Below are 57,671 nucleotides of genomic sequence, written 5' to 3'. Positions count from 1 at the left end.
GAGGCCTGCCGGGAGATCACCAACGCGTGCAGGTGGAGGAGTGACAGTTGGGTTGGTGCCAGCTTGTGCGCTCACCTTGCGTGACCAGTACTGGTACGCCTTCAGCGGGGTGTTGCCCATGTGATACTTGGCGTCGTTGAGTGCTACCCAGGCGAAGTATTCGTTGAGGGCTTTCTCGTATCCTGCCTGCTGATCTGCAGCAATGCCGTTCCAGGAGCGGGTGGGGTCCATGGCGGAGTCAAGCACCACCTTGTCGGTGTGCTGTGGGAACAGTGTTGCGTATACGGAGCCAAGGTAGGTGCCATAGGAGACACCGAGAATAGAAACCTGCTGGTAGCCCAGGGCACGGCGAACCTCGTCCCAGTCGCGTGCGGTGTTTTCCGTAGTGATGGTTTCGGGGTAGCCAGGCTTGTCGCCCTGGCACACTGAGCGGTTGAAACCACCCGCGTTGAAAAGGCTATCGGTGGTGAGTTTGGCTATCTGACGAGGATCGTTGACGTCGGGAATTACGCACTCGAGCGCAGTCGAGCCAGGCAGACCGCGGGGTTGCACACCGATGATGTCCCACTCGTTATTGAGCTCCTTCGGGAAATCAAGAATGTTGCCGGCAGCGTAGGCATAGGCGTCACCACCTGGGCCACCGGGGTTGGTAAGCAGTGCACCACGACGAGCTTGAGTTTTGGCAGGCACTCGTACAAACCCGACCTGAATCTTCGAGCCGTTCGGCTGGTTGTAGCGCATTGGGACGTCGACTTGCCCACACTGCGCTGTCGGATCTTTCACTTCTTTCGGGCACTTGGTCCACTGCACAGCCGGAGCGGGCTGCGCGGCGGCAGGCGTTGCGACGGCCATGCCAAGCAAACTGAGCGCTGCAATTACTGAAGCTGAGGTGCGCACTGCATTCCTTCCGTTGCGGGGCAAAAATGACGAAACCCTACCGATGCGCTGACCGGTAGGGCAAAGTCGACGGTGTGCTGTTACTGCACGACCATCACGATCAGGTCGCGGGGTCCGTGGACGCCTTCGACACGAACAAGCTCGATATCGGAGGTCGCTGAACCACCAGAAATCATGGTAGCGGGTTTCTCCGGATCGATGCGAGCGATCATCTCTGGCACGCCGTAGACCACTGACTCTGGGCGGACGATCACCACGTGGCGGTCGGGGACGAGCGACAGCGCCCGGCGTCCGCACAGCTCGCCAGCTTCGAGCACGATCGAGCCGGTCTGAGCTGACGTGACGTGCGAATCAGTCACCGCGGCACCGATGGGGCCGAGTTCCCGCGGGTCACTTGACGGATCGTCAGGACGGGCACTCCCGTCGAACTTCTCGAACAGCGCGGCGTCAAGACCTGGGGCGTAGACAATCTCGGTTGCCTCGCGTTTCGCCAGGATGTCAGCGATGTCTTCAGCGAGAGTCTCCTCGGTTGTCTCTACAACCGTTGCCTTGTAATCCAGGAGGCGGTCGATAAGGAGCTCGCGCAACTGCTCGGGAGTGTGATCGCTGGTTGTGCGGTACTCGCGCACCGGCTCGACGTGCTTTGGGGTATGCGAAAGCTTTTGGGCAGTGCGGATACGGTCAAGGATCTCGCGCTTCGCGCTTTCATTTCGAGTGCTTGACATGATTAGCCGTCCTTCCTGACGTTCGCTGGAATCCCTTCGCGGCGGGCCTCAGCAAGGAGGTCCTGTGCTTCGTCCGTGTTCCACCACTGGCGGAACGACTTCTTCGGCGGAACTGCCACGTCGCGGTAGTCGGTCCAGCCGGCAACGAAGCCTGGCATCGAGGAAATCTCACCTTTGAAACCGCCAAGTACGCGGCCGAGAGAAACAACATGCATCGCAGCGTTCCACAGTGCAGGTTTGCCCCACAGCAGGGAAATAGCGCCGAAGGCCGTGGATTCCAGGAACGGCTTGTGCTCTTTCACCTTCTGGTGACGCAGCTCAAGCAAGATGTCCGTGATTGGGATCTTTACTGGGCAGACTTCGTCACAACGGCCGCATAGTGAGGAGGCGAATGGAAGCGACGCGTTCGGGTCCTCGGCGGATTCCATGCCGGTCAACTGTGGCGTGATGATCGCGCCGATTGGGCCAGGATAGGTCGAGCCGTAGGAGTGGCCACCAGCGCGCTCGTAGACCGGGCACACGTTCAAGCACGCAGAGCAGCGGATGCACTTCAGCGCTTCGCGGCCGATCTCGTTCGACATCGCGTGGGTACGACCGTTGTCCAGCAGCACGATGTGGAAGTTCTGCGGACCGTCGCCCTCCGTCACACCCGACCACAGGGAGGTGTACGGGTTCATGCGCTCACCGGTGGAGGAGCGTGGAAGCAGCTGCAAGAACGCACCCAAGTCCTCAAACTTAGGCAGCAGCTTCTCGATGCCCATTACGGAGATCAGTGTCTCCGGCATCGTTAAGCACATACGGCCGTTGCCCTCAGACTCGACGATGGACACCGTGCCGGTCTCAGCGATACCGAAGTTGACACCGGAGATAGCCACCTTGGCCTTCATGAACTGCTCGCGGAGGAAGATACGGGAAGCCTCGGCAAGCTCTGCTGGGTTGTTTGTCAGCGAGTCGTCGGTGTTGGGCATCTTGTCCACGAAAATGTTTCGGATTTCTTCGCGGTTACGGTGAATTGCTGGCACCAGGATGTGTGACGGGAAGTCTTCGCCGAGCTGCACGATGAGTTCCGCAAGGTCGGTTTCCTGTGCGTGGATGCCGCGCTTCGCCAGTTCCTCGTTGAGTGCGATTTCCTGCGTCGCCATCGACTTAATCTTGACGACTTCGGTCTCGCCGGTTTCCTCGATGAGCGAAGCAATGATTTCGTTGGCTTCCTTGGCGTCGCGTGCCCAGTGGACGTGTCCGCCACGTGCGGTGACGTTGCGTTCGAATTCCTCGAGCAACTCAGGCATGCGAGCCGCCACGTCTTGCTTGATGGTGGAACCTGCTGTACGAAGCTCTTGCCAGTCATCGAGCTCATCGACGACATTTTGGCGCTTCACACGAATCGTGGTGGTGGCGTAGTTCAGATTTCGACGCTTCGTTACGTTATCGAGCTCGTGGTGCGCAGCCTGCGGGAAGCGTTCCGAACCGCGCAGGTGGTTCGGACCTTGCGCCACCGGAGGCATCGTTGGTTTGCCGAGTGCAACTTTCACAGCATTTTCTCCTTCGAGTACGCGGCGGTCGTTGGCGTCCACGTGTGTTCCTTCGTGGATGCGAGGATCTCTGCAATGTGCAGGGCACGGATGCCGTTGTGCTGGCGGCTCATGGCGCCAGCGATGTTCATCAAGCAGGACGAGTCGCCGGCGGTGACAAACTCTGCCTTCGACTCCTTAATGTGGCGGACCTTGTCAGAGACCATCGCAGCGGATACCTCCGGCATCTTTACCGAGAACGTGCCGCCAAAGCCGCAGCATTCTTCGACGTTTGGAAGGTCCACCAGCTCGATGCCTTCGACTGCCTGAAGAAGCTTGTAGGGACGGTCGCCGACCTTCAGGAAGCGGCGGGAGTGGCAAGACTCGTGGTAGGTCACCCTGTGTGGGAAGAACGCGCCAAGGTTGGTTACACCAGCGACGTCGACGATGAATTCGGTGAGCTCGTAGGTTTTATTCGCTGCTTGCGTAGCGCCGTCGACAAGTGCTTTGTTGCCGTAGCGCTCGGCGAGGCGCACGTGCTGTTCGCGAACTGCGCCCGCACACGAGCCGGAAGGAGCCACCACATAGTCGATGGAAGGATCGGCAAATGCATCGGCGTATGTCTGAATGATCGGTACAGCTTGTTCCTGGTAGCCCGTGTTGACGTGCATCTGGCCACAGCAGGTTTGGCCCTCAGGGAAGACTACTTCGTAGCCCAGACGAGAGAGGACGAGTGCTGAAGCCTTGTGGGCGTCAGGGAACAGGGCGTCACCGATACAAGTAGAAAACAGTGCTACTCGCAATGTGGACTCCTTTGATGGTCGTGAACGATACAGATAATGGTAATACGTCTACGGTACAACAATTGGGGCTAGAAAACTCAGTATGTTGGTTTGCAGGAACACAATCAAGCACACTGCGACCAAGAATGCTACAGAGAAGCCAGCGACCTTCTTAAAGAGTTCAGACTCTTTGCCCTCCATATTCACAGCGGTTGCAGCAATAGCGAGCGACTGCGGCGAAATCATCTTGCCGACGACACCACCGGTCGTATTCGCCGCCAGCATCAGGTCTGGGTTCAGGCCCAACTTATTCGCCGCGGTAACTTGCAGATTGGCGAAAAGCGCGTTGGCGGAAGTATCGGAACCGGTAACAGCGACGCCGATCCAGCCGAGGACTGGCGCCGCGAAAGCAAACACTCCACCCATGTTCGCGAAGAACTCGCCGATGGAGACGGTTTGCCCCGAGTAGTTCATCACGTACGCCAATGCGAGCACCAGCATGATCGTGGTTGCGGACCAGCGCATGCGCCAGCAAGTATCGACGAACTCTCGCCCCACCTGGGCCCAGTTGAGCTGGTAGAGGCCGTTGCCATCAAAGATCATGTAGGTGACAGCGACGATGAGACCGGAAATGACAAGGAGCGTGCCCGGGTTATTGATGTAGGCGAAGGTGTAGTCGGTGTTGATTGGCTCGCCAAGCTGGTTGAGGAGCAGGCCTCGCTCGATGATCAGCCATGTCAAACTGATTTTGAAGGAGCTGAGCCACTGCGGGACGGTTGTGCCTAGGTTTGCAATACCGAAGACGATCACGACGACTGCGTACGGCATCAGTGCCATCCACACGCGGGTGCCAGGTAGTTCGGTAGTGTCTTCGTACTCCGGCAGGCCGAGTCGCTCGCGCAGCGCAGCTGTGGTCTTTGGTTTCCAGAAGTGAAGTGCTACGAATGCCGCCCCGAGCGCGACGATACAAGCCACCACGTCCGTGAGTTGGTAAGCGAAGTGGTTCGACGTCCACCACTGGGCAATACCAAAGCTCAGCCCGATCGTCACCGCAATGGGTGCGGTTTCTTTGACGCCTCGCCAGCCGTCGATAATTGCTGCGATGATGAATGGGACGAAGAATGCGAGCAGCGGAGTCTGGTGCCCAACGATCGCTGCAATGTTCTGAGTCTGCTCAAGGGTGCGGCCACCTACTTCACCTGCTGTGGTGATTGGGATAGCGACGGCGCCAAACGCCACCGGAGCGGTATTCGCGATCAGCACGACCGTCGCGGCTTTGAGCGGCGGGATGCCTAGCGCCAGGATCATCGTTGCGGTAATCGCGACAGGGGCGCCGAACCCTGCGAGCGCCTCGAGCAGACCACCGAAACAGAAAGCGATGAGCATTGCCTGGATGCGGACGTCGCCACTGCCCATCTTGTCGAACACTAGGCGGAGATCCTCAAAACGCCGGGATGCGACCGTAATTTGGTAGAACCAAATTGCAGTCAAGATGACCCACACGATCGGGAAAAGCCCGAACAATCCGCCGCGCAGTGCAGTAGCGAGCGCCATCTCCGTTGGCATGTTGAAGCCGAAGATCGCGACTGCAATAGCCGCGACCAAGGCCACCGCACCGGAAGTATGCGCGCGGGCCTTGACCACGAGCAGCATGAAGAAAAACGTCAGCAAAGGGAGCGTGGAGACCAACGCCGAAAACCCGAGGCTTCCCCCGACTGCGTCGGTAACGATTTGAAATTTGTCCACTGAGACACTCCTTGGAGTCAGAGGGCTACACAAAATACCTCCCCAAAAGTACTGGAGTGACTTCCGCAATTTGAAAAATGAAAAGTACGATAGGTCACACAATCGGTTGATATTGGTAAAACGCCGAGCTTGTAGCGTTCTCAACGCCTACGGCGGGGGTAGCAGAGTGAAGTTGGTAGGGCAATCGCGGGGGAATGGAGAGAATGTCCGGTCAGTGAATTAGACTGTTTGCCCATGACTCCAGCAGATCTCGCTACAACAATTCATGAAGCGGCCATCAAGGTGCTTTCCGACCACGATCTTGATGTCTCCGTCGTGCCCGACACAGTCACCGTCGAGCGCCCACGCAACCCTGAGCACGGCGATTACGCAACAAATATTGCACTACAGGTTGCAAAGAAGGCTGGCACCAACCCGCGCGAACTCGCGCAATGGCTTGCCGACGCCCTGCTGGAAAACCCCGCGATCGCGGATGCGGACGTCGCGGGCCCCGGCTTCTTGAACTTGCGCCTCGCCACGGACGCACAGGGGCAGCTGGTAGCAGACATCCTCGCCGCCGGCGATACCTTCGGTAGCTCCGCGCTTCTTGACGGTCAGCGCATCAACCTCGAGTTTGTCTCCGCAAACCCGACTGGCCCGATTCACCTTGGCGGCACTCGGTGGGCCGCCGTGGGCGACTCGCTTGGTCGTGTGCTCGAAGCAAGCGGCGCCGAAGTCACGCGGGAGTACTACTTCAACGACCACGGCGGCCAGATCGACCGCTTTGCGCGCTCACTGGTCGCAGCTGCCAAAGGGGAGCCCACCCCGGAGGATGGCTACGGCGGCTCGTACATCAACGACATCGCCAACGACATCCTGGAGAAGCAGCCCAACGTGCTCGACGGTAGCCCAGAACAAGTGCAGGAGGCTTTCCGGGCAGCAGGCGTAGAAATGATGTTTGCCCAGATCAAGAAGTCCCTGCACGAATTCGGTGTTGACTTCGACGTGTTCTTCCACGAAAACTCGCTGTTTGAGAGCGGGGCCGTCGATAAGGCGATTGCGACGCTGAAAGACAACGGGAACCTGTACGAAAACGAGGGTGCCTGGTGGCTGCGTTCCTCGCAGTTCGGCGACGACAAAGACCGCGTCGTGCTCAAATCCGATGGCGACGCTGCCTACATCGCAGGAGACATCGCGTACGTAGCCGACAAGTTCGACCGCGGCCACACACTAGCGATTTACATGCTCGGTGCGGACCACCACGGCTACATTGCGCGGCTTCGCGCAGCGGCGCAAGCCCTTGGCTACGACCCGGAGGCCGTAGAGGTACTCATTGGGCAGATGGTGAACCTCGTACGCGACGGCCAGCCAGTCAAGATGTCGAAGCGCGCCGGGACGATCATTACGCTTAACGACCTCGTGGACGCTATTGGCGTTGACGGTGCTCGCTACTCGCTCGTGCGCTCCTCTGTGGACTCCACGCTAGACATTGACCTTGACCTGTGGACCAAGCAGTCGTCCGACAACCCCGTGTACTACGTGCAGTACGGCCACGCACGGCTGTGCTCCATCGCGCGTAAGGCGCAGGAGGCTGGCGTGAGCGTTGACGGTGCAGACGTTGCGCTTCTTGAGCACGAAAAGGAAGGCGATCTCATCCGTACCCTGGGCGAGTTCCCAGAGGTTGTGGGCACCGCTGCACAGCTGCGTGAGCCACACCGCATCGCGCGCTATGCAGAGGAGCTTGCGAGCTCGTTCCACAAGTTCTATGACGCCTGCCAGATCCTCCCGAAGCCTGGTGAAGCGGTAGAGCCGCTGCACACTGCACGCTTCGCACTGGCGATGGCAGCCCGCCAGGTGCTAGTGAATGCGCTGGGCATGATTGGCGTGAGCGCGCCGGAGCGGATGTAGGAGGAAACATATGACCGAAGCGTTCGACGCACTTCCCGCACACGTATGGCCACGCAACGCGAAACGTGAGGAAGATGGTGCGGTGACCATCGCGGGAGTACCGCTTCCGGAGATCGCGGAAGCGTACGGCACGCCTGTGATGGTGGTGGACGAGGACGACTTCCGCTCGAGGTGCCGCGATATGGCGAGAGCCTTCGGTGCCCCGGCGCACGTCCACTACGCTTCCAAAGCGTTTTTGACCACGCACATCGCCCGGTGGGTTGATGAAGAAGGCCTAGCGCTTGACGTCGCGAGTGAAAACGAGCTGCGCATCGCGCTTGCTGCTGACTTCCCCCCAGAGCGGATCACGGTACACGGCAACAACAAATCTCGTAGTTTTCTACAACTCTGTATTGGATCTGGGGTTGCGCACGTTGTCCTGGACTCGCACCAGGAACTGCGAGAGCTTAATGAAATTGCGGGCGAGATGGGCACGACCCAAGAGGTTTTCATTCGTGTGAAACCCGGCGTGGATGCTCATACGCACGAGTTCATCGCGACGAGCCACGAGGACCAAAAATTTGGCATTTCGCTGGCGTCCGGTTCCGCTTACCAGGCGGCGTGCGCCGCGATTGATGCCGAGCATCTTCACCTGACTGGTCTGCACTGCCACGTGGGCTCCCAAGTCTTTGACGCGGAGGGATTCAAGCTCGCCGCGGAGCGCGTGTTGGCGCTGTACGCACAAATCTGGACTGAGCGAGGTGTTGCGCTTGAGTTTCTGGACCTTGGGGGAGGCTACGGTATCGCACAATTGGAGGAAGAGGCGCCGCTCGACGTTGCCGCTGTGGCACAAGATCTGCTGGCAGCAGTCGATGACGTTGCTAATGAGCTCGGGATTTCGTCTCCGACGGTTGTGGTTGAGCCGGGGCGTGCGATTGCCGGGCCGTCTGCAATTACGCTGTATCGCGCAGGTGTGGTGAAAGACGTAGAGATTTCTTACACCAAAACGCGTCGCTATATTTCCGTCGACGGTGGCATGAGCGACAACATCCGTCCCGCACTTTACGACGCCGTCTACGAGGGGCGAATGGTCAACAGGTTTGCGCAGGGGCAGCCAGTGGCAACGCGCCTTGTGGGGTCGCACTGCGAGTCCGGCGACATCCTCATCGAGGATGTGCAGTGGCCGAACGACATTGTCAGTGGGGACCTTATTGCGTTGCCGGCCACAGGGGCGTACTGCTACCCGATGAGTTCGAATTACAACTCGTTTGGGCGTCCGGCAGTGATCGCTGTCCGTGCTGGAACGATTAAGCCGATGGTGCGTCGAGAAACTGTGGAGGACATTCTCTCGCGTGAATATTAATGAGACTGTATTCTGTGCAAAATAGACAAAGCGGTACACTGCGCCGTAGGTGAACGTACCAGTATCGAGGTAGGAGAGAATCTAAAGATGTCGGTCGAAACCGCAGAGAGTCGTAACGGAAACTACCCAGGCAAGGGAATCGGTCAGCCAGTCGGCGTGGCCATTTTGGGCAAGGGCACCGTGGGTAGCGAAGTGCTGCGCCTCATCCAGGAGTTTTCTGACAATCTTGAGCAGCGCATCGGTGGCCCTCTCGAAGTGCGTGGCGTTGCGGTCTCCAACGTGGAGAAGCACAAGAATGCACCTGAGGTGCAGGGCATCGAGCTGACTGATGATGCACGCTCCCTGATTACGCGCGATGATGTCGATGTTGTCGTGGAGGTCATCGGTGGTATCGATTACCCGCGCGAACTGGTCTTGACTGCGCTGAAGGCTGGCAAGTCGGTTGTCACGGCGAACAAGGCATTGGTTGCCGCCCACGGCTCTGAGCTTGCTGACGCCGCGAACGAAGTAGGCGTTGACCTCTACTATGAGGCCGCGGTCGCGGCCGCGATCCCCGTGGTTGGAATGCTGCGCCGTTCGCTTGCGGGTGACCAGGTCCAGCGCATCTCCGGCATCGTCAATGGTACGACGAACTTCATTCTCGACGCGATGGCGACAACTGGCGACACGTACGAGGAGGCGCTGGCGGAGGCAACCCGCTTGGGGTACGCCGAGGCTGACCCGACCGCCGACGTTGAGGGGCACGACGCTGCGTCGAAGGCTGCAATCCTTGCATCGATGGGCTTCCACACTCGTGTGACCTTCGATGATGTGTCCTGTGAGGGCATCACGAAGATTACCGCCGAGGACATCGACGCAGCGAAGCAGTCGAACCAGACGATCAAGCTGCTGGCTATCTGCGAGCGTCTCTACGACGAGGAAGGCAAGACCAAGGCTGTCAACGCTCGTGTGCACCCGACGCTGATCCCGAACGATCACCCGCTGGCCAGCGTCGATAAGTCGTACAACGCTATTTTCGTTGAGGCTGAGGCCGCTGGACGTTTGATGTTCTACGGCAACGGTGCTGGTGGCGCACCGACTGCTTCCGCCGTGCTGGGCGACCTGGTCGGTGCGGCCCGCAACAAGGTGCACGGTGGTCGTGCGCCAGCGGAGAACCCGTACGCGAATTACCCGGTGGTAGCTTTCGACGAAGTAACGACCCGCTACCACGTGAACATGACAGTCAACGATCGCGTCGGCGTGCTCGCAGAGCTCACCCGTAAATTCGCAGAAGCCAACGTGTCACTGTCTGCTGTGCGCCAGGAAGAATCCGGTGACGAGGCGCACCTGATCGTGGTGACGCACAAGGCACTGGAGAAGGATCTACGGGACATTGTTGCCCGTCTGTCTCAGCACCCAGACGTGCAGCAGGTGAACTCCGTGATCCGCCTCGACGCCTAACCGAAACACCCGCAAACAAGGAGTAGATCATGGCGACAGACATTGAGGTAGGCCTGAAGGCGACAGTGACCGTGCCGGGTTCCTCGGCGAATTTGGGCCCAGGTTTCGACACACTCGGGCTTGCGCTGAGCATCTACGACACCGTCGAAGTCGAAGTCATCGAATCCGGGCTTGAGGTAGAGATCTTCGGTGAAGGAGCGGATGACCTGCCACGCGACGGGTCCCACCTGGTGGTCAAGGCGATTCGTTCAGGCCTGAAGGCTGCTGATGTTTCAGTGCCAGGTCTTCGCGTGGTGTCTACGAACAACATTCCGCAGTCTCGTGGGCTTGGTTCGTCCGCGTCGGCCGCAGTTGCGGGAGTCGTCGCAGCGAACACGCTTGCTGGCAACCCGTTGTCCACCGATGAAGTCGTTCAGCTTTCCTCGGCGTTCGAGGGGCACCCAGATAACGCTGCCGCTTCGGTGCTTGGAGGGGCCGTCGTATCCTGGACCGAGATCCCAGTGGATGGGGTATCGCACCCGGTGTACCGTGCTGTCGCGGTCCCAGCCGACCCGTCGATTCGTGCGGTGGCGCTTGTGCCGAATTTCCACGCTTCGACGAATGCGGTCCGCCAGGTGCTGCCGAGTCACGTCACGCACACGGACGCGCGCTTCAACGTGTCGCGTACTGCGGTGATGACTGTGGCAATCCAGTCCCACCCCGGATTGCTGTGGGAAGGCACGCGCGATCGCCTTCACCAGCCGTATCGTGCTGACGTGCTGCCGGTGACTGCTGAGTGGGTGAACCGCCTGCGCAACCGCGGTTATGCCGCTTTCGTGTCTGGTGCGGGCCCGACAGCGTTGGTCTTGACCACGACCGATGTCGATGAAGCTTTGCTTGACGACGCCCGCGAGGCCGGACTTCGCGTTATCGAACTCGAGGTTGCAGGGCCGGTGCGCGGCGAGCTCACCCGCGCTTAACCGAGGGGGCGGAACTGTTCGACGCCCCCTCGAAAGCTTGCGGTGCCAGTGACGCCACGCGCTTCGAGTGCCGCTACAGCTTGCTCCGAACGCGCACCACGGGCGCAGACCACGATGGTCCCTGGCTTGGCCTCGGGTGGGGTGTAGCCTTCGATAATGGCGCCGAGGGGTACGTTGATGGCGCCGTCGAGGTGGAAGTCTGCGAATTCTTCGGGTTCGCGTACGTCGAGAATCGTGGCGCCTTCAGGGATGACCGCGACCTCCGCGGGCCCTTGTGGAGGCACGCTGGTGCGTACTCGTTCGGTGACCTCAGGGTCGGCGACAAGCGGCACGTACTCCCACATACCAGACAGTGAGTCGTAGTAGCCGAGCTGGCCGACTAGCGGTGAGCCGAGCCCAGTGATGAGCTTGATCGTTTCCATCGCCATCGCTGACCCCACAACGCCTACGAGTGGGCCAACCACTCCGGCCTGGGAGCACGACGGCACGCTACCGGGCGCTGGTGGGGCGGGGAAGAGGTCCTCGTAGACCGGCCCGTGGTCTGCCCAAAACACTGTGAGCTGTGCTTCGAACCCCAGGATGGAAGCCCACACGTGCGGCACCCCCAGGCGGGCGGCCGCATGTGAGGCGATGTGGCGCGTCTGGAAGTTGTCGGTTCCATCGACGATCACATCGGCGCCGCTGAGGAGCTGGAGTGCGTTGTCCCACGTAAGGCGTTCCGTTGCGGTGCGCACGGTGACCGTTGGGTTGAGCGCTTGCATTTGCGCTTTCGCCGAATCCGTTTTTGCGGTGCCGATGGCGTCGGTGGTGTGGATGACCTGGCGGTGCAGGTTGGACAGGTCCACTCGGTCATCGTCGATGATGGTGATCGTGCCAACGCCTGCCCCAGCTAGGTACAACAAGGTGGGCGAGCCCAGGCCACCTGCGCCGAGGACGACGACGTGGGCGTCGAAAAGCTTCTGCTGCTTCTTGTAACCAATGAGTGTTGTTTGACGCAGGTAGCGCTCATCGAGCGTCATCGATACCCACCCACTGTGTCGCACCATCCGACATCGACTGTTCTTTCCAGATTGGGACCTGAGACTTCACCCTGTCGGTGACCTCCTCACAGGCAGCGAAAGCCTCGGAGCGGTGCGCCCCGGCGACGAGGACCAGAAACGCCATTTCGCCGATTGGCACGGGGCCTACCCGGTGCGCAGCCCAGATCCTCACCGGATGATGCTTCGCGATGTCCTCAACGATGGCGCGGAGCTCATCTTGGGCGCTGGGGTGAGACTCGTACGTCAGTGAGCGCACAGCCTGACCGCCGTCGTGGTCGCGGACAACGCCCTCGAAGCGGACGAGTGCGCCCATCGAGCGCGTCATCGTGGCAGTGGAAGCGTCCGTCGCGAAGCGCTCGAGGGGAGTCTCAGTGATGAGGGCGTCGATAACTGTATTGACCTGCTCCGCCACGAACTGAGGGTCCGGAGTCGGTGTTGGTTGCGAATTAGTGCTCATGTGATCCTTCTATGAGTGCGGTGATGTGGCCCAGCAGGGGAGCGAGTACGGCGCACCCGTCTTTCACCCCGCCGCGTGAACCCGGAAGCGTCATGACGAACGTGCGTCCCGCCACACCAGCCACGGCGCGCGATAACACTGCTGTTGCGACCTGTTGCTGACCGTATGACCAAAACGCGTGCACGATGCCCGGCAGCTGCCGATCTAACAGAGGCTCCACAATATCAACCGTTTGGTCATCCGGCGTAATACCGGTGCCTCCCGAGGTCAGCAATACCGACGGGGACGCAGCAAGTGCTTCGTGGACGGCGTCGGCAAGGTTCGCATCGGCCACGACGGTAGCGTCGGGGGTATCAAAGCCTGCCTCTCGTAGGAACGAAACGGCGATCGGCCCGGACTTGTCCTCGTAGACACCAGCGGCTGCACGCGTAGAAGCAACAATGACTCGCGCGCTGCGATGATTCGTATCCATATCCACTCAACCTACATCGGATACACAGTGACCGGCGTTCCCGCAGGTACCGTTGCTGCATCAGGGACACGGATCAGGCATGTTGCCGTAGCCCCTTGCGTCAGTAGGTGCGAGCTCGTTCCTGGAAACGGATGAGCACGGCCATTGCGTATCTCTCCGCGCAGGTACTGATCCTTGCCCGCGATACCAGTAACCTCCGTGTCGACGGCTACTTGTATCGGCGGCTCCGAGCGGCCCAACACCGGTGCGACATACAGGACGAAAGAAACGATGGTGGAAATCGGGTTGCCTGGCAGGCTCACAACCGGCACACCTCGGAACGTGGAAATCCCTTGAGGCCCGCCGGGTTGCTGCGCCACGTGGCCGTACCAGCCATCGGTAAACATCTGCCGGATGACCTCAAACTTGCCGTGGCTGATCCCACCCGAAGTCACAATCGCATCGGGGTGGTGCTCCTCGATTGCAGCTGCAACTTCCTGTTGGAGCAGTTTCGGATCATCATTGGTTAAAAGACGTGCTGCCACGTCGATGCCGTGGCGAGCCGCGAGCACCTCAAGCATCGGCCCGTTTGAATCCGGGATCGTTGCGGGGCCTGCCCCCTGGGCATGTGGAGTCACCTCTGCACCACCAGTTATGACCAGGATGCGGGCAGTGCGCTCCACCTCAACGGTATCGATTCTCTGGCCGATCGCAGCGCCGACAAGTGCGGGCGTCACTACGTCGCCTCTGCGCGCAATGCAAGCACCAGGCTGCACATCGCTGCCTGCCAGGCGCATGAACTGACCGAGCTCTGCTGCGGGTACTTGCACTTTCTCATCTGTAGCACCAAACGTCGGTGGGGTGCAACGCTCCACTGGAACAACCGCTACGGTGCCGCGCGGCAGCTTGGCGCCGGTCATGATCGGAGCCACGACATCTTGGAGGCCCTCCGGATACAGCTCGTCGGGATCTGCGCCGGCTGCGATCGTGGGCCCGATCAGCGCCGTGTGCGCCTCCACCTGGGGTAGGGCGTAGCCGTCCATCTGCGAATTATCAAAGGACGGCTGCGCGCGGACGGCAACAACATCCGCGGCGAGCACCCGCTGCTGTTTGCCCGCCTCAACCACGGTGATGCGCTCCGACGGACGCTGCCCAATCGTTCGCTGTACCTCGCGAAAGTGTTCCTCAGTACTTCGTGTCATGCCGCTTACTCTACGCGTCACGCACAGTTCGCTACCATGGGCGACATGCAAATTCACTACTTTGCCGCAGCACGAGCGGCCACAGGCGTCGCGCAGGAAGAAGTTGGGAACTTTGCCACGCTCCAGGAACTTCTTGACGACGCCGCTTCGCGCCACAACGGCACCACCGACGCCGGCCAAACCCTCACAGACATCTTGACACGCTGCACCTTCCTCATCGACGGCAAACGCGCCCAACAGACCGACTCGCTCGAGTCCGCAGAACGCGTTGATGTACTGCCACCGTTCGCAGGAGGCTAATCCGTCGGTTTCGGGTGGATCGCGATGTCTTCTGTTTTGACGTAGCACGTCACAGACGCTCCTGGCTCAATGCCAGCATCGAGCGCCTCCTGTCTTTCGACGGGAAGTGCGACCACCGCACCGTGGACGTCAAGCTCCACAGTCAGTCCGCCCGCGGTACTGACATCGACTGTGGCCACGGTGGCGCGCAGCGCGTTGTATTCCTCGGGTGTAGCCGCTGGAGGCACATGCAGCGAGACAGCGTGTGGTGCAAAGACCACGACGGCGTCGTCGCGCTGTTCACACTGTTCTGAGGCGATGCCTGCTAGCTCCCCGATTGTTGTTTCCACGTGCGCAGCGCAACCTTGGTGGGCGGCACCCATCATATGCGCAGGGATCCAGTTCACGCTCGCGGGTAGCCAGTTCACGCCGGCTAGGCGGGCAGAGAACTGCGTAGCCGGGACCTTGAGCTCCTCAACCGTTGAACGCAGACTGATCACGTGGCCGCGGTCCATTACTGCGACGTATTCCGCAAGGTTGGCGACATCCAACGGGTTGTGCGTAATCACGACTGTGGTGCGGTCGTGAGCGGTGGCTCGCAGCACCTGGCGCCAGTGGTGTGCCGAATTCACGTCGATGGCGGCGAGTGGCTCGTCAAGGATCAACACGCGGGGGCGGGGGGCAAGCGCGCGCACGAGTGAGACTTGTGAAGCCTGGCCGCCCGATAGAGCGCGGACGGGGACGTCGGCAAGGTCGCGTAGGCCAGCTGAGGTGAGCAGGTCAAACGCACGCTGTTTGCTCCCCGTGACCATTGCAACAGCTTTCAGCGGGGTTGAAGTAGGGGGCAGACCAGGGTTCTGGGTCAACAGGACAACACCGCGCTTATGCGCGGGCACGAGTCTGCTCGACGCCGTGCCCTCGTCAACCACGCGGTCACCGATCGTGGTTCGCAGGCCGCCGAGGCGCCCGGCGATCCTGCCAACCAATGTGGTTTTGCCCGAGCCGTTCAGCCCGATGAGTGCCGTGGTGGCGTTAGCAGGAAACGTTGTACCTCCGACAGTGACGGGTACACCGCCGTCTTCTGGGCTCGTAAGAGCACGGAGGCGCTGGGTGTCTACATCGTGTGTCGTGCGTGAGACCTCGCGGGAGCGTGAACGTGACAGGAAGACGGTTGGCAGCGTTGATGCAGCGAGCGTCAGGACAGCGAGCGCGATCAAAATGGCTGAAAGGCCGTACGCAACATCTTGGTCGACTTCACGGGCGATGTAGATGCCCAACGGCATTGTGCGTGTTATGCCTGGCATCGAGCCTGCAAAGGTGAGCGTCGTTCCGAACTCGCCGAGTGAGCGCGCAAAGGCCAACCCGGCAGCAGAGACGAGTGAGGGCGCGATCGCAGGCAGGATGATCTTGCGAGTAATTGTGGACGGACTTAGCCCCACGCCCGCGGCCGAGTAGGTAATCTCCGGATCGAGTTGACGCAGAGCCGCGTCAAGTGTGATGACAACGAACGGCAGCGCAATGAAGACATGTGCAGCAACCACCCCGGGAAACGCGAACGCGAACTGGATATGCAAGGCGTCCAGAATCGGTGCCGCCAGGCCTCGCCGACCAAGGAACGCGCTGAGCGCAAGGCCACCGACGACTGGGGGCATAGCCAGCGGAAGCAGCACAAGCACGCGTGCAAAGCTGGCGCCGCGCCGCAGGTGTTGCATCCAAAGCGCAAGCGGGGTGCCCAGCAGCAGCGTTATGGCACATGCGAGGACGGCTGAGTTTAACGTCACGCGAAGCAGCTGATGCGTGGAGCCCGAAGCAAGGATCTCGCCGAGCTTGCCCCAGGGCACGCGTACGCCAAGCGCCAGGATCGGCAAGACAATGATGGCGAGAGCAAAAAGCGCCAGGACCCACACCAATACTGGTGTCTGGCGTGGGGCCTGACGAAGCGTTGATTGCTGCATGAATATGGACTCTACCCGGTGGTCACTGGTGGGTAGCAGGGGCGAAACCGTACTTCTCCCACACAACGGCCATCTCGGGGCTTGCAAGCAGCTCAAAGAGTTTCTGTGCAGCGGCTTCGTCGGTGGTGTTGGTAGTAACAGCAGCGACGAGGGAGTTCGGCTTCTCTTCAGCGTGTGGAATGTCCAGGACCTCGACACTGTCACCGGCTGCCGCAGCGTCAGTGCGGTACACGAAGCCAGCGTCGGCCTCCCCGGAGACCACCTTGCCCAGGGTGTCGGACACACTGTGTTCCAGAGACACAGGGTTGATAGAGAGATTGTTCGCTGCGACAAGCTCGTTAGTCACGGAGCCGCATGGGACCTGCGCATCACACACCACCAGGTTTACGCCCTCTTTTTGGACGTCCTCGACGCTCTTGATGCTTGCTGGGTTGCCTTTCGGCACGACAAGCACCATCGAGTTCGTCGCTACTACTTTCGGATCCTTTGCGACGCCCGCTTCGACAGCCTTGTCCATATTCTTCTGGTCAGCTGTGATCAGCACGTCACCAGGCGCGCCCTCCTTCAACTGCTGCACCAGGTCAGAGGAGCCCGCGTTGACGAACTCGAGGTTGCTCTCGGACATTTCTGAAAGGTCGTCGTTGAGCACTCGTGTAGAGGCTGCCCCCATCACGATGAGGTCGCTGGTTGCCTCAGCGCTTGGTGCCGTTGCGGTCGAGCCTTCGGTATCTGTACCACCGGCGCAAGCGGTCAAGCCGGTCGTAGCTAGAGCAGCGACGAACAATGTGGCAAGACGAGACGAACGCATGAAAATTCCTTCGAGTAGTGGCTTGAATATGAATATAAATTATCGTAAAGGAGCAGGCACGAAAAATGCCCTCGGGATAACAGCTCCGGGGGCATTACGGGCTAACGGGTGAGCGCTAGCGCTTCAGCTGACGCCCGTTCGAGCGGATCGGCTCCCACTGTGCCTCAGAGCGACGACCCTGAACCTCTTCACCGCGCGAGCGGTAGACCACGTACGGCCGCGTGGAGTATCCCACGGGCGCCGAGAACGCGTGGACAAGGCGAGTGAAAGGCCAGCAGGCAATCAGTGTGAAGCCAGCCAATACGTGGACCTTAAATTCCCAGGGTGCCTGGACCATCAGGTCGGGCATCGGGTTAAAGATCAACAACTGGCGCAACCAAGGAGAAATCGTTTCACGGTAGTCGTAGCCACCGGGTTCCCCGAACACCTGCGTCGAGACAGTCGCGACGAAGCCCGAGCAGATTGCGATTGTGAGGAAGACATACATGAACTTGTCGGAGGTGGCCGTCGATAAGAACACCGAACGGTTGACCACGCGGCGGTAGAGCAAGCCAAGCAGCCCCAACACCACGGCGATGCCAGCGATGGTGCCTGGAATGGTTGCGATGAGGTGGTAGGCGTGATCGCTGATGCCCACGCCTCGCGTCCACGACTTCGGAATCGCCAGGCCCATCAAGTGGCCAATGACTACGAAGACCATGCCCCAGTGGAACAGCGGCGAGGAGAGTCGCAACAACTTCGATTCGTAGATTTGCGAGGAGTGGGTTGTCCAGCCCATCTGGTCATAGCGCCAGCGCCAGATAATGCCGATGACAAACGCGGCGATGGCCAACCAGGGAAAGGCCACCCACAGGAATTCTTCAATACCAGTCATAGTGAGTTCAGTCCTTTAACTGTGGTTGGGAGAAGCCGTTGGAAACGGCAGGGGAGTAGTTTCAATACCGACCATCTCCGCAGGAGGTCCCTGGCGAATCAGGTTGATGTAGCGAGAAATTGTTTCCTCGTCGATGGTTGGGAGCAGCATACACACCGCGGTGAGCAGGTGAGCGTACGGGCTACCCAGCCCGACCAGAGCGTGACGCAGCACCTCAAGCCCGTCGCGATGCGAGGCAATCATCTCCAACGCGTGCTGCTGAGAGTCGGCGTCAGCGAAGGCAAGCGCCTCTAGTACCACACAGAGGTGGTCTGGCAGCTCGTCGGAGATCTCCTCCATCCCGAGGCCCGCCAACTGCTGGCGAAACGCGAGGATCGCTGCGCCGCGTTGGCGAGTATCTCCCACAGAGTAGTAGGAGAGGTGCAACGCGCAGCGACGACGTTGGTCGAAGGTCTCTACGTAGTGCTCCTGGAGCGACAACAGGCCGAGGCCGCGCGCCCTACCAATGAACTCCGCGATCTCCGCAGAAACAGGGGCAGGAAGTAGCCCGAGCTGCTCCTCGACCGTATTCAACGTAGAGAAGAATTCCTCATCCGGATACCGCAACGCAAGGCTGAGAGCCATAGCTGCGATCCGGCGCTGCTGCGCGTCGCACGCAACTGGGGTCACCAACTCCTCGGGTACAACCCCGATTTGGGTCCGGGTGCTCATTACTGCTCACCCTCGCGTCGTGCGGTGTTGCCGTCAGCACTTGGGCCTTCCTGAACCGGGTTCGGCGTCGGAGTGGAGGCCTCTGGTGCAGCAGGGCGGTAGTTCTCGCTTGCGGTCTTCGGCTCGCGAGTCTTCAACGCAGTAGGGAACATCGCGTCAGGACGGTCGCCGGTCCACGACATGAGAGACACCTTGCCAGGCTGAGCGTTATCGGCCTCTTCGTGGCAGGCGCTTGGCGCACCCATACCGAGGTTGGCCATCAGCTCGTTGCTCGCCGGGTCGACTCCGCCGAAGGGATCCAGCGACGACATACCGCGTGGTGTCTCCGGGGAAGTGGTCGGGATGACGTACCGGTCGTCGTACTTGGCGATCGCCAGCAGATGGTACATCGCCTCTAGATCCTTGCCTGTCATGCCGACGGCACTCGCAATCGCCTCGTTCGTCGGCTGACCCAGGTTGATGTCGCGCATGTAGGAACGCATCGCGGCGAGCCTGCGTAGTGAAAGCTCCACCGGGACGGTATCACCGGCGGTGAACAGACCAGCCTGGTACTCCAGCGGGATGCGCATGTTGGAGATCGCGCTGAGCAACACCTTGTGGTCCTCGCCGTCGGCGCCAGTCTTCGTCACTTGGTCGACAATCGGCGACAACGACGGGATGTACCACACCATCGGCAGCGTGCGGAACTCTGGGTGCAGCGGCAGCGCCACACCGTAGGTGAAGATCAGGTCGTAGATTGGGGAATTCTGCGCGGCCTCGATCCAAGAATGCGGAATGCCCTCTTCGGTTGCTGCGCGAACGACCTCAGGATCACGGGGATCAAGGAAGAGCGACTTCTGCGCCTCAAACAGGTCCTTTTCATCGGGGGTTGAGGCAGCTTCGGCGACACGGTCCGCATCGTAGAGCAGCACGCCCAGGTAACGCAGACGACCCACACACGTCTCCGAGCACACGGTCGGCTGGCCGACCTCAATGCGTGGGTAGCACAGCGTACATTTTTCAGCCTTGCCCGTCTTGTGGTTGAAGTACACCTTCTTGTACGGGCAACCAGAAACACACATGCGCCAGCCTCGGCAGCTGTCCTGGTCAACAAGAACGATGCCGTCTTCGGTGCGCTTGTACATCGCGCCCGACGGGCAAGACGACACGCACGTTGGGTTCAAGCAGTGCTCACAGATGCGTGGGAGGTAGAACATGAAGGATTCTTCAATTTCCTTCTTCACCTCCAGGTTCATCTTCTCCAGGACTTGGTCGTCGTCCATGGTTGCTGTCGAACCACCAAGGTTGTCATCCCAGTTCGAAGACCAGGAGATCGTGTCGATCGGCTTGCCAGTAATTTGCGACTTCGGACGCGCTGTCGGCTGCGTCTTCTGCCCCGCCGGGGCGCTGATGAGCTTCTCGTACTCATAGGTCCACGGCTCGTAGTAGTCCTCGATCGTCGGCATGTTCGGGTTGTGGAAAATAGTGGCCAGACGCTTGATACGCCCACCCTGGCGTGGCTTGAGCTTGCCGCTGCCGTCAAGCTTCCAGCCGCCCTTCCACTTATCTTGGTCCTCCCACGAGCGTGGGTAGCCTACGCCGGGACGAGTTTCAACATTGTTGAACCAGATGTACTCCGTGCCTTCACGGTTGGTCCATGCCTGCTTACACGTCACCGAACACGTATGACATCCGATGCACTTGTCCAGGTTCATGACCATGGCAATTTGCGCCATAACTCGCATTAGTACTGCACCTCCTGGGAGCGACGACGGATGCGGGTAACCTCGTCGCGGTTGTTGCCGGTTGGGCCGATGTAGTTGAATCCGTAGGTCAAGTGGCCGTAGCCACCAGCCACATGCAGTGGCTTAATAGTGATGCGGGTCAGCGAGTTGTGCGTGCCGCCACGTCGGCCGGATCGCTCGTTCAGTGGTGTACCCACTGTGCGTTCCTGCGCGTGGTTCATGATGACCGTTCCTTCTGGAATGCGGTGGGTGACCACAGCACGCGCTGAGACAACACCGTTGCGGTTGTAGAGTTCAACCCACTCGTTGTCCTTGACGCCGATCTTCTGAGCATCCGCATCCGACATCCAGACAACCTGGCCACCGCGGGAGATGGAGAGGACGTGCAGGTTGTCGAAGTACTGCGAGTGAATCGACCACTTATTGTGCGGGGTGAGGTAGCGCACCGTGATCTCTGGATTACCGTCCTCGCCCTTGAGGGTCTCGCCCGGGCGGGTCTCACCGTTGAGACGCATGCGGTCAAGCGGTGGCTTGAACACCGGAAGCTGCTCGCCGTAGTCAATGAACCAGTCGTGGTCAATGAAGTAGTGCATACGGCCGGATAGCGTATTCCAGGGCTTGTCCATTGCGAGGTTCAGCGAGAACGCAGTGTAGCGACGCCCATCGCGCTTGTCGCCGGACCACTCTGGCGAGGTGATGACTTCTTGCGGGCGTTCCTTGACCTTGTCCCACACGATCTGGGCGTCCTCGGTACCCTCCCAGAACTCGCTTGTGTCAGAGCCGAGCATCTTGCCCAGGTTCTCGAAGCCGTTGCGCGCAACCTCACCATTGGACACGCCAGACAGGTGCAGGATCGCCTGCGCGGCCTTCACCGCAGAGTTCAGTGCTGGGCGGTCGCCTGCGGAAGCTGTCTCAGCGACACCGTTCATGCCGAAGAGCTCACCAACCTGCTTCTCGACGTTAAACGGTGTGCCGTGCACGTTGGTGCCAGCCTTCTCAGTCAGCGGACCAAAGGACATCCACTTCTCGAACACCTTGGTGTAGTCACGTTCAACTGGGACCAGCTTCGGCATCGTCTGGCCCGGCACCATGCCAACTTCTTTGACGTCCGGTACGACGCCGTTCGCCATGTTCGGGTTGATCTCATCCGGCGCATCGTGTGAGATCGGCGCGGTAACGATGTCCGTCTGTACGCCGAGCCACTTGCCGGCCATGCGGGAGACAGCGTCGGACATATCGCGGAAGATTTCCCAGTCGCTACGGGCCTCCCATGGCGGGTTGATCGCAGCATTAAAGGTATGGATGAACGGGTGCATGTCGGTCGTGGACAAATCGTTCTTCTCGTACCAGGTGGCCGCTGGGAAGACGATGTCAGACACCAGGGTGGTAGAAGTGTTACGGAAGTCCGTCGTCATCATCAGGTCGAGCTTGCCGATCGGTGCCTCTTCGCGCCAACGAATCGACTTCGGACGCTCACCCTCGGTCAGCTCTTCCGCGGAGACATCCGAATCGACACCCAACATGTGGCGCAGGAAGTATTCCGTGCCCTTCGCCGAAGAACCCATCAGGTTCGTACGCCAGTTGAGCAAAATGCGTGGCCAGTTTTCTGGAGCATCCGGATCCTCAGCAGCGAACTCCATCTGATCTGACTCCAGCTGGTCGACAACGTAGTCCTTCACATCCATGCCCGCTTCCTTCGCCTGCTCAGCAAGCAGTAGAGGGTTGCGGTTGAACTGCGGGTACGACGGCATCCAGCCACGCTTCATGGCTTCAACCAGCGTCTCCGACAAGAACTTATCTTCCGACGCGCCCGTACGTGCCAACGGCGAGGCCATCCTTGAGGCCTTTGAATTGTCGTAACGCCACTGGGACGTGGTCAGATAGTAGAAACCGGTACTGATCATGTGACGCGGTGGGCGGTTCCAGTCATTCGCGAACGCGTACTGGCTCCAGCCCGACTGCGGGCGCAGCTTCTCCTGGCCCACGTAGTGCGCCCAACCACCACCGTTGACGCCCTGGGTGCCACACATGGAAGTCAGCGCAAGGAAAGTGCGGTAGATGGAGTCCGCGTGAACGTAGTGGTTCACCCCGGCGCCCATGATGATCTGGGAGCGGCCCTTCGAATCCAGCGCGTTCTGCGCAAACTCGGTGGCGATGCGTTCGATCTGTGCGACAGGAACATTGGACAGCTCTTCTGCCCATGCGGGGGTGCCAACCTCGGAGGCGTCGTTAAAGTCAGCCGGCCAGGAGCCTGGCAGCTGCAGCGACGGCCGGTTCACGCCGTAGTGCGCCAGCATGATGTCGTACACCGTGGTGACGGTACGGCCCGCTACCTCGCGTACCGGGACACCGCGGCGGTATACGCCAGCGCCGATAGGGCCGTCCGAGTCCAAAGCTTCGCGAGAGGCATCCATATCGAAGCGTGGGAAGCACACTTCGGCGGTGCCGTAGGAGTCGGTGTCTGCCATCGACATCACCGGGTTGGCGTTGTCATGCCGGAGATTCCACTTGCCGACTTCGGTCTTGTAGTGGTCAGCGATGGTGCCACCTGGGTCGACAACGGTGCCGTCCGCTTCGATGTTGAGCAGGCGGTACTGAGCGTTATCGCTGCTGGCCAGGGAGGCGTCGTCAAGCTTGTCTGCGGTGAGGAACTTTCCGGGAGCGAACGTCCCGTCCTCGAGCTGATCGAGCTCCACCAGGAAGGGCGCATCCGTGTACTTGAGCATGTAGTCCATGAAGTACTGCGGCTGCTGCGCAACGTGGAACTTGCTCAAAATGACGTGGCCCATCGCGAAGGCAAGTGCGCCATCGGTACCCGGCGACATGCGCATCCATTCGTCGGCGAACTTCGCAGCATCGTTGTAGTCCGGGGAGACCACGACGATCTTCGTGCCCTTGTACCGCACCTCAGTCATGAAGTGGGAGTCCGGAGTACGGGTCACCGGGATGTTCGAGCCCCACATCATCAGGTAGGAAGAGTTAAACCAGTCGCCGGACTCTGGCACGTCAGTCTGATCACCGAACGTCTGCGGGGAGGCAGGAGGGAGGTCCGCATACCAGTCGTAGAAGGACAACATCGCGCCGCCAATAAGCCCCAGGAAACGGGTGCCAGCAGAGTACGAAACCTGGCTCATCGCGGGAATCACTGTGAAACCTGCAATGCGGTCCGGGCCCCACTGCTTGATCGTGTAAACGTGTGCTGCTGCGGCGATCTCGACGGCTTCTTCGTAGGCAACGCGCACCAGGCCACCCTTGCCACGGGCACCTACGTAAGCACGACGCTTGACTGGGTCTTCCTGAATCGCACGCCAGGCGAGTACTGGGTCGCCGTCGTGCTGCTTCTTTTCGTGGCGGTACATCTCAAGCAGCGCGCTGCGTACATACGGGTATCGGATGCGCGTAGGCGAGTAGGTGTACCAGGAAAAGGATGCGCCACGCGGGCACCCTCGCGGTTCATACTCCGGGAAGTCAGGGCCGGTAGTCGGGTAGTCAACGGCCTGGGATTCCCAGGTGATGACGCCATCTTTGACGTAGACCTTCCAAGAACAGGAACCGGTGCAGTTTACACCGTGTGTGGAGCGCACCATCTTGTCGAAGGACCAACGGTTGCGGTAGAACACGTCGGCTTGGCGGCCACCTTCGAGGAAAATTTGCTGGCCGGAAGGCGTAACGTCGCCTTTGCGAACGAACCCACCGAGTTTAAACAGCGGGTTGGACTGTGTCGTATCAGTCATGGTTCACAATCTCCTTGAATGAAAGTGAAAAACGGGGTCGTGAATGAAATGGGTGTTAGCCAGGGAACGGAGCGTTCGGACGGGCGTAGTAGATCCATGCGAGTGCCGTAGCGAAGATGAAGTAGACCACGCATCCCCAGAAGAACGTTGGTGCGCTCATCAGCGTGAGCAGCACGCCGACGATGAACGGTCCGAACGCGGCGATCGCGCCGGTAAACCCGATGACACCGCCTGCCTGGCGCTTCGGCAAAATCATTGGCATCTGCTTGAACGTGCCGGCGTTACCGATGCCAGCAAAGACAGACATGGCCAGCATGGTGTAGAAGAACGGTGCCGCGGCGTCACCACCACGGGCGAGGAATACTGCGGCAATTGCAGTGGTAATAGTCATGCCAACACCAGCGACAAAGGTCCAGATTGCGCCACCGAACTTGTCGCACAGTGGGCCCCACAATGCGCGAACTAAGGCGCCGAGCAGCGCGTACATGAATGCCCACCCGAGCAGTTTCGTGGCGTTTTCGCCGAAGGAGTTCTTCATCAACAGTGCGAGCTGTGCGCCGAACCCGGCGAGGGCGCCGAATGTCATCACGTAAATAATGGTGAGGATCCAGGTGTTCTTATTGCCGAAAATATCGATCTGCTGGCGGAAGTTTGCCTTCACCGGAACGTCCTTGAGCGTCAACCAGGACACGATGACCATGATGGCAACCCAAGGAACAAAGAAGGCCGGAACGTTGTGCACGTTAATTGCGGTACCCGAACCATCCGAAGCTTCGATCGTGCCGATCATCGTGATGCTGATGAGCCACGGCGCGAGCAGCAGCACGAAGGACATACCGAGGTTCCCCAAACCAGCCTGGAGGCCGAGCGCGGTGCCCGACTTTGCTTTCGGGAAGAAGTATCCCGTTGATGGCATGAAGCCCGAGAAGATGCCGCCGCCGATACCTGCCATGAAGGACAAAGCCAAAAGCGTCCCGTATGAAGTCTCAGGACTCTGGACTGCAAAGTACCAGCCAACGAGGGGGATAAGGAAGAGCGCGGTCGAAAGCGTAATGAGCTTTCGCGTGCCGAGGATCGGTGGCAGGAACATCCAAATCAGGCGGAAGATACCAGCAGCCAGACCAGGAATTGCAGTGAGCCAGTAGAGCTGGGCAGCAGTGAGATCAAAACCGATCTCGTTGAGCCGGGGTGCCACTGCCGCAACGATGTACCAGGTGACGAACCCGAAGAACATCGAAATTGTGGTGATCCAAAGGGTGCGCCATGCAATGCCGGCGTCCCATTTTTCCGGATCTTCAGCATCCCAACCGGTGAGTACCCGTTGGGAGGTGTCGAGCTTGGATATGGAGTGAAATCCTCTTCAAAAATACGATAAAGGTCTATGTGCTCCGGGTGAATAAAAATGTTAGAAAAACCCGCAACTACTATTAAGGATAGTGGCAGTGAACTGCTACTATCAACTTATCCACGAGAAAAGCCGTGTATTATTACGCAACATATGTGTGTCGTAATTCGGCGATTTGTACAGATGCTTGTGTTTGTGCAGGGAAGGAACACTTCATGGAAACAACTACGGCCCCCACAGCGGTCGTTATCGTCGTTTCGGACCGGGTTTTCGGGGGCGAGCGAAAAGACAAAGCATCCCCCGCAGCCACCCGGTTGCTCACTGAAGCTGGATTTCAGGTCGCGCAGCCCGTCATCATTCCAGAAGGTGATGAAGCGCTACGGAATGCAATGGCACAAGCGGTGGAAGGTGGAAATTCACTCATCCTCACCTGTGGCGGTACGGGACTCGGGCCGCGCAATCTCACCCCCGAAGTCACCGAGGAGTTCATCAGTACACGGCTCCACGGCATCGAAACGCAAGTACTCATCGCGGGGCTGGAACACTCCCCACGTGCCGGGTTGTGTCGGGGCGTGATTGGACTTACGTCGCGTGAACCCGGCGCGAGCCTCATCGTCAATACCCCGAGTTCACGGGGTGGTGTGAGCGACACCCTTGGTGTGATCCTCGCGCTCTGGCCGAGTCTGACAGAATGGGTTCGCTAAGCAGGAGCTATTCGGTAGAAGGGAACTCAACGTCCCCGAGCGAGTTGAGTTCCTCGCGCGAATCGTAGTCGCGCTCAGCGCCTGTGCCCTGGACGCGGACTACGGATTTCACCGCGTCGAAGAGGCGCTTCGCGGGAATGTCGCGCGTGCCGACGGTATCGAGCGCCGCCTCCAATGAGGCACGGTTCCACACCGCACATAGCGGTTGCAGGTAGCCATCAGCAGCTTCGACGACCGCGACGTCCGCGCCGCCGCGGACAGGCGTGGCAAGTACCGGGATCAGTTCAGGAGAGCGCGGTGCGTCGACGGAGACGACGGCGACGAAGGGGGCGTCGATACGTGAGAGTCCTGCAGCAATCCCTGCGACGGGACCCCCGAACGGCGGATCCTCACTCACGGTGGGCACTCCGAGTGGCTGTGGGCTCACAACGATGCGCGGCACCCCACCCGGGATGAGGGAACACACCGCATCAACGAGGCGGGTGCCATTCACTTTCACCTGGGCCTTATCGGCGCCCATCCGTGTCGATCGTCCCCCAGCGAGCACAATGACGCCGAGATTCTCCCACTCGTCTCGCATGCCTTGCATGCTATGCCTCGGGGAGTTCTCGCGACCAGTCGCCGGAGCGGCCGCCAGACTTTGCGACGATCCCCATGCGGCGCACAAATGCGGAACGGTCAACACCCTTCACCATGTCCACGATGGCAAGCGCCGCAACGCTGACAGCGGTGAGCGCTTCCATTTCGACGCCAGTCCGGTCCGCAGTGCGCACCGTGGCCTCGATAAACACATGGTCATCGCGAAGTTCGACGTCGACCGCGCAGCCGTGCACTCCAATTGTGTGCGCAAGTGGGAGGAGGTCTGGCACGCGCTTCGCGGCTGAAATGCCTGCGACGCGGGCAACCGCCAACACGTCGCCCTTGGGCACAGTGCCTTCGCGCAGCGCCTGCATCACCTCAGGGGAGCAAGCGACCTCGCCTTGCGCAGTCGCATTCCGGACGGTTGGTTGCTTCTCTGTGACATCAACCATGTAGGCCTGGCCAGCAGCATTGAGATGAGTAAATTCCATGTTGAGTATTCCTATTCCTAAAACAGCATCACTGGGACACGGACAGGGACGTCGGTTCCGGGGGCAAGGACAGCGATTCCATCGACCGCAGGCAAGGAAGCCACGAATCCAGAACCACCATGTCCTCCGGCAAACGCTTCAGCGCGGACTGCTCCGCGTTCTGTGCGAAGTCGTACAGGCACGAAAACATGCCGCTCAGCGCGTGGAGCAGGAAAGTGCTTATCGACGTCCACCATTGCCGTAGCGCATTCGTCCACGGTGCAGCGCGTGTTGTCCCCAGCAGTGGCGCGCAGTAGTGGGATCGCGTACAGCGCGCACGAAACAAACGCAGCAACAGGGTTTCCGGGTAGGCAGATGAACGCAGCGCCGGACCAACGGCCCACGCCTTGCGGGCTTCCTGGGCGCTGGGCCACGTGCCCGAACCACATGTCCGGTGTGGATTCCGTGATGGCGCGAACCACGTCGTACGCCCCCGCGCTGACGCCACCTGTGGTGACCACGATGTCAGCTTGCTCCGCCGCCCGCTCCAGCAGTGCTTCCGTCGAGTGCGTGTCGTCATCAGCGTGCATCGTGATCACATTGGCGTAGCCGCTTTCGCGCAGAAGTGTTGCCACCATTGGCAGGTTCGAATCTGGAATCTGCGCGCCGTGAATGTCGCCGGGCCAAGCGACAAGTTCGTCGCCAGTCGAGACCACCGCGACAGTCGGGCGCGCGAACACATCCACTGTGCGCACACCCGTTGCGACAAGCGCGGCAAGCGTACCAGCATCAATCCGCGTCCCTTTCCGCGCGACGATCTCACCTGCGCCAACGTTTTCACCCGCGTGGCGTATGTGGGACCTCCAAAGGTCTGCGGTAGTAATCTGCACCTCTGTGGGCAGAGGATGGGGGCCTCGGGGGATGTTCGTCTGCTCGACCGGAACGATATGGAGGCCTTCTTGGGGAGGCACCGGTGCGCCAGTCATGATGCGGACCGCGTAGCCGGGTGGGCAGTTGATTGCCTCATGCCCGGCGGCAATCTCACCAGCTACAGGCAGCACCCATGGCCCTTCGCCGGAAAGATCCTCCTTGTGGGCTACGAAGCCGTCGACTGCAGAGTTTGAAAAAGGCGGAACCGGAAACCGTGCGTGGACATCGGCTGCAAGCACCTGGCCTACACAATCGCTTAATGATGCGTCGTGTTGGATACGGGGGCGCGCCGTCGCTAAGACGCGCGCCAGATGATCGCCGACAGAAGGAAGAGTACCCATTAGTTGTTAACCACCAATTTCGCTCATGAGGCGCTCCGGTTGCAGGAAGCCTTCGTCATCAATGCCGTGTCCGGGCTTCTTTAACCACATCGCCTTGGACCAGAGGTCTGCCAACTCGGCGTCGGACGCACCAGCGCGCATGGTGTCTCGAAGTGAGACCTCGTCAGCGGCTTTCGAGAACAAGCACGAGCGGATTGAGCCGTCCGTTGTGAGGCGGGTTCGGTCACATGCACCACAGAAGGGGTGCGTCACCGATGCAATAATCCCAAGCTTGCCTTTGTGGGTGCCGTCGGAGATATCCCACAATGCGGCAGGAGCGGAGCCACGGGGCTCCACCGCAGGTGAAAGGGAGAAATCTGTGCGGAGTCGCTCAACCAAATCATGGGCAGTGACCATGTCGGCCCGTTTCCACTGCTCGCGAGGGCCAAGCGGCATCTGCTCAATAAAGCGCAACTGCAGTCCGCGCTCCAGCGCGAAGCGTACAAGATCCGTTACGCCTTCTTCGTTAACACCAGGCATCACTACCGCGTTCACCTTGACCGGGTGGAGGCCAACCTCCACCGCGGCGTCGATGCCAGCGAAGACATCGTCAATCCGATCACGTCGTGTGAGTCGCGCGTAGAGCTCCCGGTCCGTCGTGTCCAGGGAAACGTTCACACGGTCGAGGCCGGCGTCGACAAGCGATTGCGCGCGATGGGCAAGACCAAGCGCATTCGTGGTGACTGCCGTTGAAGGAGCAACCCCTTCATCGGTCCGCATTGCCTTTGTCTCGCTGATGATGTGCTCAAGCGTGCGGCGCAAGAGAGGCTCGCCCCCTGTGAAACGCACTTGACGAATGCCCAATCGCTCTACCGCGAGACGGATCAGACGGATCGTCTCCGCATCCGTCAGTGCCTCTTCCGTCGGCATCCACTCGAGGCCTTCTGCCGGCATGCAGTACGTACAACGAAGGTTGCAGCGGTCAGTGAGACTGACCCTGAGGTCTCGCGCCGTGCGCCCAAAACGATCGTCGAGCGTGCGCGGCGCAGGTTGCTCACCAGGGGCCAAGCTAGCGTTTGGCGTGAGCGGACCGTCCGAAGCGGTGTGGGGCGCTAACGGCGATGCAAGTGGAAGATGAATGGGCATAGTGCTGTCAATAATAAGTAGGAAATCTGCCAGGTCAAGAATTAGTAGCGGAAAACCTGTATTTATTGCTCGGGCTCTTGCTTCTTTCTTCCACGGTTGCCTGGGCCGGGCAACGCAATGATTTCGTAGTCACCATTCGCGAGGTGCTTCCGCAGGTCCTTCTTGTCGAACTTGCCCACCGACGTTTTGTCAATCACATCGACGAACGTCCAATACTCAGGGGCCATCCACGTTGGCAACACATCAGCAAGGTTCTTGCGTAGCTGCTCGGCTGTCTCAGCGGTGCGGGGGATATTGTCAAGCAGCACGGTAATCGCCAACGGACGCTCGCCCCATTGCTGGTCGGGGAATCCAATCACCGCGCACTCGATCACATCATCTGCTTCCATAATGAGGTTCTCCACCTGCGCGGAGTAAATCCACTCGCCACCAGAGCGGATAACGTCGCGGGCGCGGTCATACAAGGTCATGTAACCATCGGCGGTGACGGTGCCCACATCCCCCGTACGCAACCAACCATCCGCAGTGAAATGGTGGCGGGCGTCGTTAATCTCATTGCCACGGAAGGTTGAGGCGAGCTCACCTTTTTCCTGCGTCGGCGAGTGATAGTACCCATTAGCAACCAAGTTACCGCGCACTTGTATCTCACCCTGCGAAAGATCTGTCGACGCCATAACCTCGCCGTCGTTGACCACCCGGTATTCAAGCCACGGAACAAAACGGCCCTGTGACACCCGATACGCCTGGCGTGCTTCGCCCGACGCGCCGGACGGTGGGCGCGCCACGGTACCGACCGTCGACGTTTCCGTCATGCCCCACACGTGGACGACATCGACGCCGTAGCGCTCCTCCCACATCTTGATCAACGCTGGTGGGGCGGGGGATCCGCCGACGAAGATCTCCTGCAAGCTCATACGCTCAGGCGGCGTATGCAGGTAGTGCACCATCAGCTGGATCCACAGCGTAGGCACTCCGTGCGCTACTCGCGGGTGCGTTGAAGCGATGATCGTTGCAAGCGTTGCGGCGGAAACGTCAGCACCTGGCAGCACTAAAGGCGCTCCAGTCAAAAACGCTGCGAAGGGTACGCCCCAGCTCAACACGTGATAAATGGGGATGCAGCACAGAAAAGACTCGCCATGCGTAATCGCCAGGGAGTCGGTAGAACGAAGCGTCATCGCCTCCAACCAAAGAGAACGATGCGAGTAGGCCACGCCTTTCGGTGCGCCAGTTGTAGCAGTGGAATACACGAGTGCTGCAGCAGTGGTCTCAGGCTGCTCCGGCCACGGGTAGCGGGTAGCTTGGCCGTCGAGAAGCTGCTCGTAGCTGTGCACTTTCGCTGTGCCCAATGACAGCCCTAACACGTCCTCGCCGAGCAGTGCACCCGTAAAAACGATGTGTTCGACCAACGGACACAGCTCCATAACCCGAGCAAGCTTCTCTGCCAGACGCGGATCCGCCACGATGACCTTCGCCTCTGAGTGGTTCACTACATACGCGATCTGATCTGGCATCAGTTGAATATTCAGTGGAGTAAAAACGGCGCCTTTTGCGGCGGTACCGAACATCACCTCAATGTGCTCGGAGCAGTTGAACATGAACGTTGCGACGCGTTGATCGCCGTCAATGCCGAGTAGGTTTTCCGCCGCGTTCGCAAAAGCGCTGGCTCGTACACCAATGTCCGCGAAAGTGCATTCCTCAGCGCCCGTGGGACCCCACGTCGTGCACTTCGTCGAAGCGTGGGCGGTGCGCCCGTACTCTAAAATGCGACCGACGGAAAACGGCACTTCCTGCATCGTTGAAAGCATGGCACTACTTTAGCGTGAATCGCACATATACAGTTCAAACATGCGTTACAATACGAAACGGATCGCGCGCGTCGCACAAGTTTGGCCACGCACTCAACTGCACCGATCCATTTCCCCTTTTTGCAATCTACGTGCAGTGGCGTAGTTTTATTACATGGTTTTCACTGACCATGGGGGAGCGCGCAGGCAATTCAGTTACTGCTAATGAACTTGCCGCGCACAGTGAACGTAACGACACAATGCACACGAAAGCTTCGAATCAGTGTTCACTCTCTTTGCTGGCGAAGTGACGAAAGGACATCCGTGACAGATACCGGAAACGCAGCAGGAACAGACCTTCAAGCACTGAAGATTCCTGAACTGCGCAAACTTGCTGCCGAAAAAGGACTTAAAGGTGTCTCCGGTCTGCGAAAGGGCGACCTCATCCAGGCTATTACGACCGGCACGGTCCCTGGTAAGGCCCCTGCGAAAGCGGCAGAAGAGGAAACGCACAACGATAACCGCCGTCGCGCCACCCGCAAGGCCGCAGACCCCGCTGAAGCCAGTGAGGAGCAAGGCGACAAGTCGAGCCAAGAGGAAAAGGCGAAAGAGCAGCAGTCCGGGCAGCACGAGGGGCGCTACGAGTCCCGATCTGCAGCACGCCGCGCTCGTCGGAACCGCGCGAAGAACAACCACGAGTCTCACGAGGCTGATGCAGAGCAGAAGCACTCGAATGACGAGAAGGCCGACAAGCAGAACAAGCACGATAACGGCTCGTCCGACGAAAAGTCTGACAATAGCAATGACGGCAACGGCAATGGTGGCCGTGGCCGCAACCAGCGCAACGACCGCGGTGGTCGCAACAACCGTGACCACGACGAAGACGGAGGAGGCCGTCGTGGACGCCGTGGCCGTCGTGGACGCCGTGGCCGGGACAACAACCGTGACCAGCAGGACAACCAGAACATCCCGCCAGAGGAGCTGCAGGAAGTAGCTGGCATCGTCGATGTCATCGACAACAATGCTGCGTTCATCCGTACTACTGGGTACCGACAGAGCAGCGCAGATGTGTATGTGAACAACCGCCTCGTTCGAGCGAATGGGTTGCGTTCTGGTGACGCGGTCATCGGTCAGGTTCGCGCGAACGGGCAGGGGCACCAGCACGGCTCTGGCCGCAACCGTCAGCGCTACAACCAACTGGTTCGTGTTGATTCCGTCAACGGCATGACGCCGGAGGACGCGAAGCAGCGTAAGCAGTTCCACAAGTTGACGCCGCTGTACCCGAACAAGCGCCTGCGTTTGGAAACGGAGCCAAATATCCTGACCACTCGCGTGATCGATCTGGTCATGCCGATCGGTAAGGGCCAGCGCGCGCTGATCGTCTCGCCTCCAAAGGCTGGTAAGACGACGATCTTGCAGAACATTGCGAACGCCATCGCGAAGAACAATCCAGAGTGCTACCTGATGGTCGTCCTCGTTGACGAGCGTCCCGAAGAAGTCACGGACATGCAACGCAGCGTAAAGGGTGAGGTTATCGCCTCCACCTTCGACCGTCCGCCATCAGAGCACACCGCTGTTGCGGAGCTCGCGATTGAACGGGCAAAGCGACTCGTGGAGATGGGACAGGACGTCGTTGTTCTCCTCGACTCCATTACACGCCTGGGCCGTGCGTACAACAACTCCTCGCCAGCGTCTGGACGCATCCTTTCCGGTGGCGTTGACTCCAACGCGCTGTACCCGCCGAAGCGTTTCTTGGGTGCCGCCCGCAATATTGAAGAGGGCGGTTCGCTCACAATCATCGCCACGGCGATGGTGGAGACTGGTTCCGCAGGCGATACTGTGATCTTCGAGGAGTTCAAGGGTACTGGTAACGCCGAGCTGAAGCTTGACCGCAAGATCGCGGAGCGCAGGGTCTTCCCAGCGGTAGATGTCAACCCGTCCGGCACCCGTAAGGATGAACTACTGATGGGGCCGGATGAGGCTCGTGTCATGCACAAGCTTCGCCGCATTCTGTCGGCGCTTGATCCGCAACAGTCCATTGACATGCTGATCAAGCAACTGAAGAAGACGAAGAGCAACGGCGAGTTCCTGATGGGCGTCGCCAACTCCGCACCAATGGCGGCTGACCAAGACGCAGAGGAGTACATCTAATGGCTGGCGAAGTTTCGCTTGTCGACGACTACGTCGCCGAATATGAGGGCATCCAGGCTCAGATGGGTGACCCGGACATTGTGGGTGACCAAGATAGGTTCCGGAAACTCTCAAAGCGCTACGCCGAACTGCAGCCAATTATCAAGGTCAACGACGCGCTGAATCAAGCGCGTGAGGACCATGAGGCTGCAGCGGAGATGGCGTATGAAGACAAAGAGTTCGCCGAAGAAGCTGAGCGCCTTGCGAAAGAGATCGTTGCGCTCGAGGAAGAACTTGCGGACTTGCTCGCGCCGCGTGACGAGCACGATGGTGATGACATCATCATGGAGCTCAAAGCGGGTGCTGGCGGGGAAGAGGCAGCATTGTTCGCCGGTGACCTCGCCCGCATGTACCAAAAGTACTGCGAGAAACACGCCCTGACCTGGGAAGTGCTTGACTTGTCCGAGTCCGACCTTGGCGGTGTGAAAGACATGACTGTCGCAGTCAAGGCGAAAACTCCTTCTCGTGATGGTGCGTGGTCCAAGCTGAAGTTCGAGGGTGGCGTGCACCGCGTGCAGCGTGTGCCGGTCACCGAGTCGCAGGGGCGCATTCAGACATCTGCTGCCGGTGTCTATGTGTTCCCGGAGCCGGACGAAGTGGCGTCGGTAAATATCGATGAGAAAGACATCCGAGTCGATGTCTACCGATCCTCCGGTAAGGGAGGCCAGGGCGTGAACACCACTGACTCCGCAGTGCGCATTACGCACCTGCCTACGAACATTGTGGTGACCTGCCAGAACGAGCGCTCGCAGATTCAGAACCGCGCCCGCGCAATGCAGGTGTTGCAAGCTCGCCTTGACCAGCTCGAGCGCGAGAAAGCTGAAGCGGAAGCCGCGGAGGGCCGCGCTTCGCAGGTGCGCACCATGGACCGCTCCGAGCGCATTCGGACCTATAACTGGCCCGAGAATCGTATCTCGGATCACCGCATCAACTACAAGGCGAACAATCTTGACACGGTGCTTGATGGCAACATGGACGATCTGATCACAGCGCTTCAGACACACGAGCGGCAGGAACGACTTGAAGCCGAGTAAACACCCCGCTCAACAGGTCATCGCCCGTGGCGCGCAGATGCTTGCGGCCGCGGGCGTTGCCACGCCAGCAGTCGACGCGAGGCTGATCGCCGCCTGGCTACTCGACGAGACCCCAGTGAACGTACTGTTCCTCGACGTTGACCAGGAATTCGATGTGGCGTTTGAGACAGCGATCCAACGACGCGCATCGCGCGAACCACTCCAGCACATCGTTGGGACCGCACCGTTTGGTTCTCTCACGCTGCGCGTCGGCCCGGGCGTGTTTATCCCACGGCCAGAAACTGAAGTTCTCGCTGACTGGGCGGTGCAAACGCTGCGGAAGTCCGGTGTAGCGCAGCCTCCCACGATCGTGGACTTGGGTACCGGCTCGGGAGCGCTTGCGCTGTACATTGCCAACGCACTACCGCATGCGCGTGTCATCGCAGTAGAGCGGTCCGAGACCGCGCGTGAATATGCGCAGCGTAACAACGAGGCAGTGGGGACGAATGTTCAGATAGTTGCTGGTGACATGACTGACGCGAACCTCTTACCGGAGATGCGTGGCCGTGCGGATATGGTCGTGAGTAATCCGCCCTACGTGCCAAATACTGACGCGTTGGACCCGGAGGTCTACGTCGACCCTGCTGAAGCTGTCTTTTCCGGAGATGACGGCATGGATGCGATCCGGGGTCTCGTTCCGGTAGCAGCCAAGCTTCTCAAGCCAGGAGGAGTGCTTGCAGTTGAGCATGACGACGCGACCTCTGATCTGACTGCGGATGTCGTGGCAGCAAGTGGCGCATTTGAAAGCATTGCACGGATACCGGACCTCACCGGGAAACACCGCTTTGTCTGCGCTCGCAAACAGAGCGAGTAAGCTAGTCCGGTACTGAACAAAGAAAACGAGGAGCATTATGGCGAGCAGGGTTTTCCAGTGCCTCGAGCCAGAAGAACGCGAACAAGGACTGCAAGCGGCCGAAGCTGCGGTAAAAGAGGGACGTTGCGTCGTTCTTCCTACCGACACCGTCTACGGAATTGGGGCGGACGCCTTCAATAACCAAGCGGTGGCTACATTGCTTGCGACGAAACGCCGGGGTCCTGATATGCCGGTGCCAGTCTTAGTCGGTTCCTGGATGACTATTCAAGGGCTTGTGAGGGAGTTCACTGACACAGCTAAGACGCTCGTCGAAGCATTTTGGCCAGGAGGCCTATCGATCGTCGTTCCCGAGGCGCCGAGCCTGCCGTGGAACCTCGGGGACACCCGTGGGACCGTGCTGCTGCGGATGCCGAATCAACCTTTGGCACTTGAGCTGCTGCAGCGCACCGGCCCGATGGCGGTTTCTTCGGCGAACCTGACCGGCAATCCTCCTGCTCTGAACGCAGCTGCAGCGCGCCAGCAATTTGGTGACGCTGTAGGCGTGTACCTCGAGGGCGGCCCTGCTGAAGTAGGTACCCCGTCAACGATTGTCGACATCTCCGGGCCCAACCCCGTTATCTTGCGTGAAGGAGCGATCAGCACCGAACGCATTGCTCAAGTCCTGAAGCTTGACCCAGAGCAGTTGCGGAGGAAATAGATGGGCGGCGCCGGAGTCCCACTGCGTGAACTGGGCTTGGTACTGCTTGTCGCGGCAGCGATCACCTACCTACTGACTGGTGTCGTTCGCACCGCACTTGTTCGCACAGGCAGGGTGGCGGAGATCCGTAAGCGCGACGTGCATACTCAGCCGACGCCTTCCGTCGGTGGCCTCGCCATGTTCACCGGGCTTGTCTGTGCGCTTTTTCTTGCCCAGCAGCTCCCGGCCCTCACGCGTGGCTTCGCTCCGGTGACACCAGAAATGACCGCAGTTTTCGCTGGTGCGAGTGGCATCGTTATTCTCGGAATTATCGACGACCTCTACGAACTCGGGGCCGTCGTCAAACTATGTGGACAACTCCTTGTAGCCGGCCTCATGAGTTTCCTTGGGCTCGTATTTACAGTCTTCTACGTGCCGTTCGGGGAGGGGACCACGCTGATCCTCGACCAAGTGCAGGGCATGTTGCTGTCCGCATTCTTCACGGTGTTGATCATCAACGCTGTCAACTTTGTTGATGGCATCGACGGCCTCGCCGCCGGCCTTGGGATGATCGCCGGGGGAGCTATCCTCCTCTTTTCGTTGACCGTGCTTCACGATCAAGGGGGCGCCGTTTCGGCGTACCCGCCCGCAATTATCTGCTCTGTGTTGGTAGGCATATGCGCGGGGTTCTTGCCGCATAACTTCGAACCAGCCCGGATTTTCATGGGAGACTCTGGCTCGATGCTCATTGGGCTGCTGCTGGCCGCTGCGTCGACGTCGGCGTCGGGAAAGATCAACATGTCGCTCTACGGGGCGGCGGATATGGTGGCATTAGTCAGCCCGATTATCGTCGTGCTGGCCGCCATTGCATTGCCTCTACTTGACTTTATGTGGGCCGTCATCCGACGGGTCATTCGTGGACAGCGACCGTGGGAAGCAGACGCCGGACACATCCACCACCGGCTGCTTCGTCTCGGACACACACACCGGCGCACCGTTTTGGTCCTTTATATGTGGATTTCCGCAGTAGCGCTTGGCGCAGTGAGCTTTTCGATCGTCCCAACCCGCTTCGCTGTCGCTTTTACTGTCCTATCGCTGGTTGTCGCATTTGTCGCGACGCTCATTCCATGGCTGAAGGGCAAGATCGGCCCTGTAACTGTGTAGGATGTCCAGACGTGGATACTCCAAAGACCCCGGCGACAGCGAACCTCGAAGTCTCAGATACCGAGCAGTATGAAGATCAGCGTCGACCACTGCTGCGCGCGTTGCGTTTCGGAACTATGGCGCTACTGGCTCTGCTTATCGTCTCGCTCATGGGGTGGGGCGCAGTAAGCGGTGCACCAGGACTGTGGGCAGCGCTCATGGGAACTGGAATTGGTGGAGGTTTCGTGCTCCTAACAGCAATTAGCGTATTGGTGACATCGAATTCCACCCCTGCCACGACCATGGCGGTGGTCCTCGGGGGCTGGCTGATCAAGATGGTCGTCATCGTGCTCATCTTGTTCGCACTTCGGGATGCGACCTTCTACGACTCGACAGCTTTCGGAGTGACGACGATTGCAGCGCTAGTTGTAGCGCTTGGTGCGGAAGCTTTGGGCGTGCTCAGCGTCCGTACGGCTTATATTCAGCAGTCATAAATATGCGGACATGTTCGTCGCTACCCCTGGCCTTGGGGTGGCGACGTTCTTTTATGTCGCAATACGGGGGTGGTATTCCCGAATTATCGGATGTGTACCCCTTTTTGGAACGGGTGTGGGGGAAGTAACAAACGCGATGAAAACGCCAGTACCAGCCACATTTACTAGCGTGAATGTCCAAAATCTTCAGAAGAAGCTTTGCAGGACCCCCTAAAGAGTAAAAATACGCTGTGACCTGTTAAAGTATCGAGCGGGTTAGTTAAGGTCTGCTGCTTCCTTATTTTTTGCTGGAAGAAGCACGAAAATACATCCCCTGTCCCGTGGTAGAAGATGTGCGACGGAGTCCGCCGCGGAGACAGCTTGTTGGAGACGTCCATCGCACCGCACGTTATGTGCGGCCCGAGAACGGGAGAGAACGCTGAGCGTTACAACTTTGGCCATGAAGGGTACATTTCACGCACCCGAATTGGGTCCAGAATTTTTCCCGGGGCACACGTTCGACCAGTTCATTGGTGAAGACTTCGCCAATGGCTGGTTCGCGTTGGACCGTATCATGCTCGTCCGTCTGTTCATGGCGGCAGTATTGGTGGTCCTCTTTGTTATTGCTTTTAGGAAGCCCAAGCTGGTTCCTAAGGGTCTGCAGAACATCGGCGAATTGGGTGTGGACTTCGTCCGTATCCACATCGCTGAAGACACGTTGGGGAAGAAGGAAGGTCGGCGATTCCTGCCGGTCATCGCGACAATCTTCTTCACGATCCTGTTCATGAATGTCGCCACGATCATCCCTGGCCTCAACATCTCGCCAAACGCACGTATCGGCATGCCGATTGTGCTGGCCGTTGTCGCCTACATCGCGATGATCTACGCGGGCGTGCAGCGCTACGGCGTTGCCTTCTTCAAGCACTCGACCGTGATTCCTGGGTTGCCGTTCTTTCTGCACTTCCTTGTTGTGCCGATCGAATTCTTCTCGACGTTCATTCTGCGTCCGGTCACGCTGGCGCTTCGTCTTATGGCGAACTTCCTTGCTGGCCACATCATTCTCGTCCTGCTGTACTCTGCTACGAACTTCTTCTTCTGGCAGCTTTCGGCCTGGACGAGTGTGTCAGGGCTGACCCTGATCGCGGCGTTGCTGTTCACCCTGTATGAGTTGATCATTATCTTCCTGCAGGCGTACATCTTCGCTCTGTTGACTGCGGTGTACATCGAACTGTCGCTGCATGCAGACGCGCACTAACAAAGCGCAACCTACTGGTCAAACTGAATAAACCCCATACAAATTGTCACTCGTTTGCTTGCGGGAACCGTTGCAAGCAGACACCAAGAAAGGGAACGACTTTCACATGAACGACATCATTCTTGCAGCAGCTGCAGACGAGAGCACCATCAAGGGCCTCGGCACCATCGGCTACGGCATCGCAACCATCGGCCCTGGCATCGGCATTGGCATGCTGGTCGGTAAGACCGTTGAGGGCATGGCACGTCAGCCAGAGATGGCTGGCCAGCTGCGCACCACCATGTTCCTGGGTATCGCCTTCGTTGAGGCACTTGCTCTGATTGGCCTCGTCGCAGGCTTCCTGTTCTAAAAGAACTCACGAATTCCACGTACACTTTTTAGATCAGGAGCAACCAATGACTAACGTCAACGATATTTTCGTGTTGGCAGAGGGAGACGCGGCGGAGCCGTCCATTCTCTTGCCTGCCACGTACGACGTGGTTTGGTCGGCTGTCGTCTTCGTCATCGTATTCTTGCTCTTCTGGAAGTATGTCCTTCCGAAGTTCCAAGAAGTACTGGCGGAGCGCGAAGACCGAATCAAGGGTGGCATTGAGCGCGCTCAGGTTGCCCAGGCCGAAGCTAAGGCTGCTCTAGAAAAGAACAACGCTGAACTCGCTGAGGCACGCGCCGAAGCTGCTGAGATCCGTGAAGCTGCCCGAGCAAAGGGCAAGGAAATCCAGGCTGAGCTTCGTGAGCGGGCTGAAGAAGAGTCTCGTCGAATTGTTGAAGCAGGCGAAAAGCAGCTTCTGGCTTCCCGCGAGCAGGTCGTCGCTGAGCTGCGCAACGAGATGGGCCAGAACTCCATCACTTTGGCAGAGCGTCTGCTGGGCACCGAGCTTTCGGATGACACCCGTCGCTCGAACACGATTGATGCTTTCCTCGCCGAACTCGACAACGTTTCTACGAGGAAGTAGGCGAAATGAAGGCAGCTAGTCGCGAAGCACAAACAAAAGTTTCTGAGCAGCTTGATCAGCTGATTCAAGGTGCAGGGGACACCGTCGCCGTTGCATTGCAGCTTGGTACGGAACTCTTCCTGACCGTGGATCAGCTTGATGCCGAGCGTGCACTGCGCATCGCTGTCGCTGATAACTCGCTTGATGCCGCGCAGCGTCGTGGGATCATCAACGATGTTTTCGGTGCCAAGGTCGCAGAACCCACGGCACAGATCCTTGCTGCAGCAGCTTCCGAGGAGTGGTCAAATCCGCGTGAATTCCGTGCGGGGCTGATCAACTTGGGTCGCCGCGCACTGATGAAGGGTGCTGAGGCGCAGGGACAGTTGGAGCAGGTTGAAAACGAGCTGTACCAACTCTCCACCTTGCTTGAGAAGGAGCGAAAGCTGACTCAGCTTCTCTCCGACCGCACTGCTACAGCCGCACAGAAGCGCGGCCTGCTGGCGAACGTCATTTACGGCAAGGTCACCACTGTTACTGAAGCGCTAGCTTTGCAGGTCATTGGCCGTCCAGAACACCATCCGGTAGACGATCTTGCAGCTCTTGCAGCTGACGTCGCCGCGTTGCGTGGGAAGGCCGTGGCACGTGTGGTCACCGCACAAGCGCTCTCTGACGCGCAGCGCGATGCACTGGCACAGAAACTTGAGAATATTTACGGTCGTGAGATGGCAATCCATTCTGAGGTTGACCCCAGCCTCCTCGGTGGACTGACCATCCGAGTTGGCGACGAACTGATCGACGGGTCTACGCGCGGCAAACTGAACCGCATGCGCACTGACCTTCTCGCCAACGCGACCCTTTAGTAAGAGATAATGCTGGAACAAACTACCGAGAGCAGGAAGAACATGGCGGAGCTGACGATCTCCTCCGATGAGATCCGTAGCGCGATAGCGAACTACACCTCGAGCTACTCCGCGGAGGCCTCCCGTGAGGAGGTCGGCGTGGTGACTTCGGCTGCAGATGGTATTGCCCAGGTTTCCGGGCTGCCAGGATGCATGACGAATGAGCTGCTCGAGTTTCCGAACGGCGTCATCGGCGTCGCACAGAACCTTGAGACCGATTCGATCGGTGTCGTGGTTCTGGGTAATTTCGAGACCCTCACCGAGGGCGACCAAGTAAAGCGGACAGGCGAAGTCCTGTCCATCCCGGTTGGGGAGGAATTCCTCGGCCGCGTTATTAACCCACTGGGCCAGCCAATCGACGGCCTTGGCCCAATTGAATCCAACGAAGAGCGCGCACTTGAGCTTCAGGCTGCAGGCGTTCTCGACCGCCAGCCGGTTGAGGAACCAATGCAGACTGGTATCAAGGCTATTGACGCCATGACCCCAATCGGTCGTGGTCAGCGTCAGCTCGTCATTGGTGACCGTAAGACTGGTAAGACCGCAGTCTGCATCGACACCATCCTGAACCAGAAGCACTTCTGGGAGACAGGTGATCCGTCGAAGCAGGTTCGTTGTATCTACGTCGCTGTGGGTCAGAAGGGCTCCACGATCGCCGGCGTTCGTGCAACCCTCGAGCAGCACGGTGCGCTCGAGTACACCACCATTGTGGCTGCACCTGCATCCGACTCCGCAGGCTTCAAGTGGCTTGCACCATTCTCGGGCGCAGCGCTGGGCCAGCACTGGATGTACCAGGGCAAGCACGTGCTGGTAATTTACGATGACCTGACCAAGCAGGCAGAGGCATACCGTGCCATTTCGCTGCTGCTGCGTCGTCCACCAGGCCGTGAGGCATACCCAGGTGACGTGTTCTACCTGCACTCCCGCCTGTTGGAGCGTGCTGCGAAGCTCAACGATGAACTGGGTGCTGGCTCCTTGACCGCACTTCCGATCATCGAGACCAAGGCTAACGACGTGGGTGCGTTCATTCCTACCAACGTCATTTCGATTACCGACGGCCAGGTCTTCCTCCAGTCCGACCTCTTCAACCAGGGTGTTCGCCCAGCTATTGACGTGGGCATCTCCGTGTCCCGTGTTGGTGGTGCAGCGCAGACCAAGGGAATGAAGAAGGTCGCAGGTAACCTGCGTCTCGACCTTGCTGCATACCGTGACTTGGAGGCGTTCGCAGCGTTCGCATCCGATCTGGATGCAGCGTCGAAGCGCCAGCTCGAGCGCGGTCAGCGTCTGGTCGAGCTCCTCAAGCAGGCGGAAAACGCTCCGCAGCCTGTTGAGTTCCAGATCGTGTCTATCTGGCTTGCAAACGAAGGCGCCTTTGACGTCGTTCCCGTCGAAGACGTGCGTCGCTACGAGTTCGAGCTGCAGGAGCATATTCGCTCTGTCGCTCCGGAGGTCTACGAGCAGATCTCTGGCGGCGCTGCGCTCGACGATACGAGCAAGCAGACGCTGTTGCGCGTCAATGATGACTTCGCTCGCTCGTTCCAGTCTTCCACCGGTGAGCACATTGTGCGCGAGCCAGAGGCAGATCCACTGGACAAGCGTGAGGTCAAGAAGAATACCCTTAACGTCGGCCGTTCCAAGAAGTAATTCTTGAAACAAGACGTAAACGTCTACATATAGGAAGGGAGGAGAGTAACCCATGGCAACACTTCGCGAACTACGCGACCGAATTAGGTCCGTAAACTCCACGAAGAAAATCACCAAAGCCCAGGAGCTGATCGCTACATCGCAGATCACTAAGGCACAGCAGCGCGTCGAAGCGGCGAAGCCGTATGCTGACGAGCTCAAGGACGTCATGGAACGCCTCGCAGCTGCGAGCTCCCTTGACCACCCCATGCTCCGTGAGCGTGAGAATGGTCGAGTCGCAGCAGTCCTCGTGGTCACATCAGACCGCGGTATGGCCGGCGGGTATAACCACAACGTGTTGAAGAAGGCAGCTGAGCTCGAGCGGATGCTTGAAGAAGCTGGCTACGAAGTCGTCCGCTACATCACGGGCGGTAAGGGCGTAACGCACTACCGTTTCCGCGACATGAGCGTAGAAGGTTCTTGGACCGGTTGGTCCCAGAAGCCTTCATGGGAAGCGACCCACGACGTTCGTCGTCACCTGATTGACGGCTTCATGGCGAGCTCCGAAGGCACCGCTAAGTGGCGCGAGGGCCTGCACAGCCCAGTGGGCGAGGCGGTTCGCGGCTTTGACCAGGTACATGTGGTGTACACAGAGTTTGTGTCGATGCTGACGCAAGAAGCCAGGGTGCACCAGTTGCTTCCAATTGAGCCGGTGCTTGAAGATTACGAGTACGAGCAGGAAGACATGCTCACCACGAGTGGGGAAGTCCAACCGGATATGGAGTTCGAGCCAGACGCGGAAACGCTGATGGACGAGCTGCTTCCGGTTTACGTATCCCGCTCGCTGTACTCGATTTTCTTGGAGGCATCTGCAGCGGAGTCCGCTTCACGCCGTACCGCGATGAAGAACGCTACGGACAACGCAACTGAATTGGCGAACAACTTGTCCCGTGAGGCTAACCAAGCCCGTCAGGCAAAAATTACCCAGGAAATCACCGAGATTATCGGCGGCGCTGGCGCGCTGTCTGGTAGTGGAGAAAGTGACTAAATCATGACTACTGCTCACTCTTACGACGAGCTCGGCGAGGAGCCAACGGGTCAGGCTCAGAATGAGTCCGATTTCGCTCAGAACCCTGCAGGGTCTGAGAATGGCCGCGTCGTGCGCGTCATCGGCGCAGTCGTCGACGTGGAGTTCCCGCGTGGCGAGCTGCCCGCTCTGTACAACGCGCTTGAGGTCGACATCGACCTCGGCGAAATGTCTCGCACCATCGTGCTCGAGGTAGCCCAGTTCCTGGGCGACAGCCTCGTCCGTACGATCGCTATGGCACCGACCGACGGTCTGGTTCGTGGCGCACAGGTACGCGACTCCGGCAACCCGATCTCCGTTCCGGTTGGCGACCAGGTCAAGGGCCACGTGTTCAACGCACTCGGCCAGTGCTTGGACGACCCATCGATCGGCGTCGGCGGCGAGCGTTGGGGTATCCACCGCGAGCCACCAGCGTTCAAGGACTTGGAAGGTAAGACCGAGATCCTTGAAACCGGCATTAAGGTCATCGACCTGCTTACCCCGTACGTGAAGGGTGGCAAGATTGGCCTCTTCGGTGGTGCTGGTGTTGGCAAGACCGTTCTCATCCAGGAGATGATTACTCGTATCGCACGCGAGTTCTCCGGTACCTCTGTGTTTGCCGGTGTTGGCGAGCGCACCCGTGAGGGTACGGATCTCTTCCTCGAGATGGAGGACATGGGCGTTCTTCCAGATACGGCCCTTGTCTTCGGCCAGATGGATGAGCCGCCAGGGGTTCGTATGCGTGTTGCGCTGTCCGGATTGACCATGGCGGAGTACTTCCGCGATGTTCAGAATCAGGACGTGCTGCTGTTCATCGATAACATCTTCCGTTTCACCCAGGCTGGTTCTGAGGTATCGACCCTGCTGGGTCGTATGCCTTCCGCCGTGGGCTACCAGCCGACGCTGGCAGACGAGATGGGTGTCCTTCAGGAGCGCATTACCTCGACCAAGGGCCGTTCGATTACGTCGCTGCAGGCCGTGTACGTGCCGGCTGACGACTACACCGACCCGGCTCCTGCGACGACCTTCGCTCACCTGGATGCAACGACTGAGCTTTCGCGTTCCATTGCTTCTAAGGGTATTTACCCAGCAGTGGATCCGCTGACCTCCACGTCGCGCATCCTTGAGCCAGGTATCGTTGGCGAGCGCCACTACGAGGTCGCTCAGCGCGTGATCGGTATTCTGCAGAAGAACAAGGAACTGCAGGACATCATCGCAATTCTCGGTATGGACGAGCTTTCCGAAGAGGATAAGGTCACGGTTATGCGTGCTCGTAAGATCGAGCGCTTCCTGGGCCAGAACTTCTTCGTTGCAAAGAAGTTCACGGGTGACGAGGGCTCCTACGTTCCGCTCGAGGAGACCATCGACGCCTTCGAGAAGCTGTGCGACGGCGAATTCGATGCATACCCAGAGCAGGCATTCAACGGTCTGGGTGGCTTGGATGACGTTGAGGCTGCCTACAAGAAGCTGCAAGGCTAGGAGGCAATAATGGCTGAACTTACCGCTCAATTGGTCTCGGTAGACCGTATGCTCTGGAAAGGTCCAGCGAGCATCGTGACTGCTCAGACTACCGAAGGTGAGATCGGCATTCTGCCTGGCCACGAGCCGCTCCTTGGCCAGCTCAAGGACAACGGTGTCGTGACCATCCGCCCAATCGACGGCGAGCGAATCGTCGCTGCCGTCCAGGGTGGGTTCCTTTCCGTGCAAGGTGACAAGGTGACTATTCTCGCGGATTACGCTATCTTCGCGCACGAAGTGAATCGTGACGAGGCTCAGGCTGGGCTTCAAAACATCGATGACGCGCTCGTGAAGTCTCGCGCAGAGGCTGAGCTTGCTGCTGTCCGTCGCAGTGAATCTCGCTAACGCGGTCACCGCGTAGGAGGAAGGTAGAGCGCCACGCTCAACCGTGTAAACCCCGCTGTTTAGACAGCGGGGTTTTCCTTTTATCTCCTGCTTGCACTGCACGCATTGGTGGCTAGAATTAAGCGCATATCTTCAGTAGTGTCTTTTGAAACGAAGCAGAGGTGCAACGTGATCGTTTTATTGTACGTGGCATTATGTTTCGTGTTCTTCGTCATCACTGTCTGTGTGTGGCGCTTTGTGATGTTCCGGAATTCGGGAGCGATCGGGTTGTTTCGCCTGCTTCCTGCGTCCGGGGTCCACGGCTGGCGACATGGGGTGCTGATCTATCACGGGGAAGAGCTTCGTTTCTATAAGCTGCGGTCGTTGTCGTTCCAGTATGATATGTGCATTGAGCGCACACAAACGAGCTTCGAGGGGATGCGGGCGCTCACGCAAGAAGAACAATCGTTCATGCCTGGCATTAAGGAAGCCGTGCTGCTTCACGGTCCTGAGGGGGATATCGAATTCGCCGGCCAGAAGCATGCGCAAATGGCGTTGATTTCTTGGATTGAATCCGCTCCAGATGAGCGGCAGGAGAAAGTCGACTACGAGGCGTTGCGTCGCCGTGCATTGCGCGACCGCGGTCGCGATCCACGCATTTAGAGGGAGGATTCCGTACAGTTTTGGACAAGCTGTAGCCTAGTAGCCATGCGTCTTGTCATTGCTCGCTGCTCAGTAGATTATGTTGGTCGCCTCGATGCGCATTTGCCGTCCGCGCTCCGCCTTATTTTGATGAAGGCTGACGGTTCTGTTTCGATCCATGCCGACGATCGTGCGTATAAACCTCTGAACTGGATGACGCCCCCGTGCACGGTACGTGAACAGGCCGTCGTGGACATCGATGGGGAAGACACGGGTGATGAGTTGTGGATCGTGGAGAACCCGAAAGGTGAGCAGCTTCGTATCACTGTAGAGGAGGTCGTCTCTGACACCACGGTGGAGCTGGGAGAAGATCCTGGCTTGGTGAAGGACGGCGTGGAATCCCATCTGCAAGAGCTGTTAGCGGAGCACATTTCTACGCTCGGTGAAGGGTTTACGTTGGTTCGTCGTGAATACCCGACGGCGATTGGCCCGGTTGACCTTTTAGCGAAAGATCCAGATGGTAAGACCGTAGCTGTTGAGGTAAAGCGCCGGGGTGGGATTGATGGGGTTGAGCAGCTCACCAGGTATGTGGAGCTTTTGAACAGGGACAGTGTGTTGCGTCCCGTGCAGGGAGTATATGCCGCCCAGGAAATCAAGCCTCAGGCACGGACTCTCGCTGAAGACCGTGGCTTCCAGTGCATTGTGCTGGACTACGATGACCTACGCGGGATCGAATCCGACGAGCTTCGGTTGTTTTAAGGAGCGATGCAATAGTGCCTCGCAGGAATCGGCGTCGGAATATCCAGCCGAGCTACGTGCTTCCACGGGATGGTTCTACTTTTATTGGAACCCAGGAAATGGAGGGGCCTGGCTGGACGCATGGCGAGATTTATAAGGTGCGCCAGATCGGCTCTGCTGCGGCTCGGAAGTTTTATGTTTGCCCGGGCTGTAACCAGAACATCCCTCCCGGAGTAGCTCACGTTGTGGCGTGGCCGAAGGAAGTGGGGCGCGGCGCGGATGACCGGCGACACTGGCACAAACATTGTTGGTCGAGGCGGTAGGGTATGAGGCATGATTGCAGCATTTTCAGTAGCACCAGCCGTCACTGATACACCGAACGCTGAAATGTCGCAGGCTGTGGCCCGCGCTGTGAAAGTCGTTCGCGAATCGGGGCTGCCGAACGAAACGACCGCCATGTTTACCACCATCGAGGGCGAATGGGACGAGGTGATGGACACCATCAAGCGTGCAACGCAGGCGGTGGAGGAGGTTTCTCCGCGCGTTTCGTTGGTGATTAAGGCGGATATCCGTCGTGGATTTACAGATATGCTCCACCAGAAGATGGAGTCCCTGAACAAGCATCTCGAGGAGAACTAAGACGTGACAGGACCACAATTTACGGCAGGAGCTGTTGATCTAGCTCAGGTAGCAAAGCAGGCAGAAGCGCGCGAAGAAATGCAACGCGAGGGGTTTGTGCCTGTGTTTACCGTCTCCGAGGCTGATCTGGAAGCCAAAGTGCTGCAGCGCTCGATGCAGGTACCAGTTGTTGTACATATAGGCAGTGCACGCTCGGCGGATTCGGAGTCATTGCGAGCTACGCTGACGAAGTTGGCTACTGGGCAGCGGGGTTTCGCCTATGCGTACGTCGATGCAGATGCAACTCCGCAGATCGCGCAAGCATTTGGCGTGCGGATGGTGCCGACCACGCTTGCGCTTGCAGCTGGGCGGCCGCTGACGAGCTTTGAGGGAGATCAGTCGGAGGAAGAGCTCAAGCCCTGGCTTGAGGCGCTGGTGAGCAATGTTGGTAAGCAGCTGCAAGGCTTAGATGATGAGCCAGCAGAAGACGCCGCACCAGCAGAGGATCCGCGCTTGGAAGAGGCGGCTCGGGCGATGCAGGCTGGTGACTTCGATCAGGCGACCGCTATTTACGATGCGATGTTGAGCGAGGATCCTGGCAACAAGGAGGTTGCGCAGGCAAAGGCGACGGTGGCCGTCGTCAAGCGGCTTGATCCTGCGAACCTGACGGTTGATCCGATTGCTGACGCATCGGAGCACCCTGACGATGTTGCGAAGCAGCTGGTGGCTGCTGATGCTGAGCTTGTCTCCGGTGCGCCTGAGAAGGCGTTCGACAGACTGTTGGGCTTAGTCAAGCAGTTCCCGGAGGCGAAGGAGCGGCTGCTCGAGCTCTTCGGGCTTTTCGACGCCGGCGATCCGCGTGTGCTCGCCGCTCGTACCAAGCTCGCGAGTGCGCTGTTTTAACGGGGCATGAAAAAGCCCGGGTCCGCAGGAGCTCCTGCCGACCCGGGCTTTGCTGTTCTAGCGGTGAAGTTTGTATAGCTGTGCGCTCATCGCTGGAACGTGCAACTCGATCGAGTGTGGGAAGTGATCCCACTGGACATCGTCGCTTTGCGCGGTGTGCGGCAGGTCGTTATTGGCGCCGCCGTAAACGCCTGCGTCCGTGTTGATGAGGAGCTCCCACTCACCGGTGACTGGCAGCCCAATCCGGTAGTTCGGCTGCGAAGAACCGGACATGTTGATGACGGCCAGTACTGGATTGCCATCGGTGTCCCAGCGCAGGTAAGCGAGGATGTTGTGTTGCGAGTCGTCGCCCTTGACCCACTGGAATCCGGATGGGACATTGTCTTGTGAGTACAACGCTGGGGTATCGACGTACACCCGGTTCAAGTCGCGGACGAGCTGCTGGATACCGCGGTGGTACTCGTGGCCCCAACCGTCGGAAATGTTATCCCAGTTGATCGAGTTTGCCTCGTCCCATTCAGTGGTTTGTCCCCATTCGCAGCCCATGAAGAGCAACTGCTTGCCGGGGTGGGAGAACATGTAGCCGAAGAGGGTGCGAAGGCCTGCTGCCTTGTTCCAGTCATCTCCGGGCATGCGCTGCCAAAGCGATCCCTTGCCGTGGACGACCTCGTCGTGGCTAAACGGCAGGACATACTGCTCGGAAAATGCGTACACCAGGGAGAAGGTGACTTCGTTGTGGTGGTATGACCGGTGGATCGGATCGAGGGAGAAATACTCGAGGGTGTCGTTCATCCAGCCCATGTTCCACTTCAGGGAGAATCCGAGGCCGTCGTGTTCCGTCATGGCGGTCACGCCTGGCCAGGCAGTAGACTCCTCCGCGATGGTCACAATGCCTGGGTGGTTGCGGTGCACCGTGGCGTTCATCTCTTGCAGGAATTGGACGGCGTCCCAGTTTTCGCGCCCACCAAACTGGTTTGGGAGCCACTCGCCAGGCTGGCGGGAGTAGTCGAGGTAGAGCATCGATGCGACGGCGTCGACGCGGAGGCCATCGATGTGGAACTCTTCGCACCAGTACAAGGCATTCGCGACCAGGAAGTTGCGAACTTCATTGCGTCCGAAGTCGAAGACGTAGGTACCCCAGTCTTTTTGCTCGCCACGTCGCCAGTCGGGATGTTCGTACAACGCGGTGCCGTCGAAGCGGGCGAGCGCCCAGTCATCCTTCGGGAAGTGGGCAGGGACCCAGTCGACGATGACCCCGATGCCTGCTGCATGCAGGTCGTTGACAAGGGCGCGGAAATCATCCGGAGTTCCCCAACGGGCGGTTGGGGCGTAGTACCCCGTGACCTGGTAGCCCCAGGAGCCACCAAACGGGTGCTCGGCGACGGGGAGGAATTCGACGTGGGTGAATCCGTTTTCTACCAGGTAGGGCACGAGCTCGTCACGCATTGTCTGGAAGGTGGCGTCCTTCTTCCAAGAGCCGATGTGGCACTCGTAGACACTCATTGGAGAGTTCGTCGGGTCTGCTTCGCTGCGCTTTTGCTCCCATTCCTTGTCTGTCCACTCGAACTTGGATGGGGCGGCAACGACGGAGACGGTTTCTGGTGGTGTGAGCGTTTGCTTCGCCAAGGGGTCGGCCTTGTCGATACGACGGCCATCGGATGTCTGCACCGCAAACTTGTAGGCCGTGCCAGCCTCGATGCCAGGGATGAAGATCTCCCACACGCCGGTCGAACCGAGGACGCGCATCGGGTACTGGTTGGGGTTCCACGCACAGAAGTCACCGACGACGGCTACACCCTGTGCGTTTGGGGCCCACACAGCGAACGAGGTACCAGTGACGGTGCCGAGCGTCGTCTCGTAGGTACGAACGTTGGCGCCGAGTACCTCCCAGAGACGCTCGTGGCGTCCTTCGCTGATCAGGTGGAGGTCGAGTGTGCCGAGAGTGGGCAGGAAGTGGTACGCATCGGCAACAGTGACTGGGTCACCTTCGGGATAGTGCACCTTGAACCGGTAATCAGGCGCTGTTGCGTCAGTCAATCCAATTACCCAGATGTCGTCACCGATGGGCTGCATCGGGCGGATCTCCTCGTGGATGAGCAACTCGACATTGGTTGCGCCGAGGAACCGGGTACGAATCACGGAGCCTTCGGGTGCTGCGTGCCACCCGTAGAAATCGTGAGGCGCATGGTGCTTGCACTCGAGGAGGCGGTGCCGGTCGTGCGCCGGGATCAGCAGTTCTGAGTTGACTGTGTTTGCAGACATAATGTTCTTTCTAGCGTCGGTTTCGTCGCGATTGTTATGGACGGTAGTCATGGTCTGAAATTTGTCGGAATGCGAGTGCCTCGCGTTTATGAGGCGCCACGTCAGGCAGCTTAAGAATGTGAGCGACGTTGACCTCTGGCGCTAGCCGCACATAGTTTTCTGAGCCCCAGTCGTAGTACGCATCTGTTACCAGCTCGTGGACAGCAAACTGCGCTCCATACTCGAGTCCGACTGCGGGGGCATCAAGGTAGAGCGTGCCCTCCTGTGCATTCCACGGATCCAGGTTGACGACGACGAGTACCGCGTTGCCAGAGATGGCATCGACCTTCGAGAACGCGAGGATCTGGTCGTTATCTACGTGGTGGAAGCGAATCTGGCGAAGTTGCTGTAATGCAGGTTGCGCCTTGCGGAAACGGTTCAGGGAAGTGATGTAAGGCTCAAGGGACTGACCGTTATCGAGGGCAGTTTGGAAGTCGCGTGGGCGGAGTTCGTACTTCTCCGAATGGTTGTATTCCTCGCTGCCTTCTGCAACTGCTTCACCTTCGAAGAGTTCGAAACCGGAATACACGCCCCATAGAGGGCTCATTGTTGCTGCGAGCGTTGCCCGAATCGCAAACGCTGCGGGCCCACCGTACTGCAAGGACGCGTGCAAAATATCAGGCGTGTTGACGAAGAGGTTCGGGCGGGAGACATCTGCAACGTCGACCATGTGCTCGGCAAAATCGATGAGGTCGCCCTTGGAGACTTTCCAGGTGAAGTGGGTGTAGGACTGAGAAAAACCTGCCTTGGAAAGGCCGTACATCACAGGTGGGCGGGTAAATGCTTCGGCGAGGAAAATCACGTCGGGGTCCGTTTCATGGACGCGATTGATCAACCAGTGCCAGAAGTTCACCGGTTTCGTGTGCGGGTTGTCCACACGGAACGTGCGGATACCGAGGCCTACCCAGTACATGACAACCCGGTAGATCTCTTCGTAGAGCTTCTCGGGATTGTTATCGAAGTTGATTGGGTAGATGTCCTGGTATTTCTTCGGTGGGTTTTCAGCATATGCAATTGTGCCGTCCTCCAAAATGGTGAAGAAGTCCGGGTGCTCAGTTGCCCACGGGTGGTCAGGGGCGGCCTGCAGCGCGAGATCAAGCGCAATTTCTAAGCCGAGTTTGTCCGCATGGTCGAGCATCGCGCTGAATTCTTTCTCCCCACCGAGTTGCGGGTGGAACGCGTCGTGGCCACCGTCGCTGGAGCCGATCGCCCATGGGGAGCCGACATCGCCGTCTTCGGCGACAAGCGTGTTGTCCTTCCCCTTGCGGTTGATCTCACCGATTGGGTGGATAGGCGGGAAGTAGACAGTGTCAAAGCCCATCGCCGCGACCCGATCGAGTGCTTTCGCTGTCGTTGCCCAGGTACCGTGCACCGGGTTGCCCTCTTCGTCCCAGCCGCCGGTCGACCGAGGGAAGAGCTCGTACCATGAGTTGACGAGCGCATCGCGTCGCTCTACATAAATATCGCAGATAGGGCCGTGGGTGACCAGCTCACGAAGTGGAAATGCGTTGAGCACTTCCAAGACCTCATCTGACAAACCGGCACGAATGCGTTCAGCCAACGGAAGTGCAGGGTTACCGAGAGCAGCGGCAGCGCGCTCAAGGATCTCCCGGTCCGGTGCCGGGGTCTGCGAAATCGCGGTTTCAAAAAGATGGATACCGTGGGCGATGTCATTCGCCATTTCTTCAGTCGTTTGCCCAGCTTCGAGCTTCTTGGTCACAGCATTACGCCACGTCGCCATGACATCGCTCCACGCATCAATGCGGTAGCGCCACAGCCCTTGGGAATCGGGGACAAACACTGCGTGGGTGTAATCCGGACGGTATGGCTCCTGCTGCATATGAATGGAGTACTGTTCTCCATTCGGGTCCGTAATTACAAGGCTTGCAGCGATAGCGTCGTGGCCTTCTCTCCACACCAGGGCAGAGACCGGTACAACCTCACCTACCACCGCCTTCGCCGGAAGAGTTCGCCCAGAAACTTGAGGGCGTACGTCGTCGATACCAAAGCGTGCAACCATGTCGTTTTTATCCTCACATGTGGCCGATGGAAGTCGGACACACCTAATAGGTGTGCTCTTTCTTCTCTCAGACTAGCTAACTCCTAAGGGAAATATCGACATAAGGGTTCGCTTTCATCCGTGGCAATGCTCATACAACGATATGGTTACATAGAGAGCTCAGCCGCTCCTATTTCTCACCACGTAGACGCCGAAGTAGAAAGAAGCCAGAATGGTAGCCGTGAACGAACCAACCACCGACCCAGATCTGCTCATCGACTTCCGAGGAGTCGAGTTTATTCGTGGAGGTAACACGCTTGTTGGCCCTGTCGACTGGCAAGTAGAACTCGACGAGCGCTGGGTCATCGTCGGGCCAAACGGCGCCGGCAAGACCACGCTGATACGCATGGCTGCAGCCCAGGAATTCCCATCACGCGGTGTCGCGTTTGTTCTGGCGGAGCGTATCGGCAAGACCGACATGCGAGATCTGCGGGCTGCAATCGGGCTGACGTCCTCCGCGATCGCCTCGATGATTCCGGCAAGTGAAAAAGTCGGCGATGTCGTCGTCTCTGCCGGATACGCCGTCGTCGGACGTTGGCGTGAGCAGTATGAAGACGTCGATTATGAGCAAGCCCTGGATGTCCTTGAACAGGTCGGTGCGATGCACCTCATCGACCGTGCTTGGGGAACCCTCTCTGATGGTGAGAAGAAGCGCGTCCTCGTCGCCCGCGCAGTCATGATCGACCCGGAGCTACTTATCATGGACGAACCCGCGGCAGGCATGGACCTCGGCGGACGCGAAGACCTTATCGCCTACCTCGGCGACCTCGCGCTTGACCCCGATGCGCCAGCGATGGTGATGATCACGCACCACCTGGAAGAGATCCCGTATGGTTTTACACACGCCATGCTGCTCGATGAAGGAACGGTTATCGCCCAAGGGCTCATCGAAGACGTTCTCACCAGTGAAAACGTCTCGAGGGCGTATCACCAGCCAATTGAAGTGCAGCACGACGACGGACGGTTCTACGCCCGTCGTGCACGAAGCACGCGAAGTGGTGCGCACCGCGCATAACACGCGCAACACACCACGGGAGGAGGTGGAGCACCGTGTACCGTAAAACCGGCGCGTTTTCCGTCAATGCAACAGACGCAGTCGACGCCACAGAAACCAGTGGGTTCAATGGGGCACGCCTTTCCGCTACCGTCATCCTCATCCGAGACACCCGCGACGGCATCAAAGTATGGATGCAAGAACGCGTCATGAGCATGAAGAACTACCCAGGAATGACCGTTTTTCCCGGTGGAGGCGTCGATAGCCGTGACTTCCCGCCCCGTGCCTGGAACGACGGCAACCTATGGATCGGAAAATCCGCTGTCTCGGTCGCACGCACACTTGGCGTGACGAAGTACAAAGCACACGCTCTACTCTTCGCAGCAGTACGCGAACTGTTCGAGGAAACAGGAACGCTGCTCGCAGTCGACGACGAAGGCACCCTCCTCAGCGACGCTCGCCCATTCCACGACCAGAGACTCAAACTCGTCTCACACGAAATCTCACTCACTGACATGCTGCAGGAAAATGACCTCAACGTCTGTAGCGACCTCCTCATCCCATTCGCACGATGGGTGGGCTGTTCACAGCGAGGAAACTGGTTCGACACCTTTAGCTTCCTCGCTCAAGCACCCACCGGCCAGGAACCGGACGCAGAAACCGGCGAAGCGGACGACGCTAACTGGTTTTCTCCCGACCTCCTCATGGAAGGATGGCGCGCCGGGCTCGTCCGTCTCGCGCCCTCAACCTGGGGACAACTCCAAATGCTGTGCTCCTGTGACACGTTCGAAGACGCAGTCAAACTTGCGCGCGATGCGGACCTACGGCCAATCATCGGCGACCCAGCAGAGGACCCCCGCTACCACGAGTTCTTCCACGAGCACCCAGTCGAGAGGATCGGGACACCAAAATGAGTTTCACCCTGGACGAGGTTACGTTTCTGCGGGATAACCTCCAAAGAATTTCGGCACTCGGTCCGGACCTCGAACTCACGCCAAATACCCTGATTCGTGACAGGAAAGCGCTGGAGAAAGAATTCGGCGACCACGCTCGTGTTGTTTCAGAGTTGCTCGCTGCGCAGCGCAACGCGCACGGGAAAATGCCAAACCACTGGCTCACCGACAGCGATGCCGCGCAGCAAGCGACACCGCAACTCGTCGCTGAATACAGGGCACAGCTCATCATCGACATTGGGGCAACAACGGTCCATGACGTGACGTGCTCGGTTGGAAGCGAAGGGGCGTCGATAAGAAGGAAACAACTCGCCTGGATCGGCTCAGACCTCGACTGCGTACGGCTCGCGATGGCACAAACGAACCTTTCCGACGCCCACGTCCTCCTCTGCCAAGCCGATGCCCTGCACCCCATAAGTAGCGCCGACGTCATCGTGGCCGACCCAGCACGTCGAGCCAACGGCCGACGGATCACTGACCCGGCGAAACTCCTACCGCCACTCCCAGACCTCGTGGACGCGCACCGCGGACGAGAGCTCGCCGTAAAATGCGCACCCGGAATCGATTACAGCGAATGGGGCGGACTCGTCAGCGTCGCCTCCGTGGACGGCGGAGTCAAAGAAACCTGCCTCTACACAGAAGGCTTCGGAACGAACATCAGAGAAGCCGTAGTGCTGCGCATGGATGGAACGCAAGAGAGGGTGCGATCGAACGAGCCCGACGACACCACTATCGCAGAACCCGGCACGTGGATGATCGAGCCGGATGGAGCAATCATCCGCGCCGGACTTGTTCGCCACTGGGCGCATCGACACAAGCTGTGGATGGTGGATCCGCACATTGCATTCCTCACAGGAGACGAATTACCCCCAAACTCCAGCGGATTCCGGCTTGTAGAAGCAGTCCCGTTCAAACGACTCAAGGCAGCGCTGACCAAGTACCAAGCAGGGGCACTTGAGATCCTCGTACGGGGTGTTGATGTCAACCCTGACCAGCTACGAAAGAAACTGAAGCTCAAAGGGTGCCGCCAGATGGCCGTGCTCATCGCTCGTACCGGCAGCAGCCCGACTGCATACATTTGTGAGGCAAGACAGCATCAGCGCGTAGGGTAGTGCGCATGAAGTATCTCGATCACGCTGCAACTACTCCCATGCGTCAGGTAGCTATTGAGACCTGGGTCGAACACGCAGGAGCGCTGAACCCCGGGGCACAGCATGCGGCGGGGCGTCATGCTCATGCAGTACTTGCCGACGCAAGGGAACAGGTTGCGGAGCTGCTTGGGGCGGATCCAGTTGAGGTCATCTTTACTGGATCCGGTACGGAGGCCGACAACATCGCGGTCCGAGGGCTCTACTACGCCATGCGCGGCGAGCAGGGGGACAGGGTGGTGTGCTCACCAGTTGAGCACTCGGCGGTACTGGAGACTGTCAAAGCTCTCGGAGCAGAGCACGTGGATTGGCTCCCAGTAGGTGACGACGGCCACCTCACGGACCTCGGGGCGCTCGGTTCCCCTGCAGCTGTTGCAGCTGTGATGTGGGCAAACAATGAAACCGGTGCGCTCCAGCCCGTCGAGGAAGTTGTGCGCAGAGCTTCGCGTCAAAACACACCTGTCCACGTTGATGCCGTGCAGGCCGTCGGCAAGATTCCAGTCCATTTCCATGACCTTGGCGCTACAACTTTGGCGGCAAGCGCACACAAATTTGGTGGACCACGCGGGACAGGCCTTTTGCTGGCGAAACGCTCGCCGACGCCGACGGTATCAATACACGGTGGTGGCCAGGAACGTGGACTGCGACCGGGGACAGTAGATGTCGCTTCCGCTGCGGCGACCGCTGCGGCGTTGGCGGAAGCCTGTTCTGAGATGGAACAAGAGCGCGCACACGTAAAGCAACTTCGCGATGCGCTCATCACTGGCGTACGGCGGGAGGTTCCGGATGTCGTGGTAACCACCCAGGAACCAGCAGTGGAAGGGCATGCACACTTTATGTTCCGTGGTGCGCACGGGGATGCAATGCTCATGTTGCTGGATACGCTGGGAATCGCTGTTTCGACAGGATCAACGTGTGCGAGTGGTGTTACCCGGATGAGCCATGTTCTCGAAGCGATGGGCGTAGAAGAAGAACTTGGCTTGGGCGCGTTGCGGATCTCGCTCGGGCGAACGAATACGCAGGAGGACATCGACTACTTTGTCCGACACATCGCGGACGTCGTTGCGAAGGCCCGCGCAGCTGGGAACATGTAGTTTTATCGCGCGAGGCGACGTAGTTGTTTGTCGGGCCCGGACCAGTACGAGCATCATGCTGGTTCGGGCCCTTCATACTTTCGACCCAACCCAACAGGGGTAAAACGCGGGGGTAGCAACTGTTCAACGATCACGAAAAGGTCTGCCTTATACGCCCTAGCAAGCCTTAGGTTGGTAACACTTGTCTGCTAACGGTTTTGGGTATCAAACTGCAATGCATTAATAGCCCGGCATACGCGTGTCGAATGACACCTGTCGTGCCTGGTAATCCCAGTTTGCTTAGTATTCTCTTACCTATGATTGCATGTGAGCGTATATTATGCGGTGGTTTTGATTGTTGAACACCTGCTGACAGGTGTCGGTGGGTTTGTTGAACATGTTGGTTTGTCTGGGGTGATTGTTGAGCATTTTTCGGGTCATGTGTGCAGGTTGCGGG

General features: G+C 59.0%; 52 protein-coding genes (1 of these 52 running past the window's edge). 29 read left to right on the top strand and 23 right to left on the bottom strand.

What is annotated here, in order from left to right; genetic code table 11:
* The 5 genes from BJP07_RS00735 to BJP07_RS00715 form a co-directional block, all read right to left on the bottom strand.
* Positions 1 to 897, bottom strand: partial view of an alpha/beta fold hydrolase gene (locus BJP07_RS00735; RefSeq protein ID WP_255365872.1) — the 5' portion only. Its footprint begins 681 nt before the window's first position; only the first 897 of its 1,578 coding nucleotides appear in the window; the start codon lies at positions 895 to 897; its stop codon lies beyond the left edge, outside the window.
* An 80-nt stretch (positions 898 to 977) separates the two neighbouring features.
* Positions 978 to 1,622, bottom strand: a complete 645-nt coding sequence (locus BJP07_RS00730; protein WP_071565599.1) for an LUD domain-containing protein — start codon at positions 1,620 to 1,622, stop codon at positions 978 to 980.
* 2 nt (positions 1,623 to 1,624) lie between these two features.
* Positions 1,625 to 3,154 carry a lactate utilization protein B gene (locus tag BJP07_RS00725; protein ID WP_071565604.1) on the bottom strand — a complete coding sequence of 510 codons (1,530 nt, stop codon included), beginning with the start codon at positions 3,152 to 3,154 and terminating at the stop codon, positions 1,625 to 1,627.
* Positions 3,151 to 3,936 (bottom strand): (Fe-S)-binding protein, encoded by a 786-nt coding sequence (locus BJP07_RS00720; protein WP_071565598.1) that lies wholly within the window; start codon positions 3,934 to 3,936, stop codon positions 3,151 to 3,153. Before BJP07_RS00720 ends, BJP07_RS00725 begins: the two co-directional genes overlap by 4 nt.
* 48 nt (positions 3,937 to 3,984) lie before the next feature.
* Positions 3,985 to 5,661 carry an L-lactate permease gene (locus BJP07_RS00715; RefSeq protein ID WP_071565597.1) on the bottom strand — a complete coding sequence of 559 codons (1,677 nt, stop codon included), beginning with the start codon at positions 5,659 to 5,661 and terminating at the stop codon, positions 3,985 to 3,987.
* A gap of 234 nt (positions 5,662 to 5,895) precedes the next feature.
* On the opposite strand from BJP07_RS00715, the gene argS reads away from it, so the two are divergent.
* The 4 genes from argS (at position 5,896) to thrB (ending at position 11,289) form a co-directional block, all read left to right on the top strand.
* A complete protein-coding gene (argS, locus tag BJP07_RS00710) occupies positions 5,896 to 7,548 on the top strand; it encodes an arginine--tRNA ligase (protein WP_071565596.1) in 1,653 nt (550 codons plus the stop codon).
* A 10-nt stretch (positions 7,549 to 7,558) separates the two neighbouring features.
* The gene (gene lysA, locus BJP07_RS00705) at positions 7,559 to 8,890 is read left to right on the top strand and encodes a diaminopimelate decarboxylase (protein ID WP_071565595.1); all 1,332 of its coding nucleotides are present in this window, start codon (positions 7,559 to 7,561) and stop codon (positions 8,888 to 8,890) included.
* Between the two features lie 87 nt (positions 8,891 to 8,977).
* Positions 8,978 to 10,330 carry a homoserine dehydrogenase gene (locus BJP07_RS00700; RefSeq protein WP_071565594.1) on the top strand — a complete coding sequence of 451 codons (1,353 nt, stop codon included), beginning with the start codon at positions 8,978 to 8,980 and terminating at the stop codon, positions 10,328 to 10,330.
* 29 nt (positions 10,331 to 10,359) lie between these two features.
* Positions 10,360 to 11,289: a homoserine kinase gene (gene thrB, locus BJP07_RS00695; protein WP_071565593.1), complete on the top strand. Its 930-nt coding sequence runs from the start codon at positions 10,360 to 10,362 to the stop codon at positions 11,287 to 11,289.
* Here the strand turns inward: thrB and BJP07_RS00690 are convergent.
* From BJP07_RS00690 to BJP07_RS00675, 4 genes are read right to left on the bottom strand one after another with little or no spacing between them, the layout of a single operon-like run.
* A complete protein-coding gene (locus BJP07_RS00690) occupies positions 11,286 to 12,308 on the bottom strand; it encodes a ThiF family adenylyltransferase (protein ID WP_083583971.1) in 1,023 nt (340 codons plus the stop codon). The genes thrB and BJP07_RS00690 overlap by 4 nt on opposite strands.
* Positions 12,295 to 12,786, bottom strand: coding sequence for a molybdenum cofactor biosynthesis protein MoaE (locus tag BJP07_RS00685; RefSeq protein WP_071565591.1), 492 nt, complete (start codon positions 12,784 to 12,786; stop codon positions 12,295 to 12,297). Before BJP07_RS00685 ends, BJP07_RS00690 begins: the two co-directional genes overlap by 14 nt.
* Entirely contained in the window at positions 12,776 to 13,258 is a 483-nt protein-coding gene (locus tag BJP07_RS00680; RefSeq protein WP_071565590.1) for a MogA/MoaB family molybdenum cofactor biosynthesis protein, read from the bottom strand. The genes BJP07_RS00685 and BJP07_RS00680 overlap by 11 nt, the downstream gene beginning before the upstream one ends.
* 11 nt (positions 13,259 to 13,269) lie before the next feature.
* On the bottom strand, positions 13,270 to 14,439 hold the full coding sequence (locus BJP07_RS00675; protein ID WP_071565589.1) for a molybdopterin molybdotransferase MoeA: 1,170 nt from the start codon (positions 14,437 to 14,439) through the stop codon (positions 13,270 to 13,272).
* A gap of 45 nt (positions 14,440 to 14,484) precedes the next feature.
* On the opposite strand from BJP07_RS00675, the gene BJP07_RS00670 reads away from it, so the two are divergent.
* Positions 14,485 to 14,739 carry a MoaD/ThiS family protein gene (locus BJP07_RS00670; protein WP_071565603.1) on the top strand — a complete coding sequence of 85 codons (255 nt, stop codon included), beginning with the start codon at positions 14,485 to 14,487 and terminating at the stop codon, positions 14,737 to 14,739.
* On the opposite strand, the gene BJP07_RS00665 is transcribed toward BJP07_RS00670, so the two are convergent.
* From BJP07_RS00665 to BJP07_RS00635, 7 genes are all read right to left on the bottom strand, one after another.
* Complete coding sequence (locus tag BJP07_RS00665; protein ID WP_071565588.1) at positions 14,736 to 16,673, bottom strand: ATP-binding cassette domain-containing protein; 1,938 nt, start codon at positions 16,671 to 16,673, stop codon at positions 14,736 to 14,738. The two genes, BJP07_RS00670 and BJP07_RS00665, sit on opposite strands and share 4 nt — an antisense overlap.
* 22 nt (positions 16,674 to 16,695) lie before the next feature.
* Complete coding sequence (gene modA, locus BJP07_RS00660; RefSeq protein ID WP_071565587.1) at positions 16,696 to 17,481, bottom strand: molybdate ABC transporter substrate-binding protein; 786 nt, start codon at positions 17,479 to 17,481, stop codon at positions 16,696 to 16,698.
* Between the two features lie 115 nt (positions 17,482 to 17,596).
* On the bottom strand, positions 17,597 to 18,355 hold the full coding sequence (gene narI / locus BJP07_RS00655) for a respiratory nitrate reductase subunit gamma (protein WP_071565586.1): 759 nt from the start codon (positions 18,353 to 18,355) through the stop codon (positions 17,597 to 17,599).
* Between the two features lie 15 nt (positions 18,356 to 18,370).
* On the bottom strand, positions 18,371 to 19,066 hold the full coding sequence (gene narJ, locus BJP07_RS00650) for a nitrate reductase molybdenum cofactor assembly chaperone (RefSeq protein WP_071565585.1): 696 nt from the start codon (positions 19,064 to 19,066) through the stop codon (positions 18,371 to 18,373).
* Complete coding sequence (gene narH, locus BJP07_RS00645) at positions 19,066 to 20,790, bottom strand: nitrate reductase subunit beta (RefSeq protein ID WP_083583967.1); 1,725 nt, start codon at positions 20,788 to 20,790, stop codon at positions 19,066 to 19,068. Before narH ends, narJ begins: the two co-directional genes overlap by 1 nt.
* Complete coding sequence (locus BJP07_RS00640; RefSeq protein ID WP_071565584.1) at positions 20,790 to 24,524, bottom strand: nitrate reductase subunit alpha; 3,735 nt, start codon at positions 24,522 to 24,524, stop codon at positions 20,790 to 20,792. The genes narH and BJP07_RS00640 overlap by 1 nt, the downstream gene beginning before the upstream one ends.
* 55 nt (positions 24,525 to 24,579) lie before the next feature.
* Positions 24,580 to 25,869, bottom strand: a complete 1,290-nt coding sequence (locus BJP07_RS00635; RefSeq protein WP_071565583.1) for an MFS transporter — start codon at positions 25,867 to 25,869, stop codon at positions 24,580 to 24,582.
* A 215-nt stretch (positions 25,870 to 26,084) separates the two neighbouring features.
* Here BJP07_RS00635 and BJP07_RS00630 point away from each other — a divergent pair, with 215 nt between their 5' ends.
* Positions 26,085 to 26,573: a molybdopterin-binding protein gene (locus BJP07_RS00630; protein WP_071565582.1), complete on the top strand. Its 489-nt coding sequence runs from the start codon at positions 26,085 to 26,087 to the stop codon at positions 26,571 to 26,573.
* Positions 26,574 to 26,580: 7 nt separating this feature from the next.
* On the opposite strand, the gene BJP07_RS00625 is transcribed toward BJP07_RS00630, so the two are convergent.
* The 5 genes from BJP07_RS00625 to BJP07_RS00605 all read right to left on the bottom strand — a co-directional run bounded on the left by BJP07_RS00625 (position 26,581) and on the right by BJP07_RS00605 (position 31,823).
* Entirely contained in the window at positions 26,581 to 27,153 is a 573-nt protein-coding gene (locus BJP07_RS00625) for a molybdenum cofactor guanylyltransferase (protein WP_071565602.1), read from the bottom strand.
* Positions 27,154 to 27,163: 10 nt separating this feature from the next.
* Positions 27,164 to 27,643 carry a cyclic pyranopterin monophosphate synthase MoaC gene (gene moaC, locus BJP07_RS00620; protein WP_071565581.1) on the bottom strand — a complete coding sequence of 160 codons (480 nt, stop codon included), beginning with the start codon at positions 27,641 to 27,643 and terminating at the stop codon, positions 27,164 to 27,166.
* 17 nt (positions 27,644 to 27,660) lie between these two features.
* Entirely contained in the window at positions 27,661 to 28,893 is a 1,233-nt protein-coding gene (locus BJP07_RS00615; protein WP_071565580.1) for a molybdopterin molybdotransferase MoeA, read from the bottom strand.
* Positions 28,894 to 28,899: 6 nt separating this feature from the next.
* Positions 28,900 to 30,018, bottom strand: coding sequence for a GTP 3',8-cyclase MoaA (moaA, locus tag BJP07_RS00610; RefSeq protein WP_071565579.1), 1,119 nt, complete (start codon positions 30,016 to 30,018; stop codon positions 28,900 to 28,902).
* 62 nt (positions 30,019 to 30,080) lie between these two features.
* Positions 30,081 to 31,823, bottom strand: a complete 1,743-nt coding sequence (locus BJP07_RS00605; protein ID WP_071565578.1) for a long-chain fatty-acid--CoA ligase — start codon at positions 31,821 to 31,823, stop codon at positions 30,081 to 30,083.
* A gap of 303 nt (positions 31,824 to 32,126) precedes the next feature.
* On the opposite strand from BJP07_RS00605, the gene rho reads away from it, so the two are divergent.
* The 19 genes from rho to BJP07_RS00510 all read left to right on the top strand — a co-directional run bounded on the left by rho (position 32,127) and on the right by BJP07_RS00510 (position 48,686).
* Positions 32,127 to 33,953, top strand: coding sequence for a transcription termination factor Rho (gene rho, locus BJP07_RS00600; protein WP_083583963.1), 1,827 nt, complete (start codon positions 32,127 to 32,129; stop codon positions 33,951 to 33,953).
* Entirely contained in the window at positions 33,953 to 35,026 is a 1,074-nt protein-coding gene (prfA, locus tag BJP07_RS00595; protein WP_071565577.1) for a peptide chain release factor 1, read from the top strand. The genes rho and prfA overlap by 1 nt, the downstream gene beginning before the upstream one ends.
* Positions 35,013 to 35,879: a peptide chain release factor N(5)-glutamine methyltransferase gene (gene prmC / locus BJP07_RS00590; RefSeq protein ID WP_177222487.1), complete on the top strand. Its 867-nt coding sequence runs from the start codon at positions 35,013 to 35,015 to the stop codon at positions 35,877 to 35,879. Before prfA ends, prmC begins: the two co-directional genes overlap by 14 nt.
* A 37-nt stretch (positions 35,880 to 35,916) precedes the next feature.
* Positions 35,917 to 36,576, top strand: a complete 660-nt coding sequence (locus BJP07_RS00585) for an L-threonylcarbamoyladenylate synthase (RefSeq protein ID WP_071565575.1) — start codon at positions 35,917 to 35,919, stop codon at positions 36,574 to 36,576.
* On the top strand, positions 36,577 to 37,719 hold the full coding sequence (locus BJP07_RS00580) for a glycosyltransferase family 4 protein (protein ID WP_071565574.1): 1,143 nt from the start codon (positions 36,577 to 36,579) through the stop codon (positions 37,717 to 37,719). It abuts the gene before it with no gap.
* A gap of 11 nt (positions 37,720 to 37,730) precedes the next feature.
* Entirely contained in the window at positions 37,731 to 38,192 is a 462-nt protein-coding gene (locus BJP07_RS00575; RefSeq protein ID WP_071565573.1) for a hypothetical protein, read from the top strand.
* Between the two features lie 439 nt (positions 38,193 to 38,631).
* Positions 38,632 to 39,426: a F0F1 ATP synthase subunit A gene (atpB, locus tag BJP07_RS00570; RefSeq protein WP_071565572.1), complete on the top strand. Its 795-nt coding sequence runs from the start codon at positions 38,632 to 38,634 to the stop codon at positions 39,424 to 39,426.
* Positions 39,427 to 39,532: 106 nt separating this feature from the next.
* Positions 39,533 to 39,775, top strand: coding sequence for an ATP synthase F0 subunit C (locus tag BJP07_RS00565; protein WP_071565571.1), 243 nt, complete (start codon positions 39,533 to 39,535; stop codon positions 39,773 to 39,775).
* A gap of 46 nt (positions 39,776 to 39,821) precedes the next feature.
* Entirely contained in the window at positions 39,822 to 40,379 is a 558-nt protein-coding gene (locus tag BJP07_RS00560; protein WP_071565570.1) for a F0F1 ATP synthase subunit B, read from the top strand.
* 5 nt (positions 40,380 to 40,384) lie between these two features.
* A complete protein-coding gene (locus BJP07_RS00555; RefSeq protein ID WP_070362614.1) occupies positions 40,385 to 41,218 on the top strand; it encodes a F0F1 ATP synthase subunit delta in 834 nt (277 codons plus the stop codon).
* A gap of 9 nt (positions 41,219 to 41,227) precedes the next feature.
* Complete coding sequence (atpA, locus tag BJP07_RS00550; protein WP_071565569.1) at positions 41,228 to 42,898, top strand: F0F1 ATP synthase subunit alpha; 1,671 nt, start codon at positions 41,228 to 41,230, stop codon at positions 42,896 to 42,898.
* 52 nt (positions 42,899 to 42,950) lie between these two features.
* Positions 42,951 to 43,925, top strand: a complete 975-nt coding sequence (locus BJP07_RS00545; protein WP_071565568.1) for a F0F1 ATP synthase subunit gamma — start codon at positions 42,951 to 42,953, stop codon at positions 43,923 to 43,925.
* 3 nt (positions 43,926 to 43,928) lie between these two features.
* Entirely contained in the window at positions 43,929 to 45,422 is a 1,494-nt protein-coding gene (gene atpD, locus BJP07_RS00540; protein WP_071565567.1) for a F0F1 ATP synthase subunit beta, read from the top strand.
* Positions 45,423 to 45,431: 9 nt separating this feature from the next.
* On the top strand, positions 45,432 to 45,806 hold the full coding sequence (locus BJP07_RS00535; protein WP_071565566.1) for a F0F1 ATP synthase subunit epsilon: 375 nt from the start codon (positions 45,432 to 45,434) through the stop codon (positions 45,804 to 45,806).
* A gap of 168 nt (positions 45,807 to 45,974) precedes the next feature.
* The gene (locus BJP07_RS00530) at positions 45,975 to 46,448 is read left to right on the top strand and encodes a DUF2550 domain-containing protein (RefSeq protein ID WP_177222486.1); all 474 of its coding nucleotides are present in this window, start codon (positions 45,975 to 45,977) and stop codon (positions 46,446 to 46,448) included.
* Between the two features lie 45 nt (positions 46,449 to 46,493).
* On the top strand, positions 46,494 to 47,186 hold the full coding sequence (gene nucS, locus BJP07_RS00525; protein WP_071565564.1) for an endonuclease NucS: 693 nt from the start codon (positions 46,494 to 46,496) through the stop codon (positions 47,184 to 47,186).
* A gap of 14 nt (positions 47,187 to 47,200) precedes the next feature.
* Positions 47,201 to 47,488, top strand: a complete 288-nt coding sequence (locus BJP07_RS11355) for a hypothetical protein (RefSeq protein ID WP_071565563.1) — start codon at positions 47,201 to 47,203, stop codon at positions 47,486 to 47,488.
* 10 nt (positions 47,489 to 47,498) lie between these two features.
* The gene (locus BJP07_RS00515; RefSeq protein ID WP_070479533.1) at positions 47,499 to 47,804 is read left to right on the top strand and encodes an MTH1187 family thiamine-binding protein; all 306 of its coding nucleotides are present in this window, start codon (positions 47,499 to 47,501) and stop codon (positions 47,802 to 47,804) included.
* Positions 47,805 to 47,807: 3 nt separating this feature from the next.
* Positions 47,808 to 48,686, top strand: coding sequence for a tetratricopeptide repeat protein (locus BJP07_RS00510; RefSeq protein ID WP_071565562.1), 879 nt, complete (start codon positions 47,808 to 47,810; stop codon positions 48,684 to 48,686).
* A gap of 57 nt (positions 48,687 to 48,743) precedes the next feature.
* On the opposite strand, the gene glgB is transcribed toward BJP07_RS00510, so the two are convergent.
* Positions 48,744 to 50,948: a 1,4-alpha-glucan branching protein GlgB gene (glgB, locus tag BJP07_RS00505; RefSeq protein WP_177222485.1), complete on the bottom strand. Its 2,205-nt coding sequence runs from the start codon at positions 50,946 to 50,948 to the stop codon at positions 48,744 to 48,746.
* 34 nt (positions 50,949 to 50,982) lie between these two features.
* Positions 50,983 to 53,007 (bottom strand): maltotransferase domain-containing protein, encoded by a 2,025-nt coding sequence (locus BJP07_RS00500; RefSeq protein WP_071565560.1) that lies wholly within the window; start codon positions 53,005 to 53,007, stop codon positions 50,983 to 50,985.
* A gap of 211 nt (positions 53,008 to 53,218) precedes the next feature.
* On the opposite strand from BJP07_RS00500, the gene BJP07_RS00495 reads away from it, so the two are divergent.
* Genes BJP07_RS00495 through BJP07_RS00480 form a run of 4 tightly spaced genes read left to right on the top strand, consistent with a single transcriptional unit; the run spans position 53,219 to position 57,235 of the window.
* Positions 53,219 to 54,061 carry an ABC transporter ATP-binding protein gene (locus BJP07_RS00495; protein WP_071565559.1) on the top strand — a complete coding sequence of 281 codons (843 nt, stop codon included), beginning with the start codon at positions 53,219 to 53,221 and terminating at the stop codon, positions 54,059 to 54,061.
* A gap of 35 nt (positions 54,062 to 54,096) precedes the next feature.
* Positions 54,097 to 54,954 (top strand): NUDIX domain-containing protein, encoded by an 858-nt coding sequence (locus BJP07_RS00490; protein ID WP_071565558.1) that lies wholly within the window; start codon positions 54,097 to 54,099, stop codon positions 54,952 to 54,954.
* On the top strand, positions 54,951 to 56,105 hold the full coding sequence (locus BJP07_RS00485; protein WP_071565557.1) for an SAM-dependent methyltransferase: 1,155 nt from the start codon (positions 54,951 to 54,953) through the stop codon (positions 56,103 to 56,105). The genes BJP07_RS00490 and BJP07_RS00485 overlap by 4 nt, the downstream gene beginning before the upstream one ends.
* A gap of 5 nt (positions 56,106 to 56,110) precedes the next feature.
* Complete coding sequence (locus tag BJP07_RS00480) at positions 56,111 to 57,235, top strand: cysteine desulfurase family protein (protein WP_071565600.1); 1,125 nt, start codon at positions 56,111 to 56,113, stop codon at positions 57,233 to 57,235.
* The last annotated feature ends 436 nt before the right edge of the window (positions 57,236 to 57,671 follow it).

The sequence above is a fragment of the Corynebacterium sp. NML130628 genome (assembly GCF_001875665.1).
GTDB lineage: Bacteria > Actinomycetota > Actinomycetes > Mycobacteriales > Mycobacteriaceae > Corynebacterium.
The sequence above is the reverse complement of the archived record's forward strand: the minus strand, read 5'-3'. Positions and strand labels throughout refer to the sequence as shown.

What these genes read in the sequence shown, in the direction of transcription:
- BJP07_RS00615 (WP_071565580.1), bottom strand. Translation starts at nt 28,893, where the DNA reads ATGGGTACTCTTCCTTCTGTCGGCGATCATCTGGCGCGCGTCTTAGCG.
- BJP07_RS00625 (WP_071565602.1), bottom strand. Translation starts at nt 27,153, where the DNA reads ATGCGAGACGAGTGGGAGAATCTCGGCGTCATTGTGCTCGCTGGGGGA.
- BJP07_RS00730 (WP_071565599.1), bottom strand. Translation starts at nt 1,622, where the DNA reads ATGTCAAGCACTCGAAATGAAAGCGCGAAGCGCGAGATCCTTGACCGT.
- BJP07_RS00670 (WP_071565603.1), top strand. Translation starts at nt 14,485, where the DNA reads ATGCAAATTCACTACTTTGCCGCAGCACGAGCGGCCACAGGCGTCGCG.
- BJP07_RS00700 (WP_071565594.1), top strand. Translation starts at nt 8,978, where the DNA reads ATGTCGGTCGAAACCGCAGAGAGTCGTAACGGAAACTACCCAGGCAAG.
- BJP07_RS00555 (WP_070362614.1), top strand. Translation starts at nt 40,385, where the DNA reads ATGAAGGCAGCTAGTCGCGAAGCACAAACAAAAGTTTCTGAGCAGCTT.
- atpA (WP_071565569.1), top strand. Translation starts at nt 41,228, where the DNA reads ATGCTGGAACAAACTACCGAGAGCAGGAAGAACATGGCGGAGCTGACG.
- atpB (WP_071565572.1), top strand. Translation starts at nt 38,632, where the DNA reads ATGAAGGGTACATTTCACGCACCCGAATTGGGTCCAGAATTTTTCCCG.
- narI (WP_071565586.1), bottom strand. Translation starts at nt 18,355, where the DNA reads ATGACTGGTATTGAAGAATTCCTGTGGGTGGCCTTTCCCTGGTTGGCC.
- BJP07_RS00485 (WP_071565557.1), top strand. Translation starts at nt 54,951, where the DNA reads ATGAGTTTCACCCTGGACGAGGTTACGTTTCTGCGGGATAACCTCCAA.
- narH (WP_083583967.1), bottom strand. Translation starts at nt 20,790, where the DNA reads ATGCGAGTTATGGCGCAAATTGCCATGGTCATGAACCTGGACAAGTGC.
- BJP07_RS00480 (WP_071565600.1), top strand. Translation starts at nt 56,111, where the DNA reads ATGAAGTATCTCGATCACGCTGCAACTACTCCCATGCGTCAGGTAGCT.
- BJP07_RS00515 (WP_070479533.1), top strand. Translation starts at nt 47,499, where the DNA reads ATGATTGCAGCATTTTCAGTAGCACCAGCCGTCACTGATACACCGAAC.
- BJP07_RS00560 (WP_071565570.1), top strand. Translation starts at nt 39,822, where the DNA reads ATGACTAACGTCAACGATATTTTCGTGTTGGCAGAGGGAGACGCGGCG.
- thrB (WP_071565593.1), top strand. Translation starts at nt 10,360, where the DNA reads ATGGCGACAGACATTGAGGTAGGCCTGAAGGCGACAGTGACCGTGCCG.
- lysA (WP_071565595.1), top strand. Translation starts at nt 7,559, where the DNA reads ATGACCGAAGCGTTCGACGCACTTCCCGCACACGTATGGCCACGCAAC.
- modA (WP_071565587.1), bottom strand. Translation starts at nt 17,481, where the DNA reads ATGCGTTCGTCTCGTCTTGCCACATTGTTCGTCGCTGCTCTAGCTACG.
- BJP07_RS00495 (WP_071565559.1), top strand. Translation starts at nt 53,219, where the DNA reads ATGGTAGCCGTGAACGAACCAACCACCGACCCAGATCTGCTCATCGAC.
- BJP07_RS00640 (WP_071565584.1), bottom strand. Translation starts at nt 24,524, where the DNA reads ATGACTGATACGACACAGTCCAACCCGCTGTTTAAACTCGGTGGGTTC.
- moaA (WP_071565579.1), bottom strand. Translation starts at nt 30,018, where the DNA reads ATGCCCATTCATCTTCCACTTGCATCGCCGTTAGCGCCCCACACCGCT.
- BJP07_RS00675 (WP_071565589.1), bottom strand. Translation starts at nt 14,439, where the DNA reads ATGACACGAAGTACTGAGGAACACTTTCGCGAGGTACAGCGAACGATT.
- BJP07_RS00585 (WP_071565575.1), top strand. Translation starts at nt 35,917, where the DNA reads ATGGCGAGCAGGGTTTTCCAGTGCCTCGAGCCAGAAGAACGCGAACAA.
- BJP07_RS00565 (WP_071565571.1), top strand. Translation starts at nt 39,533, where the DNA reads ATGAACGACATCATTCTTGCAGCAGCTGCAGACGAGAGCACCATCAAG.
- BJP07_RS00630 (WP_071565582.1), top strand. Translation starts at nt 26,085, where the DNA reads ATGGAAACAACTACGGCCCCCACAGCGGTCGTTATCGTCGTTTCGGAC.
- atpD (WP_071565567.1), top strand. Translation starts at nt 43,929, where the DNA reads ATGACTACTGCTCACTCTTACGACGAGCTCGGCGAGGAGCCAACGGGT.
- BJP07_RS00545 (WP_071565568.1), top strand. Translation starts at nt 42,951, where the DNA reads ATGGCAACACTTCGCGAACTACGCGACCGAATTAGGTCCGTAAACTCC.
- prfA (WP_071565577.1), top strand. Translation starts at nt 33,953, where the DNA reads ATGGCTGGCGAAGTTTCGCTTGTCGACGACTACGTCGCCGAATATGAG.
- BJP07_RS00605 (WP_071565578.1), bottom strand. Translation starts at nt 31,823, where the DNA reads ATGCTTTCAACGATGCAGGAAGTGCCGTTTTCCGTCGGTCGCATTTTA.
- nucS (WP_071565564.1), top strand. Translation starts at nt 46,494, where the DNA reads ATGCGTCTTGTCATTGCTCGCTGCTCAGTAGATTATGTTGGTCGCCTC.
- argS (WP_071565596.1), top strand. Translation starts at nt 5,896, where the DNA reads ATGACTCCAGCAGATCTCGCTACAACAATTCATGAAGCGGCCATCAAG.
- narJ (WP_071565585.1), bottom strand. Translation starts at nt 19,066, where the DNA reads ATGAGCACCCGGACCCAAATCGGGGTTGTACCCGAGGAGTTGGTGACC.
- BJP07_RS00500 (WP_071565560.1), bottom strand. Translation starts at nt 53,007, where the DNA reads ATGGTTGCACGCTTTGGTATCGACGACGTACGCCCTCAAGTTTCTGGG.
- BJP07_RS00535 (WP_071565566.1), top strand. Translation starts at nt 45,432, where the DNA reads ATGGCTGAACTTACCGCTCAATTGGTCTCGGTAGACCGTATGCTCTGG.
- BJP07_RS00580 (WP_071565574.1), top strand. Translation starts at nt 36,577, where the DNA reads ATGGGCGGCGCCGGAGTCCCACTGCGTGAACTGGGCTTGGTACTGCTT.
- BJP07_RS00665 (WP_071565588.1), bottom strand. Translation starts at nt 16,673, where the DNA reads ATGCAGCAATCAACGCTTCGTCAGGCCCCACGCCAGACACCAGTATTG.
- moaC (WP_071565581.1), bottom strand. Translation starts at nt 27,643, where the DNA reads ATGGAATTTACTCATCTCAATGCTGCTGGCCAGGCCTACATGGTTGAT.
- BJP07_RS00680 (WP_071565590.1), bottom strand. Translation starts at nt 13,258, where the DNA reads ATGGATACGAATCATCGCAGCGCGCGAGTCATTGTTGCTTCTACGCGT.
- BJP07_RS00685 (WP_071565591.1), bottom strand. Translation starts at nt 12,786, where the DNA reads ATGAGCACTAATTCGCAACCAACACCGACTCCGGACCCTCAGTTCGTG.
- BJP07_RS00690 (WP_083583971.1), bottom strand. Translation starts at nt 12,308, where the DNA reads ATGACGCTCGATGAGCGCTACCTGCGTCAAACAACACTCATTGGTTAC.
- glgB (WP_177222485.1), bottom strand. Translation starts at nt 50,948, where the DNA reads ATGTCTGCAAACACAGTCAACTCAGAACTGCTGATCCCGGCGCACGAC.